This window comes from Geomicrobium halophilum (assembly GCF_014207655.1).
Classification (GTDB): Bacteria; Bacillota; Bacilli; order Bacillales; family Marinococcaceae; genus Geomicrobium; species Geomicrobium halophilum.
The window spans coordinates 230685-288355 of the sequence record NZ_JACHHJ010000004.1; the positions used below are offsets into that span (position 1 = coordinate 230685).

General features: G+C 42.6%; 50 protein-coding genes and 3 pseudogenes (2 of these 53 cut by a window edge). 8 read left to right on the forward strand and 45 right to left on the reverse strand.

Annotated elements, in window-relative coordinates; translation table 11 throughout:
* The 12 genes from HNR44_RS13930 to HNR44_RS13985 form a co-directional block, all read right to left on the reverse strand.
* A protein-coding gene (locus HNR44_RS13930; RefSeq protein WP_184404933.1) for a MaoC/PaaZ C-terminal domain-containing protein crosses the window boundary here: on the reverse strand, positions 1–296 show its 5' portion. Its footprint begins 109 nt before the window's first position; the window shows 296 of its 405 coding nt (coding positions 1–296); its start codon is at positions 294–296; its stop codon lies off the left edge, out of view.
* On the reverse strand, positions 293–742 hold the full coding sequence (locus tag HNR44_RS13935) for a MaoC family dehydratase N-terminal domain-containing protein (RefSeq protein ID WP_184404934.1): 450 nt from the start codon (positions 740–742) through the stop codon (positions 293–295). Before HNR44_RS13935 ends, HNR44_RS13930 begins: the two co-directional genes overlap by 4 nt.
* A gap of 14 nt (positions 743–756) precedes the next feature.
* Positions 757–1518, reverse strand: coding sequence for a 3-oxoacyl-ACP reductase FabG (gene fabG, locus HNR44_RS13940; RefSeq protein WP_184404935.1), 762 nt, complete (start codon positions 1516–1518; stop codon positions 757–759).
* Between the two features lie 17 nt (positions 1519–1535).
* Positions 1536–2711, reverse strand: coding sequence for an acyl-CoA dehydrogenase family protein (locus HNR44_RS13945; protein WP_184404936.1), 1176 nt, complete (start codon positions 2709–2711; stop codon positions 1536–1538).
* 21 nt (positions 2712–2732) lie between these two features.
* Entirely contained in the window at positions 2733–3899 is a 1167-nt protein-coding gene (locus HNR44_RS13950; protein ID WP_281381431.1) for a thiolase family protein, read from the reverse strand.
* Between the two features lie 5 nt (positions 3900–3904).
* The gene (locus HNR44_RS13955; protein ID WP_184404938.1) at positions 3905–4306 is read right to left on the reverse strand and encodes a PaaI family thioesterase; all 402 of its coding nucleotides are present in this window, start codon (positions 4304–4306) and stop codon (positions 3905–3907) included.
* Between the two features lie 339 nt (positions 4307–4645).
* Positions 4646–5887, reverse strand: a complete 1242-nt coding sequence (locus tag HNR44_RS13960) for an ABC transporter substrate-binding protein (RefSeq protein WP_184404939.1) — start codon at positions 5885–5887, stop codon at positions 4646–4648.
* A 26-nt stretch (positions 5888–5913) separates the two neighbouring features.
* The gene (locus tag HNR44_RS13965; protein ID WP_184405088.1) at positions 5914–6621 is read right to left on the reverse strand and encodes an ABC transporter ATP-binding protein; all 708 of its coding nucleotides are present in this window, start codon (positions 6619–6621) and stop codon (positions 5914–5916) included.
* Complete coding sequence (locus HNR44_RS13970) at positions 6605–7381, reverse strand: ABC transporter ATP-binding protein (protein ID WP_184404940.1); 777 nt, start codon at positions 7379–7381, stop codon at positions 6605–6607. The genes HNR44_RS13965 and HNR44_RS13970 overlap by 17 nt, the downstream gene beginning before the upstream one ends.
* Complete coding sequence (locus HNR44_RS13975; RefSeq protein ID WP_184404941.1) at positions 7381–8382, reverse strand: branched-chain amino acid ABC transporter permease; 1002 nt, start codon at positions 8380–8382, stop codon at positions 7381–7383. The genes HNR44_RS13970 and HNR44_RS13975 overlap by 1 nt, the downstream gene beginning before the upstream one ends.
* A gap of 1 nt (position 8383) precedes the next feature.
* Positions 8384–9247, reverse strand: coding sequence for a branched-chain amino acid ABC transporter permease (locus HNR44_RS13980; protein WP_184404942.1), 864 nt, complete (start codon positions 9245–9247; stop codon positions 8384–8386).
* A 16-nt stretch (positions 9248–9263) separates the two neighbouring features.
* Complete coding sequence (locus tag HNR44_RS13985) at positions 9264–10835, reverse strand: long-chain-fatty-acid--CoA ligase (protein WP_184404943.1); 1572 nt, start codon at positions 10833–10835, stop codon at positions 9264–9266.
* 479 nt (positions 10836–11314) lie between these two features.
* On the opposite strand from HNR44_RS13985, the gene csaA reads away from it, so the two are divergent.
* Positions 11315–11647 (forward strand): chaperone CsaA, encoded by a 333-nt coding sequence (gene csaA / locus HNR44_RS13990; RefSeq protein WP_184404944.1) that lies wholly within the window; start codon positions 11315–11317, stop codon positions 11645–11647.
* Between the two features lie 602 nt (positions 11648–12249).
* Here the strand turns inward: csaA and HNR44_RS13995 are convergent.
* The 8 genes from HNR44_RS13995 to HNR44_RS14030 all read right to left on the reverse strand — a co-directional run bounded on the left by HNR44_RS13995 (position 12250) and on the right by HNR44_RS14030 (position 20530).
* Positions 12250–13365, reverse strand: a complete 1116-nt coding sequence (locus HNR44_RS13995) for a Gfo/Idh/MocA family protein (RefSeq protein WP_184404945.1) — start codon at positions 13363–13365, stop codon at positions 12250–12252.
* Positions 13366–13417: 52 nt separating this feature from the next.
* A complete protein-coding gene (locus tag HNR44_RS14000; protein WP_184404946.1) occupies positions 13418–14437 on the reverse strand; it encodes a Gfo/Idh/MocA family protein in 1020 nt (339 codons plus the stop codon).
* A gap of 30 nt (positions 14438–14467) precedes the next feature.
* Positions 14468–15304: a carbohydrate ABC transporter permease gene (locus tag HNR44_RS14005; protein ID WP_246407457.1), complete on the reverse strand. Its 837-nt coding sequence runs from the start codon at positions 15302–15304 to the stop codon at positions 14468–14470.
* Entirely contained in the window at positions 15301–16251 is a 951-nt protein-coding gene (locus tag HNR44_RS14010; RefSeq protein WP_184404947.1) for a carbohydrate ABC transporter permease, read from the reverse strand. The genes HNR44_RS14005 and HNR44_RS14010 overlap by 4 nt, the downstream gene beginning before the upstream one ends.
* Positions 16248–17537, reverse strand: a complete 1290-nt coding sequence (locus HNR44_RS14015; RefSeq protein ID WP_184404948.1) for an extracellular solute-binding protein — start codon at positions 17535–17537, stop codon at positions 16248–16250. The genes HNR44_RS14010 and HNR44_RS14015 overlap by 4 nt, the downstream gene beginning before the upstream one ends.
* 64 nt (positions 17538–17601) lie before the next feature.
* Positions 17602–18333 (reverse strand): ThuA domain-containing protein, encoded by a 732-nt coding sequence (locus HNR44_RS14020; protein ID WP_184404949.1) that lies wholly within the window; start codon positions 18331–18333, stop codon positions 17602–17604.
* A 56-nt stretch (positions 18334–18389) separates the two neighbouring features.
* Positions 18390–19451: a Gfo/Idh/MocA family protein gene (locus HNR44_RS14025; RefSeq protein WP_184404950.1), complete on the reverse strand. Its 1062-nt coding sequence runs from the start codon at positions 19449–19451 to the stop codon at positions 18390–18392.
* Positions 19452–19534: 83 nt separating this feature from the next.
* Positions 19535–20530: a substrate-binding domain-containing protein gene (locus HNR44_RS14030; protein ID WP_184404951.1), complete on the reverse strand. Its 996-nt coding sequence runs from the start codon at positions 20528–20530 to the stop codon at positions 19535–19537.
* Positions 20531–21491: 961 nt separating this feature from the next.
* Between HNR44_RS14030 and HNR44_RS14035 the strand changes: the two genes are divergently transcribed.
* Entirely contained in the window at positions 21492–21962 is a 471-nt protein-coding gene (locus HNR44_RS14035) for a GNAT family N-acetyltransferase (protein ID WP_343069521.1), read from the forward strand.
* Positions 21963–22217: 255 nt separating this feature from the next.
* On the opposite strand, the gene HNR44_RS14040 is transcribed toward HNR44_RS14035, so the two are convergent.
* A complete protein-coding gene (locus HNR44_RS14040; RefSeq protein WP_184404952.1) occupies positions 22218–24629 on the reverse strand; it encodes a S8 family serine peptidase in 2412 nt (803 codons plus the stop codon).
* A gap of 304 nt (positions 24630–24933) precedes the next feature.
* Complete coding sequence (locus HNR44_RS14045; RefSeq protein WP_184404953.1) at positions 24934–26247, reverse strand: NCS2 family permease; 1314 nt, start codon at positions 26245–26247, stop codon at positions 24934–24936.
* 277 nt (positions 26248–26524) lie between these two features.
* Here HNR44_RS14045 and HNR44_RS14050 point away from each other — a divergent pair, with 277 nt between their 5' ends.
* Positions 26525–27664, forward strand: coding sequence for an alcohol dehydrogenase catalytic domain-containing protein (locus tag HNR44_RS14050; RefSeq protein WP_184404954.1), 1140 nt, complete (start codon positions 26525–26527; stop codon positions 27662–27664).
* A gap of 253 nt (positions 27665–27917) precedes the next feature.
* On the opposite strand, the gene HNR44_RS14055 is transcribed toward HNR44_RS14050, so the two are convergent.
* The 12 genes from HNR44_RS14055 to HNR44_RS14110 form a co-directional block, all read right to left on the reverse strand.
* Positions 27918–28511 (reverse strand): class I SAM-dependent methyltransferase, encoded by a 594-nt coding sequence (locus tag HNR44_RS14055; protein WP_246407460.1) that lies wholly within the window; start codon positions 28509–28511, stop codon positions 27918–27920.
* A 48-nt stretch (positions 28512–28559) separates the two neighbouring features.
* Complete coding sequence (locus HNR44_RS14060) at positions 28560–29459, reverse strand: NAD(P)/FAD-dependent oxidoreductase (RefSeq protein ID WP_184404955.1); 900 nt, start codon at positions 29457–29459, stop codon at positions 28560–28562.
* Positions 29460–29472: 13 nt separating this feature from the next.
* Entirely contained in the window at positions 29473–29901 is a 429-nt protein-coding gene (locus HNR44_RS14065; protein WP_184404956.1) for an Rrf2 family transcriptional regulator, read from the reverse strand.
* Positions 29902–30392: 491 nt separating this feature from the next.
* Entirely contained in the window at positions 30393–31934 is a 1542-nt protein-coding gene (gene guaA, locus HNR44_RS14070) for a glutamine-hydrolyzing GMP synthase (protein WP_184404957.1), read from the reverse strand.
* A gap of 91 nt (positions 31935–32025) precedes the next feature.
* Entirely contained in the window at positions 32026–34104 is a 2079-nt protein-coding gene (locus HNR44_RS14075) for a transglutaminase domain-containing protein (RefSeq protein ID WP_184404958.1), read from the reverse strand.
* A gap of 98 nt (positions 34105–34202) precedes the next feature.
* Positions 34203–35399, reverse strand: coding sequence for a DUF58 domain-containing protein (locus tag HNR44_RS14080; protein WP_184404959.1), 1197 nt, complete (start codon positions 35397–35399; stop codon positions 34203–34205).
* Complete coding sequence (locus HNR44_RS14085) at positions 35396–36370, reverse strand: AAA family ATPase (RefSeq protein ID WP_184404960.1); 975 nt, start codon at positions 36368–36370, stop codon at positions 35396–35398. Before HNR44_RS14085 ends, HNR44_RS14080 begins: the two co-directional genes overlap by 4 nt.
* A gap of 111 nt (positions 36371–36481) precedes the next feature.
* Positions 36482–37729: a YeeE/YedE family protein gene (locus HNR44_RS14090; RefSeq protein WP_184404961.1), complete on the reverse strand. Its 1248-nt coding sequence runs from the start codon at positions 37727–37729 to the stop codon at positions 36482–36484.
* Positions 37730–38015: 286 nt separating this feature from the next.
* Positions 38016–39155 (reverse strand): MFS transporter, encoded by a 1140-nt coding sequence (locus tag HNR44_RS14095; protein ID WP_184404962.1) that lies wholly within the window; start codon positions 39153–39155, stop codon positions 38016–38018.
* Between the two features lie 244 nt (positions 39156–39399).
* On the reverse strand, positions 39400–39954 hold the full coding sequence (locus HNR44_RS14100; protein ID WP_184404963.1) for a TetR/AcrR family transcriptional regulator: 555 nt from the start codon (positions 39952–39954) through the stop codon (positions 39400–39402).
* A 379-nt stretch (positions 39955–40333) separates the two neighbouring features.
* On the reverse strand, positions 40334–41521 hold the full coding sequence (lhgO, locus tag HNR44_RS14105) for an L-2-hydroxyglutarate oxidase (protein ID WP_184404964.1): 1188 nt from the start codon (positions 41519–41521) through the stop codon (positions 40334–40336).
* A 54-nt stretch (positions 41522–41575) separates the two neighbouring features.
* On the reverse strand, positions 41576–42580 hold the full coding sequence (locus tag HNR44_RS14110; RefSeq protein ID WP_184404965.1) for a zinc-binding alcohol dehydrogenase family protein: 1005 nt from the start codon (positions 42578–42580) through the stop codon (positions 41576–41578).
* 142 nt (positions 42581–42722) lie between these two features.
* Here HNR44_RS14110 and HNR44_RS14115 point away from each other — a divergent pair, with 142 nt between their 5' ends.
* A complete protein-coding gene (locus HNR44_RS14115) occupies positions 42723–43889 on the forward strand; it encodes an MFS transporter (protein WP_184404966.1) in 1167 nt (388 codons plus the stop codon).
* Between the two features lie 53 nt (positions 43890–43942).
* Here the strand turns inward: HNR44_RS14115 and HNR44_RS14120 are convergent, their stop codons facing one another.
* Positions 43943–45331: a sensor histidine kinase gene (locus tag HNR44_RS14120; RefSeq protein ID WP_184404967.1), complete on the reverse strand. Its 1389-nt coding sequence runs from the start codon at positions 45329–45331 to the stop codon at positions 43943–43945.
* A gap of 2 nt (positions 45332–45333) precedes the next feature.
* Entirely contained in the window at positions 45334–46008 is a 675-nt protein-coding gene (locus tag HNR44_RS14125; protein WP_184404968.1) for a response regulator transcription factor, read from the reverse strand.
* A gap of 131 nt (positions 46009–46139) precedes the next feature.
* Between HNR44_RS14125 and HNR44_RS14130 the strand changes: the two genes are divergently transcribed.
* Complete coding sequence (locus tag HNR44_RS14130) at positions 46140–46481, forward strand: hypothetical protein (protein WP_184404969.1); 342 nt, start codon at positions 46140–46142, stop codon at positions 46479–46481.
* Positions 46482–46687: 206 nt separating this feature from the next.
* On the opposite strand, the gene HNR44_RS14135 is transcribed toward HNR44_RS14130, so the two are convergent.
* Both HNR44_RS14135 and HNR44_RS14140 read right to left on the reverse strand, forming a co-directional pair.
* Positions 46688–46927 (reverse strand): P-loop NTPase family protein, encoded by a 240-nt coding sequence (locus HNR44_RS14135; RefSeq protein ID WP_184404970.1) that lies wholly within the window; start codon positions 46925–46927, stop codon positions 46688–46690.
* Positions 46928–47065: 138 nt separating this feature from the next.
* Positions 47066–47788 carry a DUF1648 domain-containing protein gene (locus HNR44_RS14140; RefSeq protein WP_184404971.1) on the reverse strand — a complete coding sequence of 241 codons (723 nt, stop codon included), beginning with the start codon at positions 47786–47788 and terminating at the stop codon, positions 47066–47068.
* Between the two features lie 540 nt (positions 47789–48328).
* On the opposite strand from HNR44_RS14140, the gene HNR44_RS14145 reads away from it, so the two are divergent.
* On the forward strand, positions 48329–49435 hold the full coding sequence (locus HNR44_RS14145) for an FtsX-like permease family protein (protein ID WP_184404972.1): 1107 nt from the start codon (positions 48329–48331) through the stop codon (positions 49433–49435).
* Positions 49432–50130, forward strand: a complete 699-nt coding sequence (locus tag HNR44_RS14150) for an ABC transporter ATP-binding protein (RefSeq protein WP_184404973.1) — start codon at positions 49432–49434, stop codon at positions 50128–50130. Before HNR44_RS14145 ends, HNR44_RS14150 begins: the two co-directional genes overlap by 4 nt.
* Positions 50131–50377: 247 nt before the next feature.
* Here HNR44_RS14150 and HNR44_RS14155 read toward each other — a convergent pair.
* Together HNR44_RS14155 and HNR44_RS14160 are read right to left on the reverse strand one after the other, a co-directional pair.
* A pseudogene (locus HNR44_RS14155) lies at positions 50378–50892 on the reverse strand (transposase); the annotation flags it as partial.
* A 191-nt stretch (positions 50893–51083) separates the two neighbouring features.
* Complete coding sequence (locus HNR44_RS14160; protein ID WP_184404974.1) at positions 51084–52133, reverse strand: galactitol-1-phosphate 5-dehydrogenase; 1050 nt, start codon at positions 52131–52133, stop codon at positions 51084–51086.
* A gap of 172 nt (positions 52134–52305) precedes the next feature.
* Here HNR44_RS14160 and HNR44_RS14165 point away from each other — a divergent pair, with 172 nt between their 5' ends.
* A complete protein-coding gene (locus HNR44_RS14165; RefSeq protein ID WP_184404975.1) occupies positions 52306–53001 on the forward strand; it encodes an L-ribulose-5-phosphate 4-epimerase in 696 nt (231 codons plus the stop codon).
* Between the two features lie 221 nt (positions 53002–53222).
* On the opposite strand, the pseudogene HNR44_RS14170 reads toward HNR44_RS14165, so the two are convergent.
* The 5 genes and pseudogenes from HNR44_RS14170 to HNR44_RS14190 form a co-directional block, all read right to left on the reverse strand.
* Positions 53223–54146, reverse strand: a pseudogene (locus HNR44_RS14170) (U32 family peptidase).
* A pseudogene (locus HNR44_RS14175) lies at positions 54123–55194 on the reverse strand (dihydroxy-acid dehydratase domain-containing protein); the annotation flags it as partial. The pseudogenes HNR44_RS14170 and HNR44_RS14175, both read right to left, overlap by 24 nt.
* A gap of 447 nt (positions 55195–55641) precedes the next feature.
* The gene (locus tag HNR44_RS14180) at positions 55642–56262 is read right to left on the reverse strand and encodes a YesL family protein (protein ID WP_184404976.1); all 621 of its coding nucleotides are present in this window, start codon (positions 56260–56262) and stop codon (positions 55642–55644) included.
* Between the two features lie 36 nt (positions 56263–56298).
* Positions 56299–57141 carry a carbohydrate ABC transporter permease gene (locus HNR44_RS14185; protein ID WP_184404977.1) on the reverse strand — a complete coding sequence of 281 codons (843 nt, stop codon included), beginning with the start codon at positions 57139–57141 and terminating at the stop codon, positions 56299–56301.
* Positions 57142–57158: 17 nt separating this feature from the next.
* Positions 57159–57671 carry the 3' portion of a carbohydrate ABC transporter permease gene (locus tag HNR44_RS14190; RefSeq protein WP_425489459.1) on the reverse strand. Its footprint extends 426 nt past the window's final position, so 513 of the gene's 939 nt are visible here — the last part of the coding sequence; its start codon lies beyond the right edge, outside the window — the gene reads right to left on this strand; it ends in the stop codon at positions 57159–57161.

Consider the following 57671-nt stretch of genomic DNA (forward strand, 5'->3'; position numbering starts at 1 on the left):
GCTTGAAGCGTAATCACATCATCAAGAAAAACCATTCCACGAAAGCGGATATTATACGTTTCTATATACCCCTCTTCATAATAAGGGGTAAAAAGTTTGGCCAAGTTCCCCATCGTCCACATTCCATGGGCAATAATACCGGGCAAACCTGCTTTCTCTGCTTCTTTATCAATCGTGTGAATCGGATTATAGTCTCCAGATGCGCCTGCATATTTTATTAAGTCAAGTCTCGTCACAGGAGGAAGAGTCACGGATGCTAATGTATCGCCAAGTTGTTTCGTCGTTAATGTGCTCACGCTTCCATCCCCTTTCGTACGGCCTCTGTAATGATGACGACTTGTTCAGCGCGAAAAATAAGGTTTCCATCCGTATCTTCCCCGCACCCTTCGAGCTTCAGGATGCCCATTGATCCGCTCTTTCCTGTTTTCTCCTTATAGTCTTTCACTTGCGTGTAACAAGCAATCTCTTCACCAACGAGAAGCGGGCGCTCATAATGATACGTCTGCTCCCCATGAATCAACCCTTTTTCAGGCAGGTTTAACGCCGGAATTTCACCATAATCAAACACTCTTGGAAACGTTGGAGGCGCAATATTTTCTCCATAACGCGAAGCTTTTCCCGCTTCTTCATCGATGAAAATAGGGTGAGAATCACCAATGGCATCTGCAAATTTCCGTACAGCTCCCCGCTCTACAACATTTTTCACCTTATTTGAAAATTCCCCAATTGCATGTTCAAACATATTTTATCTCCCTTCTACGCTTTTGGCCCACCAGCAACATAGATCACCTGCCCGCTCACAAAGGATGAACGCTCATCCGCGAAGAATGCGGCTGCGTTGGCGATATCCTCAGCATTCCCGCTTCGTGCTACGGGAATGTTTGCCACGCTTGCCTCAATGAGATCCTCATAAGAGATGCCAATTCTGGCAGCTGTTTGTTTCGTCATATCCGTTTCAATAAACCCTGGGGCAATCGAGTTTGCCGTAATGCCAAATTTACCAAGTTCAATCGCCAATGTCTTTGTAAAACCTTGCAAACCTGCTTTAGCCGTCGAATAGTTGGCCTGACCGCGGTTTCCTAATGCAGATGTCGAGGATATATTAATAATACGGCCATATTTTTGCTCAACCATATATTTTTGTGCGACACTCGCGGCATTAAAGGAACCTTTCAAATGGACATCCATCACTGTTTGCCAATCATCTTCTGTCATTTTAAAAAGTAGATTATCTCGTATAACCCCAGCGTTGTTAACGAGAATATCAATCGATCCATAAGTTTCATAGGTTTGTTGCATCGCTGATTCAACTTCTATGCGATTTGTTACATTCCCATTGATCGTTAAAACCTCTTGCCCAGCTTCAGAAAAGTACGAACGTGCTTCAGCTAGGGCCTCTTCGTTTATATCGATGATGGCCACCTTTGCCCCGTCATCGACAAAACGTTTGGCAATGCCTCTTCCTATGCCTCGACTTCCTCCCGTGATAAATGCTACTCGATTTGTGAATGCACTCATTTCTTCCACTCCCTCTTTTACACTGTTTGGCCTAGCTTGACGTGCCCTTTCAACAAGTTGCGGGAAATAATTAATCGCTGAATTTCATCGGTACCATCATAGATCCTCCATAAACGAGCTTCCCGATACCAACGTTCAATTGGAAGCTCTTTTGTATAGCCCATACCGCCATGAATCTGCAACACGCGGTCAATAATGTCATTACCTTTGGTTGCCCCGTAAAGTTTGGCCATTGAGGCAAGATGCCGGTTGTCTTCCCCATTATCCAAGCTGAAAGCTGCATTTAACACCAGCCATTTGGCCGCTTCAAGCTCAACAGCTGAATCAGCGATTTGCCATTGAATAGCCTGACGTTCAGCAATCGGTTTTCCAAATGTTTCCCGTTCTTTCGCGTAGTCAACGGCCATAGACAACAGGCGTTCAGCTGCCCCTACTGCCCTTGCTCCTACAATCCAGCGGGCAAACCCAATCCACTCAAGACCAAGATCATAACCTCGGTGAAGCTCACCTAAAATATTCTCTTCCGGGACACGTACTTGATCGAAAATCAGGGATGCTGGTCCCCATTCTCCCATGGTATGGATATATTCCGAGGTCCACCCCATCGATCGATCGACGATAAAACACGTGACACCTTCGCGCCCGCCTGCCTGATGAGTTTCTTTATCTGTAATAGCAATCACCATAACAAAATCCGCTTCATTACCGCCGGTGATAAATGTTTTTTCACCATTCAACACCCATTCATCTCCATCTTTCGTTGCCGTCATTTTAATGTTACGCGTATCCGATCCAGCGCCAGGCTCTGTCATGGCAAAACAGGATTTCTTCTCGCCACTAATGGTTGGCAATAAGTACTTTTTCTTTTGCTCCTCATTAGCATAATATAAGATGTTGTCAGCTGAGCCCCCAAAACTAAATGGTACGAATGTCTTGGAGATTTCCATCATGACAATGGCGAGCATCATCTGACCGAGGTCAGCCCCTCCATATTCTTCCGGTGTGTTGATTCCCCAGAATCCAGCTTCCTTTGCTTTTTGCTGGAGTTCATTACTTTTTTCGACAGAAAGGCTTGGTTTTCCTTCCCTTTCATTCCTTAAAACATCATTTTCTAACGGGATAAGCTCTTTCTCGACAAATTTCCTAATGGTTGATTGCACCATTTTCTGTTCTTCCGATAAACGTAAATGCATGAATATCTCTCCCTCTTTATATTATTGATTTTCAATCGTAAGGGCGATCCCCTGCCCTCCACCAATACAGGCTGTAACAAGCCCTTTCTTTGCTCCACGACGTTGAAGTTCATAACACAGCTTTGTAACTAGCATCCCTCCGGTAGCCGCAATCGGATGACCGTGGGCAATCGCTCCACCATTAACATTGACCTTCTCCATATCAAACGAAAGTTCACGATCACAGGCTAATACTTGAGCAGCAAATGCCTCATTGATTTCGATAAGATCAAAGTCATCCAAGGTTTCACCGGTTTGTTCCAGTACTTTTTTTACCGCTGGCACCGGGCCAATACCCATAATATTAGGATCAACACCTGCAACGGCCGATGCTTTCACCACTGCCAATGGTTCTAATCTTCGTCTTTTCGCTTCGTCCTTTGACATCAGCACTAAAGCCGAAGCACCATCGTTAATCCCTGAAGAACTTCCAGCCGTCACGGTCCCATTCTGTTTAAACACAGGAGATAGATGTGCCAAGTTTTCTTTCGTAACCCCCGGGCGCGGATGCTCATCTTCTTCGAAAGTAAAGCTTCCTTTCCTTGTTTTCACCTCAATGGGCACGATTTGATCTTTAAAATATCCTTTTTCCATCGCTTTTGCCATCCGTGTTTGACTGTTTAAGGCAAATTCGTCCTGCTCATCGCGCTTAATTTCATACTTCTCCGCTAAATTTTCAGCAGTAATCCCCATGGGAGGATCTCCAATTTCCTCCGGAGAAAGTCTGCGCTTTAAAAATCTGGGAGGACGGAGGTCGTAAGCTTTTTCTTGCACTTCTAAAAGATGGGGGCTCCGGGTCATACTTTCGGTTCCACCTGCAACGACAACATCCGCCTTACCAGTCATGATTTTCTCTGCAGCAAGTGCCACACTGTTAATCCCTGATCCGCATTGACGATCAATCGTAAGTCCAGGAACTTCAACAGGCAAACCTGCTTCCAATAACGACACGCGAGCCATATTACCTCCACCGCTCAAACAGTTGCCAAAAATAACATCCTCAACGAATTCTCCTTCGACGTTCACTCTTCCCAATGCTTCTTTAATCACTGCTCCGCCATAAACGGAAGGATCCAACGAGGCAAGACTCCCTCCTTTTTTGGCAATCGCAGTGCGCACCGCTGAAACAATAACAACTTCATTCATCAATACATTCACCCTTCTCTCAATAATTTGAATGTTCCTGTACCTTTAGCGATGGCTTTTCCTTCTTCATCGGAAATGAGCCCCTCAACCGTTGCCGATTTATACCCGAGATGCAAAATATTCGCAACCGCTGTGACTCTCCCTTCCTTAACGGGCGCTAAATAATGAACATTTAACGTTATGGTCGTACTGGGAACATAGGTATGATGATAGATGACCGTTCCAAAAATATTATCCAGCATAGCCGCATGAACGCCGCCATGGAGGGTTTGATTTTTATTCATATGCTGCTCTTTAATATCTAAAAGAATCCTGATCTTTCCGTCTTCCCCTTCATCATTTTCAAATCCCAAAAGTTCAAAAAAAGGGCTCTGTCTCTGTAGTGATGCCATTTTCTGTTCATCAAGCAATGGTTTCTCCCCTTCCTTCCCGTCGTGTTCAAAAAGAGGACAAAAAAGAGCCAAGAAATTTCAGAAAGTGTTAACTTATCGCCAAAATGGCGAGTCTAGATTTTCTTATGCTCTAGAGTGCAAGAGAGGCCTTCTTGAGCATCCTGCTTGCACCACGAAAGCATTCACTTCTCACGAAGGAAAAGTGAGTCTCTCTTTTCCGAGGAGCGGATCGCCAGCTGTTTGCTTCGTAAGCGTTCCTGCGCACGACGATTTCTTTTTCGAGGATATAGTTTACATACGTGAGGAGCGCAGAATGCGAAAGCTCTTTTCCCCGAATTTTTGAACAACCCTTCCGATTTAATCATCAAAATCAACCAGTTCAATTTCTCCATCTTCCACAACAGCCATTCTCAACTCTGTCGTCATTCCTCCTTGTTCATCTACCTCGGAAACATCATAGATTCTTTTATCTTCAGGAACTTGATGGAGACCGTCATCTAGATTCTCTCGAATAGCGTGGGCATCCTCTACCGTCCCAGCTTCTTGCATCGCTTCGGCAATAATGTAGACAGCATAGTAGTGATAACCTGCTTCTGAACCAGGATCATTGCCATGTTCCTCCTGATAATCATGAATAAACTGTTCATTTCCCTCATGAATGTCATATACTAACGGTGCTACACCGACAGATCCGTCAATAACATCTGGTGCTCCCCCAAGTACATTGTCGATTTCATCCAATTTTGCCTGGTCCATAATTAAAAAGCCGCCTTCAAAACCAAGTTCTCTTGCTTGCTGCATGACTTGAGCCGTGGGCTCGGAAGAACCACCAACGAACAGGACATCTGGATCGTCACTCAATGCATTGGTCACCACAGTGAAGAAATCCGTATCCATGCTATAATCTACAGAGCCTTCATGAACAACCTCTCCGCCAAGGGATTCCCAGACCGGCTTCAATTCTTCTGCCCAATCCATACCGAACTCAGTGGACGGCGGCAACATGGAGAGCTTCGGGCCAAAACGCTCCATCTGATACTCTGAAAAAGGTTCTACGTACGCATCGTACGTTGGCGGAATCCGCATCGTAAGATCGTTTCCTTGCTGTGTGATCTCAGGCTCACTTGAATAGGAAGCCAAAAGGACTTCATCTTGTTCATTAAAAATTTGTGTAGCATACGTCCCGCCACTATGGGGTACGAAAATCACAGGCGTATCGCTCTCCTGGACAAGCCTTCTCGCATTAGCCCCGGTTTCATCAGGCAAGTACTGATCATCCAGGCTCACCAGGTTTAACGAATGCATCTCTCCATCAACCTCAATCCCTCCATCCGCGTTAATTTCATCAATGGCCATTGTGAGTCCATTCAAGGTATTATTCCCGTAATAAGCACCTGCTCCGCTTAATGGCCCGCTAAATCCAATGTTTACAACTTCTGTACCCTCTACCACTTCTGTCTGCTCTTCAACTTCTTCTCCTCCACTACCAGCAGGCGCTCCCGGTGGAGCTGCTGTATCCGTGGAACTTGGGTCTTCTTCGCTACACGCCGTTGTCATCAGCAACAATAGACCGCCCAAGAACATCCCCATTTTCTTCATTTCCTGTGCCCCTTTCATGTTTTAGGCTAAGCCCCAATATACGCTTTTCGTACTTCATCATTAGCAAATAACTCTTCCCGTTCACCTTCAACGACGATTTTTCCATCCTCAATGACATAGCCGCGATCGGCAATTTTCAATGCAGCATTTGCATTTTGTTCAGCAAGGAGAACAGTGGTTCCATTACGGTTAATTTCTTTAATAACATCAAATACTTGCTCAACAATGAGTGGCGCCAACCCAATGGAGGGTTCATCAAAGAGCAGGAGTTGGGGGCGTGACATCATTGCACGACCAATGGCAAGCATTTGTTGTTGACCGCCGCTAAGCGAACCAGCAGCAGTTCCTTTCTTTTCTTCTAAAATAGGAAAAAGAGTATACACTTGTTCCAACGTCTCTGATAACGCTTTTTTATTTCGCCTGACCGCATAAGCGCCCATTCGTAAGTTTTCATACACATTCATATTCGGAAATAACTTTCGTCCTTCTGGACAATGGCCGATTCCATCGGCAACCAGCTTACTCGCTGAGGATCCCCCAATGGATTTTCCCTGCCATTCAATTCGGCCCTTAAGTGGTTTATTGAGACCGCTAATCGTACGAAAAATCGTACTTTTTCCAGCGCCATTAGCTCCCAATAACACCACCAGTTCGCCCGACTCAACGTTCATGGAAATATCCGTCAAAGCCTCATAAAAGCCATACCGAACAGAAACATCAGTGAGCGTCAGCAGCTTCCTCACCTCCCCCTAAATAGGCCTGGATGACTGTATCATTGTTTTGGATTTCTTCTGGTGTTCCTTCTGCAATCTTTTTCCCTTGATTCAGGACGACAATATGATCCGCAAGCTCCATAATCATCTGCATTTTGTGTTCGATCAAACAAACCGTTAAACCATTGTTCACCATTTTACGCATAAGTGCCACCAATCCCCCCGTTTCTTCAGGATTTACCCCTGCTGCCGGCTCATCCAGAAAAACGATCTTTGGGTCCGTAGCCAAGGCCACCGCAAAGGCCGCACGTTTCTTCGCTTCTTGCGATATATCTGATACGAGCCGATCCGATTCTTTTTGTAAACCAACAAAGGTTAGCACTTCCTCTGCCTTCTCTCGACAAGCACGTTCTTCCCTTTTTAACCTAGGTGTTTGTAACAACGCATCAAATACGCCGGACTTTGTTCGTAACCGGTGACCGATCACAACATTGTCCATGACCGTTGCTTGTTCGAATAGATTCGTCGTTTGAAACGTGCGCGCGATCCCTAATTTGGCAATATTAAAAGCTTTCTTTTTTGTAATATCTTCCCCGTTAAAAGTGATTTTCCCATTGGTAGACGAGTGAAAGCCGCTAATGACATTAAACAGGGTGGACTTACCTGCACCATTCGGTCCAATGATTGCGGTTATTTTCCCTTCCTCAATCCCGACATCTACGTCGTCAACGGCCGTTAGTCCACCAAAAGCTTTCGTGAGCCCTGTTGTTTCGATGAGCATTAATCTCCCCCCTCGTGTGTGGATGTGGATGATGTTCTCTTCATCTTCTGTCTTTTCTTAAATTGTCGTTTCGCTTTCCACATTTGAATACCGCCGACAATTCCCCTTGGATAAAAAATGACGAGAAAGACGAGGAGAGGACCAAAAATAAGCATGCGGTACTCTTCCATAAATTGAAGGGACTGTGTGATCGTTACGATGAGAAATGTCCCTACAAGCGGTCCATACAATGTGCCAATTCCACCTACAATGAGATAGGTCAACATATCAAAAGTGGTCATTGTATAAGAAATCTCCGGTCCGAGAAAACGGACAAAGGACGCATAAAGGGCACCAGCCAACCCTGCTAAAAAGGTGGAAATGACAAAAGAAACCAACTTTTGTCTCATCGTATTAATTCCAATGGTTTGCGCAAGTTCCTCAGAATTACGTATAGCAACATAGGTGCGCCCAATCAAGGACTCTGTCAGAAACTTCATAAAGACGAAGACCAACACGAGAAAAGCTAAGACTAAATAATAATTGGATTCAGCACTTTCAAAGCTGATCGGACCAATCGGGCTTGGAGGCGGGACACCAATGAGACCACGAACACCTCCGGTTAACTCATCCCACTGATAGATAACAAGGTAGATGATATAACCGACACAGAGGGTATAAATGGCAAAGAAATGCTCTTTCGTTCTTAAAGCGATAAGCCCTACGAAAAAACCCACCACCGTCGTAATCAAACAGGCCAGAACGAAAGCAAACCAATAAGGAACATTTGCATCAACGGTTAACAACCCGAGGCTATAGGCTCCAATCGCAAAAAAACCTGCATGGGCGAGAGACAACTGACCCGTATATCCCCCAATTAAGTTCATTCCGTATACCGCAATCGTCCATATAAAGGAAAGTGTTACGATATATAAATAATATTGATTATCTGTAAAAAGGGGCGCCATTAAGGCCACAAGCAAAAATATCAAAGCGATTCTATTTCTTTTTATCATTGACATGCTAGTGAGCCCCCTTTGCAAACAGCCCTTGCGGTTTCACCGTTAAAATCGCAACAAGTAATACAAAAGCAATGATGTCACTGTAGTCACTTGAAATGAAGGTAGCCCCAAGACTTTCAGAAAATCCTAGAATGTACCCCCCAATAATCGCGCCTGGAACACTCCCCATGCCACCAATAATAATAATGACAAATGCTTTCAAAATCACGAGGTGTCCCATCCCTGGATATACGAGATTAATCGGCGAAGAAATGGAAGCGGCAATCGCTGCCAGCCCGCCTGATATGAAAAACGTTAACATCGCCACTCTGTTTGCATTAATCCCCTGCAGAAACGCTCCTTCACGATTTTGAGACATGGCGATGATGGCTGCCCCTATCATTGTCTTTTTCAAAAATAAGTGCAAAGCAATCATGACTAACACCGCTGCAACCACGATCAATATCCGTTGCGTGGTGACGGTAATTCCAAGAAAGGAAACGATATCGTCGAAAGGCGTTGTCATCGAACGATAATCTGCCCCCCAAATCAATTGAACGAGTGTTTCCAAGAATAGAAGTAAACCAATCGCCGCAATCTTATCGTGAATAGGCGGAGAGTGCCTAAGCTGGTGAAAAACGAGCCGCTCCATAAGGACAGCGATTCCACCAACGACTAAGATCGACATAAACATTGCAACAAAATAGGGAAGCCCCAGGGTGGTCATCGTCATCAATGTGACATAGCCGCCAACCATATAAAGTGCACCATGGGCGAAGTTTGGAATATGGAGAATTCCATAAACAAGTGTTAAACCTAAAGCAACCAAGCTGTAAACGCTTCCAATCGTGAGCCCGTTAAATAATTGCTGCGCCAGAACATCCATTGATCCACCACCCTTCCTATTTCAATCTTTGCTCTTCTTCGACCAATTCTCTCTTCAATATTTTTCCTACTGCCGATTTTGGCAGTTCTTCGACGAAATAGATGAGTTTAGGAACTTTATAGGAAGAAAGATTTTCTTGGCAAAATTCTATAACCTCATCTTCCGTGGTGTTGGAGTCTTCTCTTTTGACAATTACGGCTTTCACGTTTTCACCCCTATACGAATCTGGGACACCAATGACAGCTGCCTCTTGAACAGACGGGTGTCTATAAAGAACCCCTTCTACTTCAATGGGATAAACATTAAAGCCACTTGCCAGAATCATCTCTTTTTTGCGGCCAACGATATAGAAGTAACCATCTTCATCTACGTTTGCTAAATCACCGGTATAAAGCCAACCATTACGTAGTGTCTGCTCAGTCTCTTCGGGCATACCATAGTAACCTTTCATGATCTGCGGTCCACGAATAATAAGTTCACCGACGTCACCTGTGGGCATGGTGTTCTCCCCTGTAGCAATATCCACAATGCGAGCCTCTGTATTTGGAAGGGTCACCCCGATACTTCCCCGTTTTTGTAATCCAGTGACAGGGTTTCGATGGGTCACGGGGGACGCTTCTGAGAGGCCGTACCCTTCAGCAATGCTGGCGCCTGTAATCGAATGAAATTGGTTCATGACTTCAACAGGAAGGGGGGCTGAACCACTCGTTAGCACATTTAATGAAGACGTATCGAAATTTTTCTCCTGATAATATTCCATTAATGCCATATACATCGTAGGTACACCTGGGAAACTCGTTGGCTTTAGACGCTCAATTATAGATGCAACGTTTTCGACTTCAAATTTGGGGACTAAAATCACATTTCCACCTAAATAAAACGTTAAATTCATCGCACTCGTCATCCCGTATACGTGAAAGAGAGGAGCGATCGTTAATACACGTTCATTGCCCCTATTTGTCTTATCACTTTGAGTGGCCGCCGATTGTAACGTATTCGCGACTAAATTATAGTGAGTGAGCATTGCCCCCTTCGACCGGCCTGTCGTTCCTCCTGTATATTGGATCACTGCAACATCCTCTTTCGGATCGATATCCACACGAGGAGCAGACACTCCCTCCTCCATCAGTAACTCATCAAAACTAGAAGGTTCTGTTAACGATACATCTACAACACTCTCTACTTGAGTATTACTACGGACCGCATCTAGTAAGGGCTGAAGGGAGTCAAGAATAACCATTGCAGATACACCTGAATCATTGAGTACATGAAGCAATTCTGGGGGTTTGTACATTGGATTGACTTGAACAACCGACGCCCCTAAACGGAGGATAGCAAAATAGCTTACAGGATATTGCGGACAATTCGGCAACATCAATGCGACCCTATCCCCCTTTTTAACCCCGCGTTGCGAAAGTCCTCTCGCTACACGGTCAATCCGCTCATCCATTTCTTCATACGTGTAGACGAGCTCGCCAAAAGTCATGGCTGTTTTATCACGATGGTGTCGTATACTTTCATCGAGCATTTCCGTCAGCGACATCTCTGGGATTTCAATATCTTCGTAAACAAACGCTTTTTCTGTCATACAATTACTGCTCCCTTCTAAAGGTTGTTCAAAAAGTCCGGGAAAAATCGCTTTCGTATCTCTTCGTCGTCTTGCTTCTAAAGCTCCTCACGTATGAAAATGATATCCTCCAAAAAAACCCACTTTTCCTTCGTGAGAAGTGAATGTTTTCGTGGTGCAAGCAGGATGCTCGGAACTACGTCTTCTCGACCTACCCGGCTCTTTTTGCCCTCCTTTTTGAACACGCACTTCTATATAAAAATCTACTGCAAAATTAATATTGCAAATTATATGCCAGTTTACAAAAATCTGTCTATACATACATACTAACCGATCAGTTAGTTATGTATAAATTTCCTCCACCGAAAATTTAATGCAAAATTGTATCATTCATTCATTTTTGCATTGCAAGAATGGATCACGTTTATTCATCCGCGTTACTCGTATATAATACGACTATATTTACCTTCACCATCCTTTTATAAATAGGAGTGATTCATATGGCAACCATCGAAGATTTGTTAAGATTGGATATTCGAGTCGGTACAGTATTAACAGCAGAGCCCCTTCAAGGTGCAAAAGTCCCCGCCATCACTATGAACATCGATTTCGGGGAGGAAATCGGCACAAAGGCATCAAGTGCGCAAATTACAAAACGTTATGATTCCGAGCAGTTGATTGGGGAGCAAGTCGTGGCTATCGTGAACTTTCCCCCGCGTAAAATCGCGGGCTTCACCTCAGAAGTACTCGTCATTGGCGGTGTTCCCGAAAGCGGGGACGTCGTACTACTTAAACCGGATACGCCGGTGCCAAACGGGACGAGTATTAAATAAGGTGAAAAATTCGATATATACGTCGAAACGTAACATGGTTATTCAGCGCGCGGAAGGTTTACGTTCGTTCGGCAATGTACGCGTAAATATCATTGCATGTAAAAGTTGGACATGAACACGCTTTCTTAATGAGTTCCATGGTGCCTGATTCCTGCCAATCGCCGACGTATAACATTCATGAGAAAAAGAATCCCATCTGACAATACCGGGGCACCTCCGGCTCAATTATAAAAAAAGGCCCAGACCAGTCATGATTAGCTGATGCTGCGGCCTTTCTTATTGGTTATATTTTACTCACTGATCACTCAATGGTCAAATAAACAATTGACGAGATTTTCACTCCTAATTTCTCCGCAAACAGTACAGTTTTGCGCCAAGTATCATGGTGTTCTTTGGCAATTGTTCGCAGGATGTAATGGATTTCCTTGGCAGCTTAATCCACTTATGGTAATATTCTTTTCTTCAAGCTTTTCCAAGAAAATCGAGCATTCCCAGGGAAACTTCCAGTTACCAACTCTATGGCTTCTACTTTAACGAAGATAATTTGCCCAGGACACTCTCAAATGCCATTTCTTTATAAAGGACTGTGAATAAACCAATCTTCACTGTGGTTTCCTCCTGTCATTTGAAGCAATAGAAACCCATTGTTCTGTTTGGTGACTTATCAAAATCGCATCAATGATTTGCATAATACGATGCCCTTCCTCTATCGTAGCAAAACTGCCGGACTCCTTCTCACCACGTTCAATCGTTTCATAAAAATCAATACATAAGTTTTTCAAGCCATCTGGCCACCCTTCTTGATGTCCACCTGGATAATGAGCCAGGCTACGACTCTCCGTATCTAACAGTGCAGCATCTTTTAATAACTCCTGATTCGGTTCATCCCGCTTACCGATCCATACGCTATTCGGTTTTTCTTGACTCCAGTAATAAGCAGCATCTTTTAAAGAAATTTCAATGTCAAAATGGTTTTTCCGACCTGCGGTCACCTGTGAAACTGTAAAGCTTCCTTTCATCCCGTTTTCAAAACGCACGAGTACATTCCCAGCGTCCTCGGTATTTATCGAAGTTTTCTCAGATTCATTGAAACGATAATCATAGATCCTGTGAAGATCTGCAAACACAGAAGTGATTTTTTCCCCAACAATGTATTGTACGGTATCACTCCAATGCGATCCAATATCAGCAACTGTCCGTGATTGCCCATTTATTGATGGATCTAACCGCCAATTATAATCTGATTCATAAAGCATCCAATCTTGAGCATAACTTCCTTTGACAAGATGAGGAAAACCATGCTTTTCATTATGAATCATTGTCTGCATCTGCTTAACAATGGGGAAGAACCGATAGTTAAAACATACGCCACTAATTGCTTCAGAATGACGAGCCAGCTCTACAAGATGAGCAGATTCCTCAACGGTTAACGCAAGGGGCTTTTCTGATAAAAGATGCTTGCTTCTCTTTAAAGCATAAGCATTAATCTCATAGTGCATGTAGTTTGGTGTACAATTATGCACTACCTCCACGTCAGGGTCATCAATCAGTCTGTATGGATCATCGTATGCTTTCGGTATATGGAAATCAGCCGCTATGCTTTCTGCTTTTTCTATATCTCTAGAGAAAATCGCCACAATTTCCTGATCTTTTAATCTTTTTATTGCTTCCATATGCGATGTTGCTGAAAAACCGGTGCCTATAATTCCCACTTTCATTCATTTTCGCCACCCTTCGATGGAGCCCAAAGTTAATATCCCACAACGTTTCTTAAAATAATGGTCGTGTACCTCCAATTTCATGTTTATTGACTCTTCGACCTTCTTGATGAGACAAAAGAGCAAGTTCATTTACATGAGTTAACCTGCATACATCGTCCTTTGTAATCGTTGGTTCTCCCGTCCCTTTTATAGACATCACCCATTGATGTAGTGGTGTTGGCAAAGCGCTTGGTATCTCTTCATGAAAATTTTCATTTTCTTCGAATAGAGGACTTTTTAATTGTATCGCTTCGTTTTCTATTAATAATGTCCCCCCTGTACCGTACAATTCTAAATGATAAGGACTACCTTGAGATACGAAGCTCGTTTCAATGATACCCAATGCACCTGACTCATGCTCAGTAAGAACAATGGTGTTATCGTCCACCTGTTCATTTAATAATGTTTGCATTTGGGCAAAGACTGTAGATACCTCTCCAGCCAATCGATTAAGAAGATAAAGAGGATGGGCACCAAGATCAACCAAGGCTCCACCTCCAGATTCCTCTTTATTAAAAAAACGTTCAGGTAGCCAACCATAAGTTCTCCCCTTGGAAGAAACACCACCGTTGTGAGCTAGACGGCACCGAATCATCTTTAACGTTCCAACCCATCCCTCGTCTAACGCTTTTTGGGCATACAAATAGGAGGGATCGGACAACCTCGGAAGAGAAACAACTAACTTCACCCCAGCGTCTTCTACTGCTGAATAAATCTCTTTACAATCCTGGACAGTTAATGCCAAAACCTTTTCTGTAAAAATGTGTTTTCGATGCTTTGCTGCTTCTAAGATAACTTCTTTATGCTGTGTTGTAGGCGTATTCACGATAACTGCGTCAATATTGGGATCCTCAAGTACTTTCTGTAATTGTGGTTCGTAAGGAACGCCTATGTTATATGCCCACGCTTTGCCTCGGCGTTCATCGATATCCCATACTTTTCTAATTGACAGGTTTTCATTTTGTTCTGCTTGTTTGGCATAATCTTCAGCATGAACATGCCATTTGCTTAACAAAGCAACTGAAATCATGATCTTCACATCCTTGTATCAATTTGAACTTCACCCTTTTACTGCCCCTGTCGTTAAAGCGCCAACAATATAGCGTTGTAATAACAAAAAGAGAATAATCACGGGAACGATAGACAGGATACTTCCAGCTGCAAGATAGTGTGTTGTAATAGCTGCTTCTGTTTCCTGCAGATTAATCACACCTACGGAAACAGGATATAATGCAGCATCATCAATTAGAATAAAAGGAATAACAAACTGAGACCAGCTTTGCACAGCAACCAGAATCAAGACCGAGATGATTCCTGGTTTAGCAACTGGTAACAGGATTTTGGTTAATACTTGTCTCTTCGTACATCCATCAATAATCGCTGCTTCATCCAAATCTACAGGAAGTGTGTCAAAATAATTTTTTAAAAACCACGTCGAGAACGGTAACACGACAGCTACATATACAAGTACAATCAACGCAAAATTATTCAGCATATCCAAATCTGCATATAGACGATAAAGAGGAATAGTTATGACCACTGCCGAAATCATTTGCGTCATGAGTATTATCACTAAAAATTTGCTTTTGTGTTTCATCTGATATCTCGACAGGGCAAAGGCTGCAGGAACTGCAATCAGTAAAGTTACAATGACCGTACTTCCTACAAGTCTAAAAGAATTCCATAAATATGTAAGAATCGGTGTTGTTTCCAAGACTTGAAGGTAATTTTCAAAGGCGAAGCTTGTTGGAATCAAAGACGGTGGCACTTCAAAGATTTCCTGCTGGGTTTTTAACGAAATTGATAAAGTCCAAAAAAGAGGAAAAAGAAATACAAGTACAATAAAAATATAACTTGCATATAGGGCGACTTTCAGCCATTTCTCCTTTCGCATCATGAAGGATCCCCTTTCTTACCAAGAACTTTGAGATAAATCATTGTCATAGAGATATTGATCAGCAACAGGATGATGGACGTAGCTGCGCCTACCCCAAGGTTAAATTCTTGGAATATAGTATTATAGATACTAAGAGCAATGACTTCAGTACTACTCCCCGGTCCGCCTTGCGTTAAGGCCATGACCATATCAAAGGTATTAAATGTATCGATGGAAATGATTATAAGGTTGACTAAAATAATGGGTGTTATTGTAGGCAAAATGACATTTCGAAGCCGCTGAAAAGCACCGGCACCATCAATTTTTGCCGCTTCAACCAATTGTTTTGACACCGTTTGAAGGCCTGCGTACATTAAAATCATACTAAAGGCTGTCCCACGCCAAATATTCGCCAGCGTAACAGACAATAGGGCCAATGTTGGGTCTGATAAGAAAGTCACCGGCCCAATACCCATCTGTGAAAGAAAATGATTTAAGATGCCCGCGGATGTTTCATCGTAAAGCATTGTAAAGATAACACCAATCACCACTCCAGGAATGGCCCAAGCGACAAGAACAGATGTACGCACAATAACGGTTCCACGTAATTTAAGGCCTTCGCCGCGTACAATTAACAAAGCTATAACAAACCCGCATAACAATTGAAATGCAACACTAAAAAATACGAAAAAACCTGTCGTCCCTAACATTGGCCAAAATCCCGGTAACGAAAAGAGCTGAATATAAGAATTAAATGTGTAGGAAAAGTCTTGTTCTACCAAATTCATATCCGTAAAGCTGATTCTAATAATCTCAAATATCGGGTATAAAAAGATGGCTATCAATAAGATTGAAAGTGGTATAAGCCACGGATAAGCCGTGTCACGAAATCGAGTATTGGCCTTCTCACGTAACGTTTTGATCGTGGATTTTTTCTTAGGTTCTGGAGCAAATGAAGTATTGCTCATTCCGTCTCCTCCTCTCCAAACGTTGCAATTTCCCAAGCATCATCTAACGCTTGTTCCGGAGACTTCCTCCCTGATACAACCTCTGAAATTGCTGTTTGCAGTTGAAGTGAGATACTACTGTATTCTAGAGACGCTGGACGATCTCTTCCCTCTTCTTCTAGAATCTCTAAATATTCATCCCCAAAGGGACCTTGATCAAACTCTTCTGATTCATAGACAGACTCTCGAACAGGTTGTAGCCCTCGCATAGAGGTATATTGTCCCATTCCTTCTTTGCCTACGAAAGTATTTTTCAAAAATTCAAACGCAGCATGTTGTTTTTCTTCATCTTCAGTAAAGATTCCCCATACCCATCCTCCAATTGTCGAGGTAGATTCTGAATCTTCTAACGTTGGAAGGGGTGCTACCTCCCAATTCTCAAATTCAGGGCCGAGGATATCTTCTACTGTCCCTGTCTGAAAACTTCCACCGAAAAACATGGGTGTTTGACCTGCAGCTACTTCTGCATTAAGATCATTTTCTTTCCCTAAGGTAGCCATACGTTGCGGTATAAGTCCTTGTTCAACTCCTTGATCGATAGCTTCAAAAACATTGAGCATATATTGGTAATTATCTCCTTTTCCAAAGGTTCGCTCGCCATTTTCATTCACAAGTTCCCCACCTTGGCCCCAAAACATTGGCCAAAGACTTGTAACGGCAGTTCCTTCGTCAATACCGAGGGGCATCGCTAAACCCTCATATCCTTGATCAACTAATTCTTCTGATATGGTCATCGCCTCATCCCAAGTTTCTGGGGGTTCTGGAATAATGGTCTCATCATAAAATATATTCCGTATATTCGTATTGAAATATATTCCATAAATATGACCATCATCCCCAACCATGACATCTTGAGCAAAGGGGAGAAAATCATTAATATCCATCTCATATTCTTCAAATAATTCATCGAGAGGTTGTAAATCGTCAACAAAACGATCGAAGGTAAAACCGTCAATAAGAGCCATATCAGGAGCACGACCCGTAGTGGCTTGTTCCTGTAGACGAGCCATTGCTTCATCAATATTGTTTGTATGAATATCATGCTGCATAGATAAACCATATTTATTTTCGATCATTTCGATATTTTCATTAACATAATGATTTGTGTCTTCGTCGGGAGAGTCTGGAGAATCAGCTGTGTTGGTGATCCAAGTTAATGTATCCTCTTCATCTGCAGAAACATCAGCACACCCGGTTAAAACAACCAATACGCCTATTCCCAGTAAATACTTTGTAAACGTTTTCATTTTTGGCCTTCCTTTGTTTAAACGTATTCTTTCCTATTAATAAGAAGAGCATGATTTCGTTCGTCTATTCATATTCTTTCCCCGTTATATCCTCTAGAGGTTTGACGTTCCCATATTGTTGTTTTGTTGTATTCGAAGGGGTTGCCCATGATACGCCATTAGCGATGACTTTCTGAATGCAATGGTGGTAATACGTAGGATAAGATTCATGTCCCGGCCGAAAGTAAAAAATCTTCCCACGACCACGTTGGTAGGTGCAACCACTTCGAAACACTTCTCCACCTTCAAACCAGCTAACAAATAACAATTTATCAGGCTCTGGTATATCAAAATGCTCTCCATACATCTCTTCACGTTCGAGTTCAATATATTGACCGATATCAGCACAGATGGGATGGCTTGGATCAATGACCCATAATCTTTCCTTCTCATCTGCCTCTCTCCACTTTAAGTCACATGTCGTTCCCATTAATGTTCGAAAAATTTTTGAATGATGCCCTGAATGCAGAACAATCAACCCCATTCCATCAAGCACCCGTTTTACTACTCGGTCTACAATTTCATCATTTACCTCATCGTGAGCTTTATGTCCCCACCAAAGTAATACATCTGTGGCGTCTAGGACTTCTTGGCTCAAACCATGTTCTGGTTCATCAAGAGTAGCCGTTCTCACATTTGTGTACCCATATGCGTCTAATATGTCTGCTAATTGGGTATGAATCCCCTCAGGGTAAACCTTTGCTACATTAGGGTTGTTCTGCTCGTGTCGATACTCATTCCAAATGGTAATATTCATGGAAACTCATCCCTTCTATATCAATTGGATTACATTTGTAGATACGTACCGTACCCTTATAACCTGGTTGTCGTATGCTCCAGGTTCACACTTTTTTCATTTCGACTACTTTCATAGATCGCATCAATAAGTTGGTTGGTCATCAATGTATTTTCAAGTGTAACAATTGGCTGAGCTTTGGGTAACGTACATAAATCTATGAAGTGTAGAGCTTGAGATTTTGCTTCTTGGTCTTCACCTGCAATCCATTCCGCATGGCTATTAATCAGCATCCCATCACGGCCATAATTCATTTGAAGAGGGAACAATGACAGTCCGCCGTTAGTTCCGGAAACCTCAAGTACCTGTCGATCTTCACTTATATTTGCTGCCCAAGAGGTTTCAAATAAAAACGATATGTTATTCTCAAATCTTATATACGCTGTGACATGATCATCTACGTCAAATCGCGAAGCATCAAATGCCCCCCACTGATTGACTTGTTCTTTACTTGTAGACAACCGATTATAAGTCGTTCCTACCACTTCTTGAGGAGAGGGGTGATCAAGCAACCACAAAGCTGTATCCAAATAATGAGAGCCATAATCGATCAAGCTTCCTCCACCTTGAAGTTCTTTGTTCGTAAATACGCCCCATCCAGGTACTTTTCGTCTTCGCATAGCCTGAATACGAATGACTAGGGGGTCTCCTATTTCCTTTTTTTCAATCAATCGTTTCGCTGCCTGGACGTCTTTCATAAATCGATAATGATGAGCAACCATCAATGTTTTGCCACTTGATTCAGCGGCCTCAACCATTTCTTTTCCGTCACTGTGACAAATGGCCAATGGTTTTTCACATAAAACATGTACATCGGATTTAAGTGCGGTTATCGCAATTTCTTTATGGAACTTGTTTGGCGTACATATAACTACGGCATCCACTAACGGAAGGAGCTCTTGATAATCAGTAAACGCATATGGTATCTCGTATCGGTCAGTAACATCATGTAATACCTCTTGATTGGTATCACATACGCCAACAATGTCCACTTTGTCTATGAGTTTTGAGAAATTTGGTAAATGGCGTGATTGAGCTATCCCTCCAACGCCAATAAATCCAAGTTTTAATTTACCCATAAGAATCAACACCCTTCTAAACTCAAAAATAAATGCAAATGTAAACGTTTACATTTTTTATTTGAAGTGGTCTCTAGACCTTCTTAAAATCGCTTACAAGAATCACGAATTATTAATTGATCATTTAATACAATATGCCTCTTGGTTACTTCCTCCCCCCCCATAATATCTAATAGTAGCTTCATCGCTTTCTCACCAATCTCTAAGGCAGGTTGAGAAATTGTTGTTAATGGGGGGGCAAATATCCTGGACATCTTGATATCATCAAATCCTGCAACTGAAATATCTTCGGGAACTCTTAATTTATAATGTTTGATAGCATTAATAGCACCAATTGCCATCTCGTCATTAGCAGCAAATACAGCGGAAGGTGGACTTTCTAAGGCTAATAATTTTTCCATGAGTTGATATCCTGATTCGTACGAGAAATCACCTTCTTGAATAAAGAGCGAGTTGATTTCTTGGCGGTTTTCAAGAACAGACTGCTTATAACCACGTAAACGATCACGACTTAGAACTACTTCCATAGGTCCAGATATATGCGCTACTTTTTTATGTCCTAGTTGAAAAAAATGATTACTAACCTTTCTGGCACTGCTGATATTATCTATAGATACTGATGGAATATTTGAATGTTCCATATATTCGCAAGCTAATACAACTGGATAATCCTCAGATAATTTGTTCAGCGAAGCAACATTAGTCCGAGCAGTTAATAAAATCACCCCATCTACCTGTTTATTACGTAGGTGGTCGATAACCCTTTCTTCATTTTCTGGTCGATTTTTAGTATCTGCAAGAAAAACTTGAAATCCATTATCAGAAGCTATTGATTCTATACTCCGAATAACATTCGAAAAGAAGGTATTGGTGATATCTGGAACAACAATCAAGATGGTTTTTGTTTCTAAATTTCGTAATTGTCTTCCTAATGCATTAGGGTGATAATCTAATATTTCAGCAGCATTAATCACCTTTTTTCGAGTTTCAGAAGTTACTGCGCTACTTTCGGAAAAAACTCGAGATACAGTAGCTATTGAAACATTCGCTAAATTAGCAACGTCCTTTAGAGTTGTCACTGTAGATGTTTCCTCTCAGTTTTGTTTATTATCTGTTTGTATGAATATGATACTATAAAAGTGTTTGTAAACGTTTACAAACTATAAGCTTGAACATCAGTCTACAGTACATTTATTAAATTTTCAATACCTTTTCTCTTTTCCTTGTAACTTTTTTGAAGGCAATACGGGTATATATCATTTTGTATCGTCTATATCATATCATCGTATCAAGATCGCTTGTTATTAATTAACAGAATAAATTATCTTTTTAACAACACTCTAAAAAAGTTGACGTGCGACATGAAAATATACGTTTCTATCACCAAAGAAAATAGGTAAACAGTATTTCAAAATGTGGATTACTTCCTTCAACACGTGGAATTTAACATCCTTCATTACTACTCCCTGATACCACTTACCCGTGACACTATGAAGTTGCTTCTATCGTCGCTCACAGTAATATTCCTAACAATCAATTCGGTGTCATTCCAAACCATCTAATTTCCATATTGTGGAATAATGCACTTCCTTCATGACAGGGATACTGGCTCTCCCCTTCATAGCAGTGTCTCTTAAAGCTAAGAAAGGGTGATCGGCAAGGGACTTTTTTTAGCTCTTCTAACCATTGGTGACATGCAAAGCTTCAGAATGCCTTCGCTCTTATGCAAAATCTGCAAAACCATATATACTTGCAGCTTAACTTTGCTTTTGTTATCATCGCTGGGCCCCATAAAAGGGTCGCTGTAAAATGCTATTTATTAAGAGTGCTTCATAAATAAATTCGAATTGTTGCCCGGGGCAATAAAAAGAGGGCCGATGCCCAATTTTCGATGATGAAGAACGATTCGCTTTAACACCAGAAGAGAAACAATATGAAAAAGACCTACACTCAACCACATCTCAACCATTGTTGTTCTACAAACATCTACAGATACAGCAGAAATATACAAACACCATTTGCCGGAGGATTTATAAGGAAATGAGTATGGAAATTAAACAAGCAAGCATTAATCACGCACCCGTCATTCATAACGTAATGATTCAGGCCTTTATGGAATATAGCCCCCCTTCTAGCGCTTTAGAGGAAACGATACAATCCATCTCAACAGCTTTAGAAGACGGGGAGCAGTCCTTCATCAGTTATATGAACGATGAACCAGCAGGAGTGGTTCGTTTTCAAATGAACGAACATCACCTTTATTTTTATAGACTGAGCGTTCCTCCTGAAAAACGAGGGATGGGGGTCGCCAAGGGGCTACTACAGTCATTGGAAGACGTCGCACGCCAAAATAAAAAAACGACGATGTTATGCAACGTACGTAAAAATTTACCTAAAAATATTCAAATGTACCATTCCCTCGGTTACAATATCTATGATGAAAAAGTTGTCCATCAGCCAAACGGGCTCGATTTTGAAGTGGCTTGTATGATGAAACAGCTAACCGTATAGCGCAAAACTCAGTAAATCATTCTTCAAAGTTTGTTCATCTTTCGAATAGTTATTGATGGGATCATTTGGTAGACGTAGGTTAAAAAGCGAAAAAGAACAGGGACCTTTGTTCCCGCAACCCGTTAATCGGTGTAGTCACCCGAGGTCCTAACCTCAGGGTGGCTACTTCTTTTTTCTTATCTTCGACACTTCCAAAGCAGCGAGGGGAAACATCGTCGTTTTTTAACCCGCGGAGGCGCAGGACTTTTGTGTTACTTATGGAATCGTAATTACATTACTTTCTGCTTGATCCGTCTGGTCCTCCTGCTTGGCATATCCGACAATTACGTAATCGCCGCTTGGCAGTGGCTGGCCATTAACGGTTCCGTCCCATGTGTCTTCGTACATACCAGCTGGCACATTCGTTGTATGATAGGCCAAACCGATATATTCAGACGAATCAGCATCATACACCCACATACCAAATTCTTCAGCCCCATTAGGCAGATGAGCAGAAAACTCGAAATCTTCACCTTCCCCAGGTTCTAACGAAAAGCTTGTGATTCTTGGATAGTCTGGCTCTGATACGAACAAGATGGTCGGTACTTCGATGGTTTCAGTCATGCTTTCTACTGTAATCGTCCCTTCATAGTAACCATCATCCAGGGCGCCAGCATCCACTTGTACATTCAAGCGAACATCATCCGATTCTCCCGGTTGCAGCGCTACATCACTGCTTGTCATCACATCAATACCATCGGGATCGCCCTCGAATTCAATATCAAAAGCATAAGCTTGCCGCTCTTCAGATTGATTTTTAATCGTAAATGAACTTCTCGCTGTTTCCACTCCATCCTCGTCCGTAAATGTTCCAAATGAGTGGCTGCCAGGAGTCACGATTGAATCAGAATCAAGAGCATCAGCGATGCGAATACTACCTGAACCTTGCGTATTAAAAGGATATTCTTCATCTGTATCCGGATCAACTAGCGATTCAGATGTATTCATCAACAGTCCTCGTACTTCTCCCACTTCCAATTCAGGATTGGATTCAAGGAGAACGGCAGTCGCTCCGGCTACGTGGGGAGCAGCCATGCTTGTCCCTTGCAAGGAGGCATACCCATGCGGATCATCTTCATCATGGGTAGGAACCGTACTGAGAATATTCACACCCGGGGCAGAGATATCCGGCTTAATCATCCACGTATCCATGACCGGTCCACGTGAAGAAAAATCAGCAATCGTCTCTCCGATTTCTTGGACAAATTCCAAATCAAAAGAAACCATGTTATCTCCCTGAGCAAGAGCAGACTGCAAATTTTGTCCATCTTCCAATGAAAGCATCACTGTTGGAAGTGGAAGACCCGGAACTTCCGGCTGTTCTTCATCATCCACATTGTTAAAAATAATCGCTCCCTCTGCTCCAGCATCTTCAGCATTTTCAACTTTTTCCACAAATGGAAGTTCACCGCGTACCATTAACGCAATTTTTCCCTCGAAGTCTTCATCTTCAAAATTTTCCGGAGCCCCTATACCTGCGTCTAGTAACTCAAACTCCCCTTCATTCAAAGCCATTAAATCTAGTTCACTCGGATAACCCATCACTTCCGCTGAAGGGTAGTCTGCTTCTTCCGAAGATAGTTCTGCAGAAAAGTCATCATACGGAAGCTGCGAAGCTCCAACAGAAATAGCTTCTCTCGAAGTGCCCGGAGAACCGACGGTCCAATTGTCAGGCCCTGCATTCCCGTTGGATGTTACCGCTACGACACCATCTTCCATGGCTTGATCCAGAGCAATACTCGTCGCAAAATCAGGGTCATTCATTGGATTACCTAGAGAAAGGTTCATAACATCAGCGCCATCGAGCACCGCTTGCTCAATACCGGCAATCACATCAGCGGTTGTCCCACTTCCTCCGGGGCCTAATACACGATACGATAACAGCTCAGCATCCGGTGCAATACCTACCGTTAAACCATTACCAGCGATCGTACCCGCAACATGGCTGCCGTGGTTCGTCTCCCCACCCCGTGGGTCTCCTGGCGGCGTTTCCTGAGGATCGTCATTATTATCAACAAAATCATACCCTTTATAATCTCCAAAAGCTTCTTGTAGATCTGGGTGCGTATAATCCACCCCTGTATCGATGACCGCGACGGTCACACCTTCACCAGTATAACCCAGGTTGTGTGCCTCCTCTGAACCGATATAAGGACCGCTGTCAAGCATGAGTGGATCAAATTCATCTTCTGCAATTGAAATCATCTCATCCTCTGCCGTCACTTCATATTCCATATTAGGGTATACAGCTTCTATACCATCAATGTTGAGTAAGTTCGGAATTTCATCTTCTGGCAATTCGACAGAAAATCCCGAGAACACGTGTCCATACTCGTGCCCGATTTCATAGTCACTGGCTAAAACATCAATGTCATCCTGCACTTTTGCCCGTTCATCATCCACCTGTGCTCTTGTCTGAAATAGTCCTTCCTGCGCTGCTTCTAAAACCGAGGATTCTTCCAATTCGACAACCACGGTTTCTTCTTCAGAGGACGTAAAGTCATGATCCCCAAATAGAGTAACCTCGGGATCATCTGCCTCATTTTCGGCTGCAACTAAAGAGGGATAAACGGTCGACATCACGAGAACGAAAATACTAAAAACAGATCCATTTCGAATCTTTTTCATGCGATATCCTCCTTTCCCTTCTTGTTTTCTTGACTATAAAACAATAACCCTGCAAAAAATGTTTGAATTAGTAGCATTTACCTGTCGTTTATTAACATCATAAGAGAAATCAAAGACTATAATACTATTAAAATCCTCGTAAAAGACAAATGATTCTATGATTTCGTGTACCTTGCTTGAACTAGTTCACCGTGTCTATACGGCTATGCCGCGCCGAATCCCATTTCGCCCCTGGTCTATATTCGCCCAAAGCCCATTGTACTAGGAAAAAAAGAAGGCATCGCGCCTTCTCCGCAATGCCTTCTCAACTATTGAGAAAGAAAATATATCCTACAAATACAAAGAACAATCCATACATAATCGGGTGAACGTTTTTTCCTTCCCCTTTTAATAGCATAGTAATCGGGTAGAACATAAAGCCAAGGGCGATGCCGTTGGCAATGCTATACGTTAACGGCATGGCTACGGCGGTAAGAAAACAAGGAAGCGCAATTTCAATCCTATCCCATTCAATTAACCGAAGTGCCGAAGCCATAAGGAGCCCCACGATAATCAGTGCAGCTGCGATCACTTCTTCCGTCACAACGGTAAGCAAAGGGGAGAAAAATAATGAGACGAGAAAAAGAAGACTCGTAACAAGTGATGTAAAACCCGTACGCCCGCCTGATACTACCCCGGCTGTTGATTCAACGTAAGCCGTTGTCGTTGACGTTCCCAGCACGGCTCCCACCCAAGTGGCTGATGCATCGGATAAAAGAGCGCGGCCAGCGTTTGGCAATTGATTATTTTTGACAAAACCGGCTTTATTGGCTACGGCATAGAGTGTCCCTGCTGTATTAAAAAAGTCTACGAACAAAAACGTAAGAATGACAACTCCTAATTGCATGATGAGTTCCGAAGTCCATTCAACCTCTACTAAACTTGTGAATGCTACACCAAACGTAGGCTCGAGACTAGGAATGGTATCGACAATGGCGGAAGGCATTTCTATTAACCCAAAAGTTATCCCTGCGACAGCTGTTAAGAGAATGCCATAGAAAACGCTCCCGCGAACACCAATAACCATCAAAATGGTAGTCACCAGTAACCCAAAGACCGCAAGCAGCGTCGTTGGCTCCAGCATGTTCCCCATCTTTACAAACGTGGCTTCATCCGGTACGACGATCCCTGCGTTCTGAAAGCCGACAAACGCAATAAAAAGACCGATACCACTGGCAGAAGCATACTTCAATTCAGCAGGTATGGCGTTAATAATGACCTCGCGGATTTTCAAAAGAGTAATCACCGTGAGAATAATTCCTGAAGCAAAAACCCCGAAGAGCGCGATTTCCCAATCAATCCCCATCCCCAATACAACGGTATAGGCAAAGAAAGCATTAAGACCCATCCCTGGTGCTAGAGCAATGGGATATTTCCCCCAAAATGCCATAATGAGGGTGCCAATTGCCGCAGCAATGGCGGTGGCTGAAAACACAGCACCCCTGTCCATACCGGCATCACTGAGAATTTGTGGATTGACAAAAAGAATATAGGCCATGACTAAAAACGTCGTCAGACCCGCGACACTCTCTTTGCCATAATTGGTATTGTTTTCTTCAAAGCGGAAGTAATTCTTCAATGGTAAGCCTCCTGCAAAATGAGTATCGACGAAACGATCGGTGCTCTTCACTTAGACACAATCATTGATCATTCATGTTTTAACGACAATAATTGTATCGTTATCGGTGTTTTTATGTCAATAATATCCGAACAATATATGAATTCATTTGAATATTATTCGTTAATACATAGCCGTCTTGGAGTATTCGGCCCTTTTTATGACCATCACACATGTTTAAACATACACCCATAAGGAAAATGCAAAATTAAGAGTCACAAAAGAAGGGATGAATATCATGAGAGCTGTTACTTTTCAAGGGAAACATCGAATGGAAACGAAACAGGTCGAGGCTCCATCCATACAGCATGCAGATGATATGATTGTGCGCATTACTGCAAGCGGAATATGTGGTTCAGACTTACACCTTTACCACGGCGGGGTCGTGCCTGAAGAGGATTATGTCGTCGGTCATGAGCCGATGGGAATTGTTGAAGAAGTCGGTAAGGACGTACAAACGCTGAAAAAAGGCGACCGCGTGGTCATCCCTTTTAATGTCAGCTGCGGGGAATGTTTCTTTTGTAAGCAGCAAATGGAAAGCCAATGCGACAATTCAAATGCAAATCCGCATACAGATACCGGCGGACTTTTTGGATTCGCCGAAGGATTCGGAAATATTCCGGGCGGACAGGCAGAATATTTGCGTGTCCCTTATGCAGACGTAACCTCATTCAAGGTACCCGATCACAGCGAGCTCGAGGACGAAAGTGTACTATTTCTATCTGATGTTATTCCTACGGCTTATTGGAGTGTCGAACACGGGGAAGTTAAAAAAGAAGATACGGTTATTATTCTAGGCGCCGGTCCGATCGGCTTAATGGCGCAGAAATTCGCCTGGATGAAAGGAGCCAAACGTGTCATTGCCGTAGATCAAGTGGATCATCGGTTGGAGCATGCAAAAAGAACGAATCATGCGGAAACCTACAATTTCAAAAACAACCAAGAAATCGGTCAACTTCTTTATAATGACACCGACGGCGGCGCGGATGTAGTTATCGACTGTGTCGGTATGGACGGAACAGTGCCGGAGGGCGAAACATTCGGTTCTAACGAAGACAATCAATTTGGAACGATAAGACCGATCACGCTGGCCAGCGAATCCGTGCGCAAATTCGGTACCGTACAACTTACCGGTGTGTATGGGACCGAAGCAAACAACTTCCCGATTGGCGCCTTTTTCACTCGTAATGTCTCTATTCGTTCTGGACAAGCTCCTGTCGTTCACCTCATGCCAAAACTCTATGAGATGATCGAAAACAAAAAGTTCGATCCTACCGATATCATTACGCATAAAATGAATCTTGATGACGCTGGCAAAGCATACGATATTTTCGATAAAAAAGAAGACGGCAATATCAAGGCAATTTTGAAACCCTAAATCAAAAGGCCACCTCTCTAACAATCTGGCCCTTATATGCGATATTGGAGCTATCCCTCATTTGAGAAACTCGCCCTATTCATGAAGACTTGAATTCGAGGCATTCAACTAAAGATGACGCATTCCATTTGTCAAGTTCTTGAGCAAATGGAATGCGGAATAACATCAATTATTTATTTTCACCCTCACAATTAAATATATTAAAGATACTTAATATCGATATTTACAGCAAAAATAAATACTAATGAAGGACTTAATTTTGTTTTTGGGCGATTAAAACGTAAATAGAATCTGTTGGATAAAGTTTCTTACTTACTTCAAAACCTGCTTTATTTAATTCCTGTTCCAATTTGGATGAGGGTACTCTTGGGTGATTATGATTTGGATTTTCCTCTTCTTCTAATTCAACACATGCAAGGTAACCTTTTACTTTAAGCACTTGGTTGATTAACTGTAATGTCTCAGATAAAGGTTTTATTTCGTGAAGGACTAACGAAGCTAATACAATATCAATTGAATTGGCTGATAAGGGTACATCCTTCATTTCACCTTGAATTGTTCGAACATTTTCAAGTCCATCATTAGTAGCCTTAGAATATACAATTTTCAACATATTGGGGTCTATATCAAGTGCATAGACCATTCCATCCGTTAGTTTAGCAGCCGGTATCGTTAAGAAACCTGTCCCAGCCCCTATATCTAAAATATTATCGTTATTATTAATAGGGAGTAGTTTCAGTTGCTGTTCTGGAGGGAACTCCTCTCTTCTCTTCAAGCTGTCTAGAAACCCTACCTTTTTTTTGAAATGGTCCATATGATTTGGCTTATCATTCTTTTTCATATTCATATAAATTCTCCTTTTAATTAGAAACCGGGTGGAATGGAATAGCTTTAATTAGAAGGTTTCCTCAACCAAAGCTGCATTGACCCCTATTGCAGCTTTGCTACCTTCCGCGGCCGCAATAATTAATTGAGAAGGGGCAATTATGGAGGTATCGCCACATGCAAACACTCCTTCAACATTGGTGCGACCTATACCATCCGTTTTAATTGCGCCCTGATTGTTAAATTCACACCCTAGTACCTCGCCTATTGATGACGATTGTTCCAATTCCGGTACGATAAATCCTCCCTCACGTGAAAGGGTGGTCCCATCTTCAAATGAGATATTTTTCAAATAACCATTATCACCAATTAATGAAGAGATCTTTTGTTCGTAAATTTTAATTCCTTTCTTTTTTAAAACGTTTTTTTCATCAATGGATAAAATTTGACTTCCATTAGTACTGACAATCAGGTCGTTGGTCCAGTTATATACAACCTTTGCCATATGAAAAGCGCGAGAATTTTCCGCAATCACGGCTAAGGGGCGGTCTCTTAATTCCCACCCATCACAGAAGGGGCAACTAAAGATACTGATCCCATAAAAATAATTGATACGGTTTATATCTGGTAATTTTTCTTTAAGCCCAGTTGCTAAGACAACTTTCTTGGCTTTATAGACCTCTTCGTCATCTGTTTCAATCATAAATAACTGATCCTTTTTAGTTACGTTTATAACCCGTTGTCTCTTGATTTCAACATCTGGGTATTTATCTAGTTCTTCGCTAGCTATTCCTCTTAACTCTTTAGGATTTATTCCATCTCTAGTTATAAAACCGTGTGATTCATTTGTTACGGAATTTCTAGGTTTATTATCATCGAATAATACTGTATTTCGTCTAGATCTTCCTAGAACTAGGGAAGCGTTTAATCCAGCAGGGCCTCCTCCAATTACGGCACAATCTAATATCATTCCATCAGCTCCTTTAAGTTGCTTTTCCTTTTATATTGTTAATGCACTTTTCTTCCATGTTATTGGCGATGTCGATGAGAAATTTATTATCGAGGTCGTCTTTCATGTTTTGTTCAGCCTCTGTCATCACATTTTCAATCATGCAACCTTCGTTATGATCCATGGAGCAATTAAATAAATTGGAATCTCCCTCAACTGTTTTTATTACATCTAGAAATGAGATTTCATCTTTAGGTTTAGAAACTTTATATCCTCCCTTAACCCCTGGTGTTGATTCAATTAACCCACCTTTAGCAAGTTTAGTTAATATCTTTGAAAGATAGGTTGGTGAAAGGTTTTGCATTTCTGCCAAGCTTTGAACACCTATCGTACTTCTTTTAGGTAAGGTAATTAAATACACCATTGTATGCAATGCGTAATTAGTGGCTTTTGAGTATTTCATGATTTCCCCCTATTTCATATAATAAAAGATATTAAGGATTTTCGTTATCCTTAATTACTTAATAGCTTAGCACCCCCTGGTAAATGTGTCAACGGTGATGCTTTAAAGATCACTAATCATTCTTAATTAGCCTTATTAAGTAACCATAACACTGAACTGACGTTTGTAACGAGTGCTAATTAGGGATCATCTCGAATTCGAGTCTTCCAGATAATGGACCGTTTGTATTATAATCTTATATCACTTTCCCCATAAGAATCCCTTTAGACAAAGCATACCAAAAGGGAATAAATTCTCAATTTTTTTATAAGCATCGTGACTTAAAAATGTATTATTTTTACAAACGTCGCAACTTTAAACTCACAATAAAAATATTCCCTACCAAATAAATTTGGTAGGGAACCATATTTTTTTAACTTATTTTATCCTTACTACACTTGGCTCAATCCCTTTATATAGGCGTTCCCTTTTTTTCAAATTAGGTTAGCTTTTTATTCCCACTCAATGGTGGAAGGTGGTTTTGATGTAATATCATATACGACGCGATTCACCTGTGGTACTTCGTTTACGATCCGCGTAGAGATCCTCTCTAATACTTCATGAGGAATACGAGCCCAATCAGAAGTCATGCCGTCAATAGACGTCACCGCTCGAACACCAACGGTATAGTCATATGTTCGATTATCGCCCATAACCCCTACGCTTCGCATATCTGGAAGTGCCGTGAAAAACTGCCAAATTTCCTTATCAAGACCTGCCTTTTGCAAGACATCATGCAAAACGGCATCTGATTCACGGACGATTTCTAACTTTTCTTCAGTGATTTCCCCAAGCACTCGAATTCCTAGTCCTGGGCCTGGGAACGGCTGACGCCAAACGAAGCTCTCTGGTAAACCAAGTTCAGTGCCTAACTCGCGAACCTCATCTTTAAACAGTGTATTTAACGGTTCAATGAGATCCAGGTTCATCTCTTCTGGCAGCCCCCCCACATTATGGTGGGATTTAATCGTTTCAGCAGTTGCTGTTCCGCTCTCAATCACATCCGTATAGAGAGTGCCTTGGGCGAGGAAATCCATATTTTCTAGTTTCGCTGATTCTTCTTCAAATAAATAAATAAACTCATTTCCGATGATTTTACGTTTTTGTTCTGGATCTGTTACACCGCTTAATTTCGATAGAAAACGTTCAGAAGCGTCGATTTTTACGACGTTAATATCAAATTTACCTTCGAACATTTCCATAACTTGCGTACCTTCATTTTTGCGCAGCAGACCATGATCGATGAACATACAAGTCAGTTGGTCGCCGATGGCACGGTGAACGAGCATGGCGGTTACAGATGAATCCACCCCACCGCTCAACGCGCACAGGACATGGCGATCCCCGACGTTTGTGCGAATTTTTTCCACTTCTAATTCAATGAAGTTTTCCATCGTCCATTCGCCCTTGCATTGGCAAATTTCATAGGCAAAGTTTTTAAGCAAATTGTTCCCATGCTCTGTATGGCGTACTTCCGGGTGGAACTGAACGCCATACAGGTTAGCTTCTTCATTACTCATGGCTGCTACAGGACATGTAGGGTTGGTTCCATCCACTTGAAAACCTTTCGGGGGTTCTACGATTAAATCTCCGTGACTCATCCATACCGATTGCTCCGCCGGCAAATCTTTGAGCAGTTTCGATGGATTTTTCAACGAAAAAGTTGCTTTTCCGTATTCACGGTGATGGGCCTCTTCAACTTTTCCGCCAAAATGATGAGTCAACAGCTGCATCCCGTAACAGATCCCAAGAATCGGTACATCAAGATCAAAGATGGCAGGATCACAATTTGGTGCGTCCTCAACATAAGCACTGTTTGGGCCACCTGAGAAGATGATCCCTTTTAAATCAAGGGCTTTTAATTCTTCCGCACTTACCGTATTCGGATAAAGTTCGCTGTATACGCCTAAGTCACGGATTCTACGTGTAATCAATTGATTGTATTGTCCACCAAAATCAAGGACAGCAATCGTTTCATTTATTTCTTCATTCATTCACGGCACCTCGTCCATATATACTCACGCTCAGATGATAACGCCATTATTTTACCAGTATAGGTATGGCCGGTCAATGCGCGCAACGGCGCTAGTGGTTTCTCGAAATTTTATCTAAAAGTTTCAGCCAACGTCTTTGTGTACCTTCAGGTACGTGCTCCAGCTGATGATTTCCATAATAAAGATCTTCATAAAGATTCGTTAACGTACGCATTTCATCGGTATTGAAGCGGGCATCCACTCGTTTGGCAAATTCAGTCGGTGTCTCATTCCCCGCTTTTTTCAGGCCGATCCAGTTTAAATACCAGATCAATGACTCATAGGCGCGTACATAGGTCGATGTGTCATGCATACCTTGGTAGCGCCTGCGCATCCACGTCGTGATCATTTTTCCTCGTAAACGATAAGCCATCACGCTAGCGAATATTAATCCTACGCCTCCGAGGATTCCAAGCCACCAAAATGAAAATGAAGATGGATCATCATCGTCCTCAGAAGCGGAGGCAGATACTTCTTCACTCTCTTCTTCATCCGGAACCTGGTCTTCCATATCCTGTTGAAATTCTTGATCAAATTCAGGGTCTTCACTTGCCTCTCCCTCATCAAAATCTGCCATTTCATACTCAGCAGCATTGGAAAAGCCTGGCGTTGGCTCAAACGGTACCCAGCCTACATCTGAAAAATAAACCTCCACCCAGGAATGCGCATTGGAATTCGTCACTTCATACTCCGTATACCCATTTTCATCAACTTCTCCTGCTTCCCCAGGTGTGAATCCTTTCACCCAACGCGTAGGGATATCAAGAGTTCGAAGCATCACAGCCATAGACGTCGAGAAGTTATCACAATAGCCGATCTGGGTTTCAAACAAAAATTGATCGACATAGTCCTCTCCTTCATCGGGAACAGGAATGTCATGAGTATCATAGTCAAAATCAGGCCCTGTAAGAAACCGTTCAATCGCACGCACCCGATCATAACGATTCTCTTCATCTTCGACAATCTCTTCTGCCAATTGGCCAACCCGCTCTGGAAGATCATCCGGAAGTTGCAGATAAGAATGATAATCTGAAGGATCCTCACGATCGTAATCCGGGTGATCCGCTTCCTGCATGATTTCAACGGGGAATTCTGCGGTTTCATACGTAAGCGTCACCTCATCTGGACGAGCAATGCCCTCCTCCCCGTTTGCATAGGAGCGACCGGTTGCACCTTCAACCTGAAGCATATAGGGTTCCCCATTTTCTGCCGCCACTGCTTGAAGAGCACCCTGACTGAACAGAAGATCCCCTGAAAATTGCTCGTTAAAGCTAACGTGTGCTTCAGAGGTTCTTGTCCTTGTCTCGTCCTCATACAAAAACACACGCTCACTCGTTTCATCAGATTCAACCGATTCCCACCCATGTCCAGTGTATTCATGTTTCGATTCACCACGCCAATAACCAGAAGTCTCTGCCCGCGCAGTAAACACTTCCGTCTCATCCATTTCAAACCCGCCGCCCAGTTGTTCATCATGATCTCCATAGCCGATACGGCGAACGTCATCACCTGAGGATCCCCATCCTTCTGGGCCAAAACCGGCAGCTTCTTCAATAACGGGAAGAGGATCCGGCCATTGCTGAGAATACTTAGGTGCCTGCCAACCAATTGCGATTGATAAAGTCATAACTGAAACTGCGACGAAAAGAAAGCGTCCCCATTGCCGTAGTCGTACATTTGGGTACCGAAACGTAAACCTGGACATATGGAGGATGGAAAAAAGAAGAAAACCAATAGCGACGACACGGATGATCGCCCCTATTCCATCAAAAGAGGTAAACGCATCTAACGCCCCAATATAAATGACTGTCAACACAAAGAAAAAGAATATTCGTTTGGCATAGACGATCCAATAGAACATCAGATAACTCACCATCGAAAGCAATAACAACATGAGGAAACTTCGGTATAAGTCACCTAATTGCAGCCATTCACCACTAAATAAAAGCCCCGTCTCCTGCCACAATTCTGTTACAAAAAGGCTCCACCAATCGATGGATACATACGTTCCCGGCATAAAAATGACATTCAAACTATACGTTATGGTCACTACAAACAAAAGAAAACGTACGATTAAAGGCATCGGTATGGCTTGGATGAGGAAAAAGACTGCCGTAACAACAAGAAACATGAAAACAAAGCCCGTCTCTGTAACCTCCGGCAGCGGTAACATCCACTCTGCAAGCAGTAAATAAGCGAGTACATATGCGAAAGCATGTTGTGGATGATTTATAAATGACGTTTCCTGTTGTGAGATGCTCCTTCACTCCTTCCCGCTTGCGTTGGCATCGCGTATGCTTTCACACCCATTTGCTTCAATTGCAGGTGAGCTGCTTCCTGATCGCTATATAAAACAAGTACATCCCCTTGCTGCTGTTCCATTTGCCTGATTTCTTTCAACGTTGTAGCATTCATTTGCGGAGCGATGAACACAATGGTTTGTAAAAAGTTGAAGGTTTGCGGAAAAGGCGTCGTTTCCTCAAGTGTCACAGGTTGCAAGCGGGCAAGTGCATTCATCACCTGGCGGAGTTGAGAACGGTCTCTTCCTTTTGATGTGACATACGTTCCGCCCCCTATACTGGCAAAATTGATCATGGCATTTTGCTCATAGCTTCCGTTTACAACAGCTGCCGCCCATTCCACTGCTGCCTCAAACCGGCCTTCATCACTCGTACGAGCATCAAACAGGATGGTAAAGCCCTTGCCTTCTTCCGTATCAAATTCCTTTGTCGCAAGTTTCCCAAGACGTGCAGACACTTTCCAATCAATGCTCGACAAACGATCACCCGTAACGTACTCCCGGACACTTGAAAAATCACTCGTCTCTTCATGACTTGCCCGTTGCAAGCCGGCACCGTCCGTTCGCAATTTTCTGCTGCGGTTATTGATCAATTGGAATGGCAGCGCAGGTACCCGTGGGTACACAAGCACTTCACTCGGAGCAGGGAGTTGTTTTTCCTTTTCCCAAAAACCAAAAGGGTCTCCGGTCTCCACATACGCATGGGTATACGAATAACCCCCGCGTTTCTCGGCTTTCACGAGGTAACTGTACTCTTTTTCTCTTGAAATAACCATCGTAAAAAAAGCCCCGGGATGGCTCTCCAGGCGTAAACCTTCGGGAACGATGTCCTGTATACCGAGAAATAATAGCGGCCACGGCCTTTTTTTTCGAATGCGAATGGTTACTTTTGCCGTCTCCCCATAAGCCAAATGTCGATTGGAAATCGAGCGCTCTATACTCAACCAACGCAAAGGAAAAATGACAAATAGCAAACCGATCAATAATAGAATTGACACACTATAGAATAGAAACCAACTAACAAACCCTCCTTGAACCATGACATAAACAAAGAGAGCAGCAGCGAATAACAACACACCAAAGACGCGAAGACCTTTGGCAATTATGGCTTGCCAACCGGTGCTCATGTCACAATATCCTTTCGTGTCGAAGGAACCGAAATACGAGTGAGCATGCGCTGAATCATCTTATCGTCTTGGCCTTTCGGACCAAGCACGTCTGCTTCGAGAACCAGGCGATGCCCAAGCGTATACGGGGCGACCCTTTTTACATCATCCGGACGGACATACGAAGATCCCTGTATATACGCATACGCTTGCGCAGCACGCATAAGGGCGATAGAACCTCTAGGGCTCACCCCTAATTCAACTCGATCAAGGTTTCGGGTTTCCCGGACGATAGCGACAATGTATTGCTTGACTGCATCACTGACAAACACTTCTTTTACTTCCATTTTCATTCGTTGAATATCTTCTACTTCGACGACCGGGGTAAGCTGATCAACAGGATGACCGTGCTCCATGCGATCCAACATATCAATTTCTTCATGCCATTCGGGATACCCAAGCTGGATACGAAACAAAAAGCGATCCAATTGCGCCTCCGGGAGAGGATATGTTCCTCCATGTTCAATTGGGTTTTGCGTGGCCATGACAAAAAATGGATCAAATAACTGATACGTGCAGCCGTCAACCGTTACATTTCCTTCCTCTAATGCTTCGAGCAAAGCTGATTGTGTTTTTGGAGAAGTACGGTTCACCTCATCAGCGAGCAAAATATTACTCATAACAGGACCAGGGCGAAACTCAAACTCTTTTGTGTGTTGATTATATATCGAAACCCCTGTTACATCCGAAGGAAGTAGATCGGGTGTAAATTGTATTCGTTTGAAATCCAAGCCAGTCGCACGTGCAATGGCCCTCACGAGCATCGTCTTTCCCACGCCCGGAACATCTTCAATCAGCACGTGACCACCGGCAAGCAGTGCGGTGATCGTCAACGTCACCGCCTCACGCTTCCCAACAACCACATTTTCTACTGTATCAATAATCTGACGTATCATTTCAGAATGATGATTCAAGTTGTGATCCCCCTCCATCCATCGTACCCCTATCATAACATTTAAAGTCTAGGAACCCATGAAAACGAAATAATTTTTACCTGCTAATAAAAAACAGCAGAGCGAAATAACGCTCTACTGTCACACTCATTAACAGAAGGAATCTTTTGATTTGGGTACCGATAAACCGAATAACGGTCGTAAATAGAGAGCCAGGAATGTTCCTCCGAGCGCCATAATTCCCCAAATGTAGCCATGAGCACTAAAGGAGGCAATGCCGCTGAAATAAGCACCGATATTGCAGCCAAAAGCAAGACGTGCGCCGTATCCCATCAGTAATCCACCAATGACGGAAGCAGCTGCGTTTCCGGGCTTGATTTTCGTGAATTTAAAAAGTCCACCGGCTGCCGAAGCGAGAAAGGCTCCCAAAATGACACCGAAGTTTAATACCGTTGTTGTATCAGCAAAGATAGAAGCTTCCAGGGCTGCTTCATCGCCTTGCCAAAATCCCCAGCTTGCTACATCAAAACCAAGGGAGTCTGCCACTTGAGATCCCCAAAGCGTAAAAGCATACGTCACTCCCCACGGGCTTTCGCTCGTAAGCAACGTTAACGCATTAAGAACCGCCAATACAATCGCTGCAGCAAATAGCGGCCATGAACCGCGCAAGATTCTTTTCCATCCAGATGCGGAAGGCTTTTCCGCCTCTTTCGGGGGATTCTTTTTTCTTTCAATGACTTTCGTTAGCCAGGCGATCAATCCAAAAATGGCAAGTGAGACGATGAGAGCACCGCCATAGCCCAGCCCCGTAGAGGTAGCTAAAGAAAAAGGTTCTGCTGATGGCATATCTTCCACCCAGAAATCAAAATGGGCAGCGCCAATCGTTGTACCGATAATAAAAAAGAGCAAAGTAATAAACATCACGGAACGTCCGCCGCCTACAGCGTAAAGTGTCCCCGAGGCACACCCGCCGCCGAGTTGCATACCGATCCCAAAGAGAAAAGCACCGACGAGCAAACTAACACCAACCGGGGAAACCAACCCGGATGCCTCACCGCCAAAAAAGGCAAAACCTGTCGCCAAAATTGGGGCGAATAAGGCACAAGCAACCGCAAGCATCAACATATGTGCCCGCAGCGACTGTCCGTTTCCAACGGAAGCTAAGCGCCTAAACGCCGAAGTAAACCCAAAACGAGCATGAAAAAGTGTATATCCAAGCCCAACTCCAATAATAAGGAGTAGAGGTTGAACAATATGTTGAGTCACAAGAAGAAAAATGGCTAAAGCCATTGTGACGATCAAAGCACCGATGATTAACTTCGTCTGTGGTGAGTTAAGCTCAGGTGAACGTTTGACGACGGATTGTTGTTCTCCGATAGGTTGAGCATATGTCGCCATTTTCACTACACCTCTATTTCTTATTGATTTAATCAGGATTTATATATAATAATGGATGATAATAAAGATGTCAACCCTATCTATCGTAGCACCTCTTTTTCAACAACGATTCCCGGGCAAAATATGTTCCCCGCACGATGCTAAGTGCTCCGATAACAACCCTTGTACCGATTTGAATGTATTCTAATCATTCTATCTTAATTGATGCAATGCCAGTGAACCAACCCAAATCTATTAGTCTATAAGAGGATGTTCAAAAAGTGTATGCCTTATATGTTGAAAGCCCCTATTTTTTTATCTCTTTCGGTCCGAGAATCATTGCGACCATACCCATGAAACCATAAGTTACGAAAGTAAAAGAAAATCCAACAAGATCAATAAACATACCTGCAAATAAGGAGCCTATGACTTGCCCGACAGCGAGAAGTAAAAAGGGTGTACCGATCCCTAAAGAGGCATTGGTAATAAACACCCTTATTCCCCAGACCATTAACACGCCTGTAATAAAAATATAGGAGATCCCAAATAAAGCGGCTGAAATGTAAGCCACAGGCCATTGTTCTGGAAGCCACGCAAGAAATAAAGAAGCAGTACCAATGACGAGACTCGCCCATTTGTAAGCGAAGGGAAGTCCGAAGCGTTCAATGAGCGATCCAGAAAAACCACCTAATATTCCAAAGAGACCGATGATGATCCAAAACAGAGATAGCTGCCAGTCGCTATAAGAGCTCGTCGATCCGATAAAATCGATGGAGAAGGTCCAAAAAGCCGCCGTGGATATTCCAAGAGTAGTCGAGCAAATGATTAAAGGTATGGCACCCTCCACTCCTTTGAAAGAGAACTTCCCCTTATCAAAGGTTACGTAAGGGTTAGAGCCGATCCGAGGGATTACTTTTGCATTCCATATGAATGCAAGGAGCGCAATAAAAGCATAGATAAGATAGGTTAACCGCCAGTCTGAGGCAAGGACAAGCGCTCCTGCTCCTGAAAGAGCAAGACCAATGCTGGTACCGGAATTAATCCAAGTGTTGGCTTTCCCTTGTTTTTTCTCTTCAATCCAAAGCGAAATCGCTCCCCCGTATGGCGGCGACACAAGACCTGTACTTCCGCCAGCAAACAGGACCCCTAATCCTAAGAGCCACACATTCGGCGATACCCCCATGATTAATAACCCAATAAAAGCGGAAGCTCCAGCAGCAAGAATCATGACACGCGGTCCCTTATCGGTCGTTAAAATAAGCGTAGAGAAAATAATGGCAAAGCAATAAGCGATATAGAAAAGCGAAGAGATGACACCTGAAATCGATGGGGACATTTCCAGATCTTGACTGATATTTGGAAGCAACAATCCGTAACTAAATCTTGCGAGTCCATAGGTAACGGCAATCATTGTAATTCCTGGAAGAACCAACCTTGAAAACTTCATGATATCCTCTCCACCTCACATTAATATATAGAACGACCTTTATACCTTCGGTGTGAAAAAATTACGATGGCGGATAAACGATCCTCCTCTTTGCCATCGCATCGCGTATTCCATCGCTTTTTCTGTTTCAATCGATGTTACCTTCATGGAAGCAGTAGACTAAAATCATGAGCCCGCTCATGATGATATCTTCTCCACTTCATCTTAATATATAGAACGACCTTTATATTTATAGTGTGAAAAATTACGATGGCGAGTAAACGATTTTCTTTGCCATCGCCATAGAGTATTCCGTCGCTTTTTCTGCCCCCATCAATGTTGTCATCGATGTTGTTCCCTCAAGCAGTAGTGTAAAATAATGGGCCAAGTCATTGGAATTGTCTTCGCCAATTCGTTTGGCCAACGTTTGGAAATAACGCAACAGTCTTGACTTGTGCGAACGAGCAATATTTTCAATATCATTATTGGTCCCCGCATAATCTTCAATCGCTCGTAAAAACATATCCCCTTGATAGGACTCTTCTTCTAGCCATTTTCCATGGGCTTTGACGGCAAAAAGAAAAGGAGTTTCGTACTCTTCTTGCACAAGAGCATCCAAATACGACCAATATCTTTCTTCTCTTTGCTTTAAAACCTCCTCAACGAGATGTTCTTTAGAGGAAAAATGATTATAAAGCGTCATGGTCGCTACATCTGCTTCACGAATAATTTGCTTCAGACCAACGCCCCGAAATCCATGTTCATAAAATAGTCTTTCTGCCGCATTTAAAAGAGCCACTTTTTTTACTGATGTATTCATACCATTCCCCTTATATAGAACGACCTTTATATCTTAAAGTAACATTTTTTATTTTTATGATCAATGAACCTGACATATATTTGCACTTAAAAATACTTTTTACTCCATAATAATGTTAAGGTGTTCGGATCCAGCATACTTTCCCATAATAGGAAAAACCTTCTTGAACCTTAAATAAGCGGCAGCAAAAGCTAACCGCTGTTTTTTGAGTCATTGATCTTCAACCGTGTCGTTGTATAAAATGATTCGTGCAATACTACATGAAACTATTCTTTTGTTATTAAATTATTCCTTCCTAAGCCTCTCATATAATGTGTACGCTGCAAGAAGCTTTCTATGTGCAGGTGGTGCTGTTTTACTTGCAGATCTGGCCACTTTCCTATCGGTGTTCCAACTGGCGAACAATTTCCTTGCCGATCTCCAGGGAGGCGGTGGCAGCCGGTGATGGCGCGTTACATACGTGTAGGCTTCTTTTTCCCCGAATGATTATAAAGTCGTCAATGAGTTTTCCATCATTCGATAACGCTTGTGCCCTCACCCCTGCCGGTGCGGGAGTGAGATCATCTGCCTCGATCTCAGGGATAAGGGTTTGCAGACTTTTGACAAATTTTTGTTTACTGAAAGAACGTGCCAACTCGCCCAGGCCTATTTTAAAATATTGGCGGGCAATTTTTCTGAATCCTTCGTAGGTGAGTACTTCTGTAGTATCTCGAACACTGATATCTTTTTTCAAGTACCCTTCCCTTTTTAAGCCAGGCACCGCATTTGGACCAGCTTCCACCTCTCCATTAATCATCCTCGTGAAGTGTACCCCTAGAAACGGAAATTCAGGATTCGGGACCGGATATACGAGATTTTTCACGAGATAGCGGCTTTCCGGCTTTAACTTGTAATATTCGCCTCTAAAAGGCACGATTTTGACGTCCATATAATACCCTGATAGACGGGCGATACGGTCGCTTTGCAAGCCCGCACAGTTGATCAATACCTTACCCTCAAATGAACCCTCGTTCGTATCTACCCAAATTGAATGATTCTTTTCCTTGATCGCACATACTTCTGTGCTTAATTGAAGGTCACCCCCTTGCTGCTGATGCAGGGAAGCCAATTCTTTTGCTACCGTTGTAAAATTCACAATACTTGCGCTTGGGACCTTAAGGGCACCGACACCTTGAGTATAAGGCTCAATATCCGTTAACTCCTTTTGATCCAGCCTGCGAACCGCCAGTCCGTTTTTCATCCCCCTGTCATACAATTGATTCATCACAGGGATTTCTTCTTCAGACGTAGCAACGATCACTTTTCCACATTCATCATAAGGAATCTGCTGCTTGTCACAAAAATCTTTCATCGATTGATTACCAGAAGCAGCAAGTCTTGCCTTTAAACTTCCCGGCCGATAATAAATGCCTGAATGTATAACACCGCTGTTATGACCCGTTTGATGGGCGGCGACTTCTTCTTCCTTTTCCAACAAGAGGACGCTGGCATTCGGGTATTGGTCATAAATAGCTTTACTTGTGGCCAGCCCAACGATGCCAGCACCGATGATAATATAGTCATACATGTTACAACCCCCTTGAAATTTGAGCCCGGCTCTTATCGAACCGAGCTCTCCAGCTTAACGAAAGTTTTCCACGACAATTTTTCCAATCGTCTTACCACTTTCAATTTTTTCATGGGCCTGCCGCAAGTTTTTAGCGTTAATCGGTTCGCTACGATCGGTCAACGTCGTGCGAATCTTGCCCTCATCCACAAGCTTACGAACCTCATTTAGAAGACGGTGCTGCTCAATCATATCTTCTGTTTCATACATCGCGCGCGTAAACATAAATTCATAGGAAAACGTAACGCTTTTATTTTTGAGAACATTGAGGTCCTTTTGCTCAGCAGATTCGATGCTGACAATGTGTCCTTGAGGGGCAATAACGTTCCCCATGTTCTCCCAATGTTGATCAGTTTGATTGATGCAAAAAATATAATCCACATTGGCATCTAATTGCGCCATAAAATCATCATGATGATTGATCGTTGCATCCGCGCCATGGTCTTTAACCCAATCCTCTGATTCTTTTCTGGAAGCTGTTCCGATCACATAAAGACCCGCCCACTTCGCAAGTTGGGTTGCAATCGAACCAACCCCGCCGGCAGCACCAATAATAAGAATGCTCTTGTCCTTGTTGTCAGCAGCATCTGTTGATAACCTCATCCTTTCAAACAGCGCTTCCCAGGCGGTTATGGTCGTGAGGGGCAAAGCTGCCGCTTCTGCAAAATCAAGGGTTTCCGGTTTTTTTCCGACGATACGTTCATCTACCAAGTGCTTTTCACTATTTCCACCTGACCTTATTACACTTCCTGCATAATAGACTTCATCGCCTACTTCAAATCGTTCTACATCGCTGCCGACTTCTTCAACGACACCCGCGACATCCCAGCCAATGATCTTAGGCGTTGATTCGTCCTTATTACCACCTTGGCGTATTTTTGTATCAACGGGATTAACAGAGATCGCTTTTACTCGCACGAGTAAATCTTTTCCTGCTGCTTTCGGCTCATCAACTTCTACATCTTGTAAGCTTTTCTCATCTGTAATCGGGAGACTTTGATAGAATCCAACAGCTTTCATGTCTTTCACTCCTCTTCAGTCGTTTCTTCTAGTATAAAGGTTAAAGATCTATGATGACAGTCTCAAAAAATGTTTGTGATAAACAATGGGTTGAGTTACAATAGCAGGGTTATCATTTTAATGAAGAAGAAGGTTTGACATCATGAATTTTCGCGTATATGTTCTTGCCGTATCTGCATTCGTTGTTGGAATGGTTGAACTCATTATCGGTGGAATATTGCCTTTGATCGCGGAGGATTTGCAAGTGTCTGTGGCTGCTGCAGGTCAGCTCATCACCGTATTTGCCCTCGTGTTTGCCGTTTCTGGACCTGTATTGTTATCGTTAACATCAAAAATCGAACGAAAAAAACTATATTTATGGTCACTCACTTGTTTTTTCATCGCCAATCTTCTCGCCTTTGTAAGCCCAAATTACGAGATACTCATAGCCGTTCGCGTATTCACAGCGATGAGTGCTTCTCTTATTATCGTCTTGTCGCTCACAATTGCTCCTAAAATTGTCGATCATGCGTATCGATCCCGGAGTATCGGCATTGTCACAATGGGAGTGAGTTCCTCGTTGGTATTAGGCGTTCCTATCGGTGTTCTGATTGGGGAGGCTTTCAATTGGCGTATTCTCTTTTTATTGATTGCTTTGTTAACACTCGTGGCAGGCTTGATCATCTATTATTTTCTAGAACCTATTCCCCCTGGACGTGTAACGTCCATACGCCAGCAGATTTCATCCTTGCGCAGTCAAAAAATCTTTACGGCGCACATCGTCACTTTACTTATTCTTGCAGGACATTACACGCTGTACGGATATTTTGCGCCGTTTTTGCAAACGACGATGGATTTAGAACCGTTTTGGGTTAGTGTGGCCTTTTTCGTATTCGGAATTTCTGCTGTGACCGGGGGCGGCGTAGGTGGATGGATCACCGATCGGTTCGGACCGCAAAAAACCGTCCTCACATTTACGATATTGTTCGCAGTGATTCTTTTCGTTCTCCCGTGGTCTACCTATTCATATTTCATCTTTCCATTCGCGCTTGTCATATGGGGAATGTTAAGTTGGTCGATTGCACCCGCGCAACAAAGCTATCTCATTCAAACAGCACCAGAGACGTCCGACATTCAACAAAGTGTAAACACTTCTGCCCTGCAATTCGGAATCGCGACTGGATCAGCTTTCGGGGGGGTGGTCGTACAGCAATCAACGGTTGTGGCCACCTCGTGGGCAGGAGGGGTTCTTGTCATCATTGCCCTTGGCTTTGCCATTTTTTCATTTCGGAAACCGGCACAACAAATGGATCCACTAGGGCAGGAGTAAGCTCCTCCCTATTATGATCCTCCGAACCGATGCCCTTGAACCGGCTTATCCTTTTATTCTCTCCCTGCTTTTAAGCAAATGACCATTTTCGTTCCTATCCCCGGCGTACTTTCAACATCAATCGTTCCTCCGTGAAGGTCCACAATTTTTCGCACGATCGCAAGCCCAAGACCTGTGCTTTCTTTTCCAGGTGTACGTGCCTCGTCTGCCTGATAAAACCGGGTAAAGACTTTTTCCACTTCCGAAGGCTGCATACCAATGCCGCTGTCTTCAATGGACACCGTAACGAGATCTTCTTTCTTTTCTTCCATATGAATACGAATTTGACCACCGCTCTCGCTAAACTTAATCGCATTTGTAATCACATTTATCCATACTTGATAAAGTAGATTTTCGTCTCCGGTAATAGGTTCAGGATTCCCTTCCATTTCAATATATAACTCTTTTTCCTGCCACTGATAGGCTAGCGATTGGATGATTTCTTTAATTTGCTCACGAACGTCAACCGACTGTTCTTTTGCAATTTTATCTTCATTGTCTAATGACGCGAGTGTGAGTAATTGCTTGCTTAATGATGAAAGGCGTCCGCTTTCTTTCTCGATCATTTGCAGATATTTCTTCTTTTGTTCTTCATCTAACCCGGGTTGTTGCAATGATTGCGTTATGCCTTTTATCGTCGTAAGCGGAGATTGAATCTCGTGCGAAACATTCGATACGAATTCTTGACGCATGGCCTCCAACTGCCGGAGGTCTTTGCTCATCGATGTAAAATGCTTTGCCAGTTGCCCAATTTCATCTTTTCTCCTGACATTCAGTGCAATATTAAACGATCCACTGGCAATTTTTTTCGTGGCCTCTGTTAAGGAAACAATCGGCTTAACAATTCGTCGAGCCGTTAAAGCCACAAACAGAAAACTTAAAATGACGGTCAAAATCACAAGCATGGCCAGAAAGAAACGAAACTCCCCGAGTTGCTGCTCGTGATCAGGTCGAATAAAAAGAGCTGCTGTTCCTTCCCCGGATTCTACCGGAACCCCGACTGTATTTTCCAAAGCATTATGAAAAAAGCCTGTATTAAATAAACCGGCCCTATGCTCGGCGACTCCATCATATTGACGACCTGCCAGCACTTGATCAATCGCTTCTTCCGGCAATGTTCCCTCTCGAAATGCCCGCCCAAATTGATTTATATTTCCCGTATCATCAATGACCACGATTTGATAACCAAGAGAGCCGATATGGGTTAAATACTCGTGGTCGTTGTTTCCAACATTATTTTCCATATAATGCTGGACCTCTTCCGCTGTCGCTGCGATCTTCTCATCATTGATCGGTTTTAAATACAGTTGAAAGTAAACATTGCTCGCAATAAAAGCGAGCAAACTGCTCAGGATCATAACCGTGAATGTGATCAAAACGATTCGCACATAAAATGACTTCAATGTTAAACCTCCACTTTATAACCAACCCCACGAATCGTTCGAATCGTTAGGGAATCTGTAACTTTAGAGAATCGCTCCCGCAGCCGTTTTATATGAACATCAATGGTACGGTCGTCACCGCTGAAATCACTTCCCCAGATCAGTTCAATTAACATTTCACGCGTAAAGGTCTGGTTGGGAAAACTGGCAATCTGTGCAAGCAATTCAAACTCCTTCATCGGAAGCATCATCGTTTTACCTTTGCATTCGACTTCATAGCTTTTGCGATCAATGGTGATATCCCCAAGAGTGATGATTTCCTGGTTCACCATTCGAAAACGACGTAACAACGCTTTAATTCTAAAGATCAACTCTTTACGTTCAAATGGCTTCGTTACATAATCATCCGTCCCTGCCGCAAAACCTTTCGCCTTATCTTCCATTTGCCCCTTTGCGGTTAACATGAGCACAGGGATGTCATAATCTGATCGTATTTCTTTACATAGCTCGTACCCATTGACGTTTGGCATCATCACATCGACAATCGCCAAATGAATCGTATGTTCTTCAAGAACGTTTAAGGCTATTTTCCCATCTTCGGCTTGAAAAACCTGATAACCTTCGTTTTCAAGATCATCGCTCACAAACTCACGTAAATGAGCATCATCATCAGCTAATAATAACGAAATCATAACCATCGCCTCCTCTCTTCATTATGTCTGCACAACCATACATTTAGCAAAAAATAATAATGAATAGAACATTTGTTCGTGATTTTATGTTATACTCTAAGAAAGTAGCTTCGCCTATTTTGAGGGGAGAGGATGAAATGAAACAAAATGAAGGATTGTCGCAAATATTAACAAAAGTTCGAGAGGTTAGTATAGTAGTAGAAAAACTTAGGATTGAAGTAGGGAACGTCAAGGAAGAACAGAAACATATGCAAGAAGAGCAACAATTGATCAAAAATGACCTGAACACCGTGAAAGAAGAGCTCAACACCTTTAAAGAAGAAGCTGAGCTTCGTTTTAAGCAACTAGAACATCTGGGTAGAGAAATTAACACAACATCAAAAAACATTGCCAAAAACCAAGAAAGGCAAGAAGATGTTTTTAACTTATTATCGCACCGCCCCATTGAGCTTGAAGTTCAATTTATAAAAGTAAGGTAAAGCCCACTTTAGTAAATCACCCCCAGGGGTAAACACCATCGGATCCGACTTTTATCGACAAAATAAATTTCACGCGGGATTGCTGATTAAAGTGGTCACCATTTGGCGCTCCCGTTGAATACCAGCCCCTGACTTTGAGCTCAGGGAACTACCTCAGGATTAAAAAAGCTGCAACCTCTATATAAAGGTTGCAGTTCTTATTCGTATTAAGCTTTTTCAACCACATAAGCTTTTTTCTCTCGGAAGTATTTCTCACCATCTTCAGAAGAATGCTCAAAAAATCCTTCAAACTCATGGGTAACCTTATATTCTCGTTCAGGTTCTGTAAAAAGCTGGTTGGCGTTCGTAGATAGAACAACAGCGTCAGTCGTACTTACAAAACTATCGAGTTCATGCGCTTTGTAATGTTCCCCTATCTTTAATGTGTTCAGTCCTGGCTTGGACATAGATAATCCTCCTTATGAAAGTTTGTTAGAAATGGAATTTCCCGTTCATTTGTTTAGTAAAACAAGAATGAGATGATCAGATGTTGATCTTCCATGTATCTAGGAGCATAGGGGAAGTAGATCTTTTTACGTCTGAATCTAAGGATCACCTTCGATTTTTTTCCATTGCTTATTGCCTTGAATGACTCCTGCTATAATCCCAATGATCGGCAGGACTCCTAGCATGGAAATCATCCAGATCGTTGTGTATGGTTCATTCATCAAGACATTGACTGGGGAAAGGCTTCCGCCAATGACAAAGGCAATCATCGTAAACCGATTGACCGTAAGGTTCACCTCATCCGGTTGCTCATTCCCCCATCCCGGCATGTTTACAGGAATGTTACACTTCCACCCCGCGATACCGAGTGTAATAAAGAGAGCACCAATCAATACCTGAATCAATACATCCATGATAGCTGCTGGTAATAGCTCCATGTTCACAAATAAAAAGAAAAAATGTATAAATAACAGCATGCCGCCAATACTTGCCTTGAGAGTGATCATATATTTCTTTACTTTTTTCGCCTTTTCGATATTTTCGTCAGAGGGAACTTCGTAATCATAAGTCGTTTGTAGAGCGTTATGAATCATAAGCTTCTTCACGCCATTAAGTAGCACTAACTCGAATAGTAACATCCCTAAAATCAGCCATGCAGCGGCAACCTTTGGCACATAATTTCCAAGATCTCCATCACCGTTCATATGGATAACCATTTGACCTGGAAGCAACGGATACAGCAAAGCGGTTGCGATAATGGTAACCATAAATAGTACCACCATCCATTTGTCACTCTTATCAAAAAATGAGTAGACCTGCATACGAAAATCCCCTCTTCGTATCTATAAACGTTATTAATGTAACATGAATCCATCTTTTTAAGCCAGCCGAAACAAAAGCAACGTAGGCACAAACGATCATTAGAAGAAGCACAAACTGAGACGGGGTCTTCCTAACTTAAGTGAGAACTTCACGCTGGTATTCCTCCCTTGGGCCGAGAAATTCCAACTCCGCACTGGCCCCCTCCCTGCAGACAGAAATTCCTAACTTTGCACAAGAGATTCCCAACTTGGGCCTGGAACGCCCTAACTTTCCTGCGGTCCTTCCCAACTTGGGCCGAGTGATTCCCAACTCCGCACTGCCCCCTCCCTGCAGACAGAAATTCCGGTGTCGGGGCAAATTTTCAGCAAGGTCTGCTACCACCTTATGTTCCTTACGTTTCCTTCGTCTTCGTATATGCTATGCTCGCCTTCATAACCTTCAACTTCCTGCCTTCATTTGTTCATATTGCGTTCATAAATCTCCTTAATAATGAGAGATAGATGGTTGATCAATCAACATCATTACAAGGGGGTCATCACGTGTTTCTAGCACTGAGAGAATTAGCTTATTCCAAGCTAAGATATATCATGGTCGGCCTTATCATCTTTCTATTATCGTTTTTAGTACTTTTTGTATCCGGACTTGCACAAGGGCTTGCGAACGATAATGCTGCTGCTATTCAAAACATGGAAAATGAAGCTGAATATTTCGTCATCGATGAAGAAGCTGAACTGCAACTGACACGTTCACTCATTGACGACGAGGATCAACAAATCGTCAATAACCATGTTGATGATACCCAAATTTTGGGTGTGCATCAAGGAACGATTCAGGATGAGGAAGAATCTATCACGGATATTACTAAATTTTTCGTCGATCCAGACTCCAATTTGTATCCTGAAGTTACCGAAGGCGAGCTGCCATCTGAGGGACATGAAGTACTCGCCAATGAATCGATTCAAGAAGATGGTTATGCCGTTGGTGATGAATTTCTCGAAGATACGACTGAAGAAATTTTTACAATTTCAGGTTTTACGAGCAACCAAACCTATAGCCATACCCCGGTTTTATATGTAACCGAAGAGGGTTGGCAGGAAATGAGCGGGAGCGACCCGGGAAGTGATGACGATGAACTTCTGGCAAGCGCGCTCGTGCTCCCGGAGATTAGTGAGGAGACGGTCAATGATCTGAACAACGAACTCGGAGACGGCGAAGTGGTTACTATACAAGAATCACTTTCCGGAATTCCTGGTTATAGTGAGGAGCAAGGCTCGTTGTGGATGATGATTGTTTTCCTATTCATCATTTCAGCATTCGTGCTCGCGGCATTCTTTTATGTCATCACTATCCAGAAATTGACGCAATTTGGGATTTTAAAAGCAATCGGAGCAAACGTAAGTGAGCTTGCCCGGGCCATTCTCGTACAGGTTGTCATCATTTCTGTTACAAGTGTCGCAGTAGGCATCGGTGCAACTTATCTGGTTGCCGCATTATTGCCAGTAGGGATGCCTTTCATGTTACCAGTGACGATGGTTGCATTGCTTGCCGGACTATTTATCGTTGTCGCTATACTTGGTTCACTGCTCTCCCTCTATAAAGTGAAAAAAGTCGATGCTCTTGAAGCGATTGGAGGAATGGAAGCATGACAGCTAAATTAGTTATGGAAAATATAGGGATGAAATTCGGTGAAGGTAGCGGGAAAACGACCGTGCTTGATGATGTAAATCTGTCCATTGATACAGGAGAATTCGTAGCCATCACAGGACCTTCAGGTTCAGGAAAAAGCACTTTGCTTTCCATCGCCGGGGCTCTGCTTACACCCACTCGAGGGAGGCTGTTACTCAATGGGGAAAACGTCTCCACATTGAGTCCTAAGGAAAGTACAGCGATGCGGCTGCATAACATTGGCTTTATTTTTCAATCGGCGCATTTGATTCCATATCTTCGCGTTGAAGATCAATTGCTTTATATCGGTAAAATCGCGAAGCTTCCCAAACAACAAGCGAAAAAGCGTGCACATGAACGGTTAGCGATGTTGGGACTTACGCATCGAAAAAGACACTATCCGGCAAACTTGTCTGGCGGAGAGCGTCAGCGGGTTGCGATTGCACGCGCATGGATGAACGATCCGGAGTTATTGCTAGCTGATGAACCAACCGCGAGTCTTGATGCTTCCAGAGGACAAGAAGTGGTCGAGACGTTGGCCAAACAGGTGAAAGAGCAGCAAAAAGCCGCAGTCATGGTTACCCACGACACACGTTTATTTGATCTATGCGATCGTGTCATCACACTTTCCGACGGAAAAATTGAACAAAGCATGAAAGAAATGGTAAGCACATAGCCAATAAGGGGTAAACGTAGCATCCGACGATTTTGCCACCATTTGTTGTTAAATAGCATGGAGCCCGCCTAATAAGACGGGCTTTCCACCCAATACTTAATTCACCATCACAATAGCTATCTTTTATCTAAGTCCATCTCAAATCGCTCATAAGCCTTTTAACACTAGGGGAGCATACCAAAACAAATGAATTCATCCCCTGCATCGAGGGTGGAATAAGGGTTTGCCCCTCTTTTTCCAGTAATTAATCATACATTTGGTTAGATTTTTCCACCAATTGAGCACTGTATTTTTCAATCGCTTTACGCCAAACAAAGGTAATTTTATTGGCGTTCGCTTAGATTTTGGTTCCATCAATAAAATTGCTTCCTCTTCAATCTGTTCTTCTTGCACAAGCTGGCTACGAAATTGGATGAAGCACTGACGCAGTAATTCTTTTACGTCTGGATGAACACGGAAACGATTAATCGTGCGGTAACTCGGGTCATACCCTTGAGCCAGCCACATCATACGTACACGATCTTGCAGTTATGCTTCAATCTTCCTGCCAGAAAAAACCGATTGCGTTTGCGCACATAAAATGACTTTCATCATCCGCGGATGATAAGCTGGACAACCCGTTTCACGCTGGAAAGCTTCGAATGCATCATCCGGGGTATTTTCCACCGTATCATGCACAGCGTAAGCTATATCATTTTCTTGCATTTGGATTTCCAAATCTAGCGGCAAAACAACTTGATCCATGTTATAATGTTTAAACATAAGGGCACCTCCGCTGTTATTATGTGGTTACTTTAATTTTATCAGAGGGTGCCCTTTTTGTTTACGACAATTAATCGATCATATAAAAAAAGCGTGGTACTTCCCTTCATCGGTCAGTACCACGCTTTTTTCATTCTTACGGGGTTTTGTCCCAGCCCCTTTTGTTAAATAGTTTCTCGCTTAAACTCCAGCTAAAAAGACACCAATACCTTATTGTGTGTCAATGTCCCGTCCGCCATCTTTTTAAGATAACGACCAAGGTCATCTACGCCAATCAAACGAGAGATCATCGGTTTAAATTGAATATCACCTTCGCCCATATGTTTTAATGTCGATTGCCACGCTTGACCGGGATAAGGTGAGGTGTAAGAATTCCAGGATCCTTTAATCGTTATTTCACCCCGCATGATGTGATCCATGGCTTCTTTATTCAACGCTAGCCCCTGGTGAGTGATGCCTAAAAAGATGACCTGTCCTTTTTTTCTTGCAGCTAAAATTGCCTGCTGTTGTGTAATCACACTTCCTGCCGTTTCAGCAACGACATCAGCCCCGCCCTCCGTATATGTTCTTACTTTATCAATCATATTGTTTTCTTTAGCATTCACGGTTATATCAGCGCCAAGTTCTTTAGCCAATGTCAGTTTATCCTCGAAGATGTCCACGGCAATCACTGTCGTTGCGCCAAAAATCTTCGCCCATTGCAATGTCAACTGGCCGATTGGACCACAACCTATGACGACAACAGCATCTCCTGGCTGAATGGCTGCTTTTTGCAAACCATGATATCCAATGCTCGCCGGTTCCGTACCTGTTGCCGTTTCAAAATCCAGGCGATCATCTATAGGCAGTACGTGATTATTCGGAACTTTGACATATTCCGCAAAAGCACCGTCACTTCCCGTGCCGATGATATTATAGTCATCACACAACCCGTAATGACTCGCTTTACAATGACGGCATTTGCCACAAGGTACCAATGGTGCAACCACAACACGAGCACCCGTTTTGAGGTAACCTGAATTTTTTCCTATTTCCATGATGGTTCCGGAAAATTCATGGCCGAGAATAAGCGGATATTTACGGGCGCCGGTAACCATTGATCTCGGAACGTCGGAACCACAAATGCCACAATACTTTACTTTAATAAGGATCTCATCTTCACCTAATTGTGGTATATCCACCCATTCTGAACGAATATCACCCAGACCATATAAAACTGCTGCTTTCATTTTTTCTTTCAATAGGTACACCTCACATGTTGTACGTACAATTAGAACCATTATATAAATGTATTACCCTGATTTCAATGCCGTCCCTATAAAATCAAGCATTTATTTGCAATAAACAGGTTGATTATTCGAGTGAATTCCTTTATTATTTTATATAACATGTACGTACAATTGAGAGGTGCTTATGTTAGAAACTTTGAAAAAAGAAGTCCTTGAAGCGAATCAACAGTTAGTGACTCACCATCTTGTAACTTTTACGTGGGGAAATGTAAGCGGATACGATCCTAAAGAAAATTTGATGGTGATAAAACCATCCGGTGTCCCTTATGAAGATTTACAAATGAAAGACATGGTCGTTGTTGATCTGGAAGGAAAACTGGTTGATGGTACCTTAAATCCCTCATCAGATACACCAACACATCTGGAATTGTACAAAGCCTTCCCGGAAGTCCGGGGTATCGTTCACACACATTCAGAGTGGGGAACTGCATGGGCTCAAGCCGGGAGAAGCATTCCGTGTGTGGGGACTACCCACGCGGATTACTTTTATGGGGAAATCCCCTGTACCAGGCGCCTAACACCAAGCGAAGTGAACAACGGGTATGAAAAAGAGACGGGTACAGTGATTATCGAAGCATTTCATCATAAAAACCCCCTTAAAGTACCCGGGGTTGTCGTCCATGGACATGCACCTTTTGCCTGGGGACGCTCGCCTGCCGACGCGATACACAATTCGGTTGTTTTTGAAAAAGTTGCAAAAATGACCTTTCTGTCGGAGCTACTTCAGGGCGAACAACCACATCGTCTTGACCATCACATATTGAATAAGCACTATGAGCGCAAACATGGCAAAAATGCTTATTATGGGCAATCAAATTAATTTGAATAACATTCCACACAGTTCTAGAGATGGCTGATGCGTAATGATTACACCTTCAAATTCTCCTAAACGCTACTCATCACTGAGCACAGACCGACCAACGATTTGAGTTTATGAAGGGGTTCATTTTCGATATTGATTTCAGGCTGCCCCATTATTGCTGAAGCCATCGGCCCAAAAAAATAATAGAAGGCTATGAAGAGGACTATACATCCCATACCTTAAGTAACTGTTTGATTAAAAAATTTCATAATCCCCAAATGCTCCGCCCCTTTTTTGGATGTGATCGCATTAGGGGTGTAGCGTTTGATCATTTCTGCCCCTATTTTGGCAAGATGCACACGTTCTTTCGCAAGTGCCAAATTTTGTGCTTCCAGATGTTTGCCTGACGGATAGACATCCGGATGATTTCTTAAACCAAATTTAATGTACACCGGCGCTAAAATCCGAATCCGTTCCGGAATTTCATAGTATCTGAGAAAACCACCAAAATTATCAGACACCTCGACATACAAATCAATCGGGATATCAATGGCTGCCCGAATTGCGGCTAGTTTTGGCAAGGTAAGTGCTGTAGGAACATTGTACGTGTCTGCTCCGATATCTTGTATTAAACGAATGGAAACCGGATTAGCAGCCATCATTTGCACCGATACTTTGATAACAAAGTCCTGCGGAAGCAAGCCATCTTCCTTCATTTTCTTAGTCATGATCAGCAGCCCTTCATCTGCGACCAATGCGCCACAAACCTAATTCAGCACCGTGACGAAGTTCTTCCATGGCATACAAGAGTTGATCTGCACCTTCATGTCGCAAAGCAATTACTTGACCAGCAGACTTTAATGGTTGTGCCCTCACATCCCAAGTGCCACGGGGTCAACAAACATGCTTAACTCCATTTGGTTCTATGCGGCGAGTTGGTTCATTTCTTTAATTTCTTCATCACTCAGTAACATAATGCCACTACCTTGAGAGATTCTGTGTATCAGTACATCATGACGCTCAATCTCATCAAGGGTCGTTTTTAACGCAGCGATGCCCTCTACACTCGGAAGTTCCACCCGATATTGTGCGCCATCTGGAAAACGCTTTTCGGAAGAGGGTAATTCATAGATATCTGAACCCGGATACCCATGTTGCCTCAAAAGATTTTTTGTGATTTCCACATTTGATCTCCTCATTTCATGGATGTTTATGTTGGCGGCAATGAGCTTGGAAACACCGTATTCTTCCCTGTTTAACATTCCGGAAAATTGATCAACAGCTTGATTAATTGCCTCTTGGGAAGGTGCATCGGTCAATAACTCCAAAGCTGAATGAACCAGACCAAAACCAGCAACTATGTGCCGTGAGCTATTACCAGTACCATTAAAAGCACAAACACCACCTTGTTCATCACATGTGTTTACTGCCAATTGTTTTTCAAAATATTTGTGTTCCGTTTTATTGATCACCTGATGTGCCACTGCTCTTTCAAAAACACCCTGGAATGAGAGGTATTCGAAGAGCATTGAAGAATGTAAGACATGGCATCATGCAAGTCATCAGCGATATCAGGAAGACCCAGACCCTTGGCTCTTTCTGCAATTTCCTCTAATTCATTCCAAAGTGGATCAAGAATTGTTCCGCCCTGAAGAACATGAGCCGGGGGAAAAGTCGCGATAATAAACGGTGCTTCTCCCCGCTCTTGTCGCAAACGATCCAATTGGGCCAATCCACTAACGACACCGAGCGGCTGTTTATCACATCCTTGAATAACGAACGCACCATGATAGTTATGTGCCTCAAGTTGATTTCCTATCATCTGTGCCACTGCATTTCGACTTTGCAGTGAATAACTCATCCCCTGATTACTTTGGGCAGTGCCATCACACATCACAGGTGTAGAGAAATAAAACGGAACCCCTCCATTTTGCCATATTCGGATAGCAGCTCTAGATGATGTTTGAAAATCCATAATATGTGCGGGGTGATCCGAAGAACCGCCAATAATTGCAATTCGGGGAGCATTTTATCAAGGCGATCATAGATCTCTTCCAATGTCCAATCTGGAACATCACCTTCATAGTATTGTCCGAGCGTTTGCTTAGAACGATCTAACAATCCTGCGACTGTAATTGGCTCATTTGCTTTGCCTTGCACGTTATCTCTATATGGATTATAAGCGTTTTCAATTAGAGGGAACTTGGTCAAACTCCATCACTCCTTTTAGTGTAATAGCCTCTCGGCATTCGCCGAGGCCCGAGGCGAATGCGGCAAGGGATTCATTGTCGCATCCTTTTGGTTATCCTCCTACCACCGGTAGGAGATTGGTTTTTAATTTAATTCGTATGAACCGTAAAAATTTCTTTGTTGAAATCCCCTTCATAATCGCCAATAAAGGGGAACTTTTCCCTTACTACGATTTTGGGGATTTTTCATTTGAAACCAACGGTTCTTCCTCATGACACGTAACAAACCTTTGTCATGCAACAACTCAAAGAGCACTACTGTCAATCCATTCTCTACCTACATCAGGGTTGGCCACTCATCCTCAAATGTTGGCAGACCGACCTCTCCGGTATTACCGCCCAGCTGCAAGATCTATACGCGGCATGATAATATAACCGCATAAACATATAGCTGGAAGCTATTAACAATCTATGCGGTTTGTTTTCGATTATCAATTTTGTCTGTAGTTAACAGCATTATCCTCATAATTGTAAAACTGAGAAGACTGCCTGAGAAAAATAAAATAACAGCAGGTACTAAAAGAGAAAAGTAGATAACCCCTCCTATTAAAACAAAAAAGGCAAGAGTTATTGGTATTCTAGCGAAACCAATAACAACTGCATTTTTAAAAAGGTTAAACAAAGGCGTGTCGTAATGCACATATAATGGAAAGATATTCATTGCAACAACCGCAAACAAAATTACAAGGAAATAGTAAGCAAAAACGACTATAGGAGAAAAATCAATTATTCCATTCATTAGAAGCTCAAAATTAATATAAAGAATGACAGCACTAATTAATAGAACCCAGCCAATAATATTTACTTTCCAGAAATCTTGTTTGAATGCATTCATGAATGTTTTAAATACAGGGATTTCTGTTCCTTCAATTATCCATTTCCGACACACAGTAAGCATAGAGGTTAGTGCCGGAAACGATCCAACAACAAACAGACCAGCAATGCTTGCTCCGATCCAAAGTATGTTTAAAAATGCAAGCCTTGTTAACCATTGGAATAATTCATCTATCTTGTTGACCTGTTGTTGCATGATTATCCCCCATTCTTTATATGGACAAGTTATTAACTATCCTTTTACACCACCCACGGTTAGACCAGAAATAAAGAAACGTTGGAAGAACAGGAACAAAATGACAATGGGCACAACTGTTAATAACGATCCTGCAAAAAGCAGTTCATAGTTGTTTCCATATGGTGTTAGAAGTGTAGCCAAACCAACCGGAAGTGTGAACATATCACTTGATCTCAAGACAACTAGAGGCCAGAGGAAGTTATTCCAGCTCATTAAACCTTGTAGAATAGCCATTGCTGCAAAAGACGGCACCATTAATGGCGCCATAATCCGGAAAAAAATACCGAATTCTGAGCAACCATCCATACGAGCTGACTCCATTAAATCCTTAGGCAGACCCAGCGCATATTGGCGAAAGAAAAACACTGCTATCGGGGCTACAATCATTGGTAGTATAACAGCCATATACGTATTCATTAGATTTAAGTCATTCATAAGCTGGTAGAGTGGTAACATCAAAATCTCAAATGGAATCATTAGAGTAAACAAAACAAGCACAAAGATAAGTTTGCCGCCTTTAAAATTATACATAGACAGCGCATAACCAACCATTGATGAAAAAAACAACGATAGAACAATCAAGATAGCACTTATTGCTAAACTGTTACCATACCAGCTCCAGTACTGTGAGGCTTCCTCAGAGAAGATTGCAACATAGCTATCTAAATTTAGTTCTGCAGGGTTTATAAGAAAAGTTAACCCGTCTCTCATCAATACAGAAGCAGGTTGAAAAGATGCAACCAAAAGAGACACAATTGGGAATAAGGCAATTATCGTAATCACTACGAATCCAGCTGTTATTATTGCACTCCACATTTTTCGTTTTCTTAAAATCATAACATTGCACACCTCTTCTAATCGTCCTTAAATGCCCCTACGAATTTCAGTTGTAGAATAGTGATAATAAAAATAATCAACAGCAACACTACCCCAATAGCAGCACCAAATCCTAAGTCGTTTTGTGAGATCCCTTCTTGATAGATGTAGCCCACTATTGTTAATCCAATATTTCCCGGAGAAGAGGTTTCCCAAAAAACAAAGCTTTCTTCAAACATTCGAAATCCATTTATGATACTAATGGTAGACACGAAAATAATAACCGGTTTCAAGGAAGGCAGTGTTACGTAAAAAAATTTTTGAATCGCTGTCGCCCCATCTATATCAGCCGCTTCATACAGCTCTTCGGACACATTCTGGAGCGCTGCCAGAAAATAGAGAACGTTAACGCCCATCCATCTCCAAGATGCTAGAGTTACCATCAAAAACATAGCTGTAACAGAACCATAGCGCCACTCCAAAGGTTCAAATCCAAAAAACTCAAGTGTTGCGTTTGCTACCGCAGCATCTGACTCTGCAAAAATCATTCT

Bases quoted from the DNA above. Each gene is read 5' to 3' on its own strand.
- HNR44_RS13935 (WP_184404934.1), bottom strand. From the start codon at position 742: ATGTTTGAACATGCAATTGGGGAATTTTCAAATAAGGTGAAAAATGTT.
- fabG (WP_184404935.1), bottom strand. From the start codon at position 1,518: ATGAGTGCATTCACAAATCGAGTAGCATTTATCACGGGAGGAAGTCGA.
- HNR44_RS13945 (WP_184404936.1), bottom strand. From the start codon at position 2,711: ATGCATTTACGTTTATCGGAAGAACAGAAAATGGTGCAATCAACCATT.
- HNR44_RS13960 (WP_184404939.1), bottom strand. From the start codon at position 5,887: ATGAAGAAAATGGGGATGTTCTTGGGCGGTCTATTGTTGCTGATGACA.
- HNR44_RS13970 (WP_184404940.1), bottom strand. From the start codon at position 7,381: ATGCTCATCGAAACAACAGGGCTCACGAAAGCTTTTGGTGGACTAACG.
- HNR44_RS13975 (WP_184404941.1), bottom strand. From the start codon at position 8,382: ATGTCAATGATAAAAAGAAATAGAATCGCTTTGATATTTTTGCTTGTG.
- HNR44_RS13980 (WP_184404942.1), bottom strand. From the start codon at position 9,247: ATGGATGTTCTGGCGCAGCAATTATTTAACGGGCTCACGATTGGAAGC.
- HNR44_RS13985 (WP_184404943.1), bottom strand. From the start codon at position 10,835: ATGACAGAAAAAGCGTTTGTTTACGAAGATATTGAAATCCCAGAGATG.
- csaA (WP_184404944.1), top strand. From the start codon at position 11,315: ATGGCAACCATCGAAGATTTGTTAAGATTGGATATTCGAGTCGGTACA.
- HNR44_RS13995 (WP_184404945.1), bottom strand. From the start codon at position 13,365: ATGAAAGTGGGAATTATAGGCACCGGTTTTTCAGCAACATCGCATATG.
- HNR44_RS14000 (WP_184404946.1), bottom strand. From the start codon at position 14,437: ATGATTTCAGTTGCTTTGTTAAGCAAATGGCATGTTCATGCTGAAGAT.
- HNR44_RS14005 (WP_246407457.1), bottom strand. From the start codon at position 15,304: ATGATGCGAAAGGAGAAATGGCTGAAAGTCGCCCTATATGCAAGTTAT.
- HNR44_RS14010 (WP_184404947.1), bottom strand. From the start codon at position 16,251: ATGAGCAATACTTCATTTGCTCCAGAACCTAAGAAAAAATCCACGATC.
- HNR44_RS14015 (WP_184404948.1), bottom strand. From the start codon at position 17,537: ATGAAAACGTTTACAAAGTATTTACTGGGAATAGGCGTATTGGTTGTT.
- HNR44_RS14020 (WP_184404949.1), bottom strand. From the start codon at position 18,333: ATGAATATTACCATTTGGAATGAGTATCGACACGAGCAGAACAACCCT.
- HNR44_RS14025 (WP_184404950.1), bottom strand. From the start codon at position 19,451: ATGGGTAAATTAAAACTTGGATTTATTGGCGTTGGAGGGATAGCTCAA.
- HNR44_RS14035 (WP_343069521.1), top strand. From the start codon at position 21,492: ATGAGTATGGAAATTAAACAAGCAAGCATTAATCACGCACCCGTCATT.
- HNR44_RS14040 (WP_184404952.1), bottom strand. From the start codon at position 24,629: ATGAAAAAGATTCGAAATGGATCTGTTTTTAGTATTTTCGTTCTCGTG.
- HNR44_RS14050 (WP_184404954.1), top strand. From the start codon at position 26,525: ATGAGAGCTGTTACTTTTCAAGGGAAACATCGAATGGAAACGAAACAG.
- HNR44_RS14055 (WP_246407460.1), bottom strand. From the start codon at position 28,511: ATGAATATGAAAAAGAATGATAAGCCAAATCATATGGACCATTTCAAA.
- HNR44_RS14060 (WP_184404955.1), bottom strand. From the start codon at position 29,459: ATGATATTAGATTGTGCCGTAATTGGAGGAGGCCCTGCTGGATTAAAC.
- HNR44_RS14065 (WP_184404956.1), bottom strand. From the start codon at position 29,901: ATGAAATACTCAAAAGCCACTAATTACGCATTGCATACAATGGTGTAT.
- guaA (WP_184404957.1), bottom strand. From the start codon at position 31,934: ATGAATGAAGAAATAAATGAAACGATTGCTGTCCTTGATTTTGGTGGA.
- HNR44_RS14075 (WP_184404958.1), bottom strand. From the start codon at position 34,104: ATGTTTCTTGTTGTTACGGCAGTCTTTTTCCTCATCCAAGCCATACCG.
- HNR44_RS14080 (WP_184404959.1), bottom strand. From the start codon at position 35,399: ATGAGCACCGGTTGGCAAGCCATAATTGCCAAAGGTCTTCGCGTCTTT.
- HNR44_RS14085 (WP_184404960.1), bottom strand. From the start codon at position 36,370: ATGGAGGGGGATCACAACTTGAATCATCATTCTGAAATGATACGTCAG.
- HNR44_RS14090 (WP_184404961.1), bottom strand. From the start codon at position 37,729: ATGGCGACATATGCTCAACCTATCGGAGAACAACAATCCGTCGTCAAA.
- HNR44_RS14095 (WP_184404962.1), bottom strand. From the start codon at position 39,155: ATGAAGTTTTCAAGGTTGGTTCTTCCAGGAATTACAATGATTGCCGTT.
- HNR44_RS14100 (WP_184404963.1), bottom strand. From the start codon at position 39,954: ATGAATACATCAGTAAAAAAAGTGGCTCTTTTAAATGCGGCAGAAAGA.
- lhgO (WP_184404964.1), bottom strand. From the start codon at position 41,521: ATGTATGACTATATTATCATCGGTGCTGGCATCGTTGGGCTGGCCACA.
- HNR44_RS14110 (WP_184404965.1), bottom strand. From the start codon at position 42,580: ATGAAAGCTGTTGGATTCTATCAAAGTCTCCCGATTACAGATGAGAAA.
- HNR44_RS14115 (WP_184404966.1), top strand. From the start codon at position 42,723: ATGAATTTTCGCGTATATGTTCTTGCCGTATCTGCATTCGTTGTTGGA.
- HNR44_RS14125 (WP_184404968.1), bottom strand. From the start codon at position 46,008: ATGGTTATGATTTCGTTATTATTAGCTGATGATGATGCTCATTTACGT.
- HNR44_RS14130 (WP_184404969.1), top strand. From the start codon at position 46,140: ATGAAACAAAATGAAGGATTGTCGCAAATATTAACAAAAGTTCGAGAG.
- HNR44_RS14135 (WP_184404970.1), bottom strand. From the start codon at position 46,927: ATGTCCAAGCCAGGACTGAACACATTAAAGATAGGGGAACATTACAAA.
- HNR44_RS14140 (WP_184404971.1), bottom strand. From the start codon at position 47,788: ATGCAGGTCTACTCATTTTTTGATAAGAGTGACAAATGGATGGTGGTA.
- HNR44_RS14150 (WP_184404973.1), top strand. From the start codon at position 49,432: ATGACAGCTAAATTAGTTATGGAAAATATAGGGATGAAATTCGGTGAA.
- HNR44_RS14165 (WP_184404975.1), top strand. From the start codon at position 52,306: ATGTTAGAAACTTTGAAAAAAGAAGTCCTTGAAGCGAATCAACAGTTA.
- HNR44_RS14180 (WP_184404976.1), bottom strand. From the start codon at position 56,262: ATGCAACAACAGGTCAACAAGATAGATGAATTATTCCAATGGTTAACA.
- HNR44_RS14185 (WP_184404977.1), bottom strand. From the start codon at position 57,141: ATGATTTTAAGAAAACGAAAAATGTGGAGTGCAATAATAACAGCTGGA.